Below are 57,671 nucleotides of genomic sequence, written 5' to 3'. Positions count from 1 at the left end.
GGTGTGATAAAGCGGATTGCGTCAGAAATAATTCACGGGCTGTATTAACTAATGAACCGGTTTCTTTTAGTGTTGCGATGGTTTTAAGGTGTTTTACATCTATCATCTTTAAGAATACTCATATTAAACTTGAACGATCATGAGAGAGCTCCGATACTAGCTGTTTATTTTTCATGTTTCAATGCTGAACGGCTCAAATTAACGTCACAATGATAATAAAATGCTATTTTATATATTTTTAATAGTTATGATAGCGTTGTCATTTTATTTTAAGAAATATGCGTCTAGTTTCAGTGATGGTTTAATATTAATTTTATTCAAGTTAAGTCTATGGCTGGGCGATTTAATTGAAAGAAATTTTAATAAAGAGGTTGTCCATCTATTAATCTCAAAAACGAATAGCGAGAGATTAAAATAACCGCTCAGTTTTGAGTGGCTTTATGTATTGAGATTGGAAGTGAATTAATGCAGAGCTTTGTTAGAAAATTGGCATTTTATGGGGGTGAAATAAAGTTAAAAGTCACTAAAGGAGTAACTAGCTATTTAAAAGCCAACGAATAGCCTTAACATATGAAAACAGCATTGCATTGCACTCAGTAAGCTTCAGTTGTGTATAGAGAATTTAAACGAGATAATAGCTATTGCATTGACTTCAATTAGTCTATCGATAGCGGGCAAGCGCAATTACTCCCTTTAATGCGTGTCACAGGAAAACTAGCTTAGTTTTCCTGTGGTTAAAAAAGTATAGGCTTGTTTTGCGGGCATTGGTTTCGCCACTAAAAAACCTTGCCCGTATTGGCATTTTGTTTGTTTTAGCACCTCAAGCTGCTCTTGAGTTTCAATACCTTCTGCTACCACATCAAAATCTAACGAGCTTGCCAGTGTCAAAATTGCATCGACTAACGGATGGCTTTCACCACACTTTAGATTATCGATAAAACTTTTATCAATTTTTAAAATATGGATGGGTAGCTGGTGTAAATAACCCAGTGCTGAGTATCCTGTACCAAAATCATCTAAACACAATTTAACGCCACATGTTTTCAACTGCTCGATTATCTCTGTTGCCAGAGATAAGTTTTCAATGAGGCCTGATTCAGTGATTTCGATGCATAAACTGCCGAGTGGCAAGTTATATTCGTAGTATAAGCGTTGGATAAAATCAGCAAATTCTAAGGTAGAGAAGTGCTTAGATGAAACGTTTACGGTTACTTTAAAGTTTTCAGGCAGCGCTTCTTGCCACAAACCTAATTGTTTGGCAGCGAGTTCTAAAATATGTAAGTCCAGAGCGAGTATTTGCCCAGTTTCTTCTGCAAGGGGGATAAAGTCAGCAGGTGAGACAAAACCTCTTTCTGGGTGGTGCCAGCGAACAAGTGCTTCAAACCCAATTATTTCACCTGACTGGATGGCAAAAATAGGTTGATAAAACAACGCAAATTCTTGTTTTAACATGCCATTTTGAATATCACTCTCTAAAAGCGCTGCGCCTTTTAGTTTTTGTCGCATGGTGTCATTAAAAAACTGCACTTTGCCGCGGCCAAGCGACTTAGCTTGATACATGGCGGCATCGGCGCGCTGTAAAATTTTATACGCTTGGTCAGTATCTTTATTCGCAAAGGCTACACCGATACTGGTAGAGGCTTGCAATAAATGCTCATCAATTAAAATGGGTTCTTTTAAGGCAAGTTTGATACGCTCTATGACCGGTGTGACATCTTCCGCGCCAAAAATATCACAAAGTAAAATTGCAAATTCATCACCGCCTAAACGGGCAAAGGTATCGGTTTCACGAATACATTCATTAATAATTTGGCAAATTTTAACTAAGAACTTATCGCCTACTTGATGCCCTAAGGTATCGTTGATCATTTTAAAGCGATCAAAATCTAAATAGAGCAGAGCATGGATCTTAGGGTTATCGTTGCGGCCTAATGAATTGATGGCTAAAGTGAGGCGATCTATTAAGAGTGCACGGTTTGCGATGCCTGTGAGCTCATCGTGCATCACTTTATGTTGTAACGCTTGCTCTGCAAAAACGCGGTTAAGTACCAAGCGTATTTGTTGGCTGATATAAGTTAGTAAATCTTTATCATGATCGCTATAACATACACTTTGGTTATAACTTTGTACGACGATAATGCCGGAAAGCTCGTTATTTAAATCAAATGGCACACCTAACCATGAATTTGGTAGAGCACCTATTAAGTGAAAATCATCATTATCAATATGGGCTTGGTAGTCTTTGCCAGAAAGTAATAGCGCTTCTTTTAAATTGATAGTGTAAACAGAAGCCGTCTTTTGAATTTGCGCATTGCTAAAGCGCTTAAGCGTAATTCGCTCAACACCATGTTCAATAATATAGGGAATTTCTAAACCGCGAGTCTGTTTGTTGTAGTAACCAATAAACAAGTTTTCAGCAGGCAACAGCGTATTCACAATATCGTGTAAGCCTTTATAAAAATTGTCCATAGTTTGTGAATCAGAGCTTAAATTGGCGATTTGCAACATGCCTTTTTCTAATCGCTGGGCGTAATTAAGCTGATTAATTGTATCGGTTAAATTGGTTACTGTTTTACATTGATCAATCTTGGCACTGAGTAGAGATGCCACAGTGGTTAAAATATTGAGGTGATCTTTGGTGTAATAATCTTTTTCTGGATGCTCACAATCAATTACGCCAAGTACTTGGCCGTCATAGACAAGTGGCACACAAATTTCTGAGTGCACATTGCCACTTACTTGCAAATAGCGGGGGTCTTGCGTTACGTCACTTATAATTTCTGCACAACCAGTATCAAAAACGTGACCGCAAATGCCTTCGTTAATGTCTAACGTTATTTGCTCGCTTTCTGTTTGGTCATCTTTGTAAATGGATGACACCTGGTTGAGTGTTTGGGTTTCTAAATCAGCAATAAAAATAGAGCATTCATCAAAACCTAAGCGTTTAACAACTTGATGCGTAACGTAGTCATAGAGCTCATCGAGTTCAACAATTTTAATGAGTGATGAAGCAAACTCATTAATAATGCTGAGCTGATTCGCTCGGTTGGTCATTGCGTCTACGTTTTCACCTGATGAATACTGCATAAAAGCGCTTGCTAGCCATTTGTATTTTTAAGTTAACATAAATGTAACTCAGCAAGCACTTTTGCTCAATAAAAGTTTGTTTTAAGGCTATAAAATATGATTATGCTGAGCGTTAATTTTAAGCGCCTCTGGCATTAAGTAATCACGATATAAATAGCGATACAATTTGTTTGGTTTTGCTTTAACAGCAGCTTCTTGGTATGGGTTAGCTTGTTTATAGGTTACTAAATAGTTTGCAAACTTATCGCTATGTTTAGCTACCAGACTATCAAGTAACTCACTGTAACCTTCAAAGTAGTCGGTACGTAAAAAGTGCGCTAACTGACGGTAGTCATCTAAAGCATTTTCAGACAAGTAACGATGTGCTAAATAAGACCATTGATAAACACGCTTCGAGCCATCCTGATAAGTCGTATCAAAGACTTCACGCAAAGTCGGCCATTTCGCTTGCTCTGTTTCATGCAGTAATTTATTTACGCGGTCATTGCTGTTACCTTGTGCAATTAATTCAGCACCTCCTTCGCTCCACCATACTAAGTGACTAGGGAAGTGCCCAAAACCATCGTATTTATTAAAACGCCCATCTAAATAATGCACGTATTCGTGGTTTAAGTTCCAAACTGAAAAGTCTTCTTTCCAAAATGCTTTAAAAGAATAAAAAGTAGCTTGGTTACCTGGTTTGCTTGGTTTGCCTTCAATGTACATACCGCCATTATCGGTGCTGATATCAAAAATCATTTGGCCGTGTTGGTTGTAGCCTGTGTAGTTATCAAAAATAACAACACGGAGCGCCTCATTAAAATCGTTAGGTACTGGCTGGCGGTTAGTGGCGTAAACCTCATGGAAATGTGATTCTTGCGAAATTAAACGCTCACAACTGATATTAAGCTGCTCGGTAGTTAAAGTTTGTGCGCGAATAAACAGCGAATCTGAACACTTGTGATTAATTGGCAGGGCATCATCAAGTGTTATTTCGCTGCAGCGGCCTTTAAATTCATCATCACAAGCTGATTTACCACGGAAGCTATTAACTAAATAACGCTGTGAAAAGATAAACTCTTTATTTGTTATTGGGTTTTGCTCAAGTGCTGCCAACACTTTTTCATCAAGTGCTTTTTCAGCTGCTTCATCATCTAAAATATAATGAAGGTAGCCAAGCGCCCAAGCCGCGTGTTCTTGCTGCCAGCTGTTATCGTTTTGAAGTAAGTCGAGTAATTCTTGCTGCCAGTCAGTTTGTGCAAGTACAGCTTGTTTTATTTCGTCTTCACCGCGTGCTTCAAATGCTAAAAAACCGATAGCGCGCAGTTGTTCCCACTTAGCATATTGTGCTGCAAGCGGGCTTGAATTGCTAAGTGTTACATTAGGTAATAAAGGTAAATGTTTAGCTAATTTATCTTTTAAGTCATCAAAGTAGTAATAGCGGTAAAGTGTAACCGCATAGTTTTCGATAGTGCGATAGTCGTCTTTAGCAATACTTTGCATGCGAGCAAAGAGTGCAGCATCTAGCTCATTTAATTGCTCAGCGGTTAAATTTTTAGTATTGCCAAAATAGCTAAAGCCGCGCAGGGCATAAAGGGTTTCATTAATGTCGGCGCCAGCATTTAAGTTGGTTACGAGCGCATCAAAGTCAGTATTGGTTAAACCTAATTGCCAATAGGCTTGGGCGTTTATAGAAATAGGGTTTTGTAAAAGCGTGTTTGTTGGTTCGCTGGTAGTTGATGCACAACCCGATGCAAGTAACCCTGTTAACAACAGAGAAGTAGCGCGTGTGAGTTTCATTTTTGGTCTCTATTTTTGTTAATGTGTAGGCTAACTTACCAAAAAGGGATATTGTATACAATTATTATCGATAAACCTCCATGCTAGCGCTTTACAGCGGCATCACAAGTCAATAAGATCACCACAATCGGACGTTCGTCCGCTCACCGTCAATAAAAGGTAGGATCATGACAGACACAACTGCTAAATTAACCATTACTCGCCCAGACGATTGGCACATTCACTTACGTGATGGCGACCAGTTAAAAGATACCGTTCGTGACGTAAGTCGTTACATGGGTCGCGCGATTATTATGCCTAACCTTGTTCCACCAGCAACCTGTACTGATTCTGCCCTTAGCTACTATGAGCGAATTCAAGCGCACAATAACAGCAACTTTGAGCCGCTAATGGTGTTATATCTCACAGATAAAACCACGCCAGAAGAAATTAAAAAAGCGAAGGCAAGTGGTAAAATTGTGGCTGCTAAATTATACCCAGCAGGCGCAACAACTAACTCAGATTCAGGCGTAACTTCAATTGAAGGCATGTACCCGGTATTTGAAGCGATGGCTGAAGTGGGTATGTTGTTACTTATTCACGGTGAAGTAACTGATTCAAGCATTGATATTTTTGACCGCGAAAAAGTATTTATTGAAAACATTCTGTGCAAAATTGTAGATGATTTCCCAAATCTAAAGATTGTACTTGAGCACATTACTACGAAAGATGCAGCTGAGTTTGTAGCGGCATCAGGCGACAATGTTGCAGCAACCATTACGGCACACCACTTACTGTATAACCGTAACCACATGCTAGCTGGTGGCATTCGTCCACATTACTACTGTTTACCAATTTTAAAGCGCAATATTCACCAAGAAGCGTTAATTAAAGCGGTAACAAGCGGCAGCAAAAAGTTCTTCTTAGGTACGGATTCAGCGCCACACCTTAAAGATAAAAAAGAAGCGTCATGTGGTTGTGCTGGTTCTTACACTGCGCACGCAGCACTTGAGCTATATGCAGAAGCATTTGAAGAAGCTGGTGCACTTGATAAGTTAGAAGCGTTTGCTAGCTTTAATGGCCCAGATTTCTATGGCTTACCGCGCAATACTGACACAGTGACACTTGAAAAAGACACGTGGCAAGTACCAGAGTCATACCCGCTAGGTGATGACGTAGTTGTACCAATTCGCGCAGGCGATGAAATTATGTGGAAAGTGAAATAGCAAACACTATTCTAAATGTAAAAAAGCCCGCTTTATGCGGGCTTTTTTGTTTATTTTATCCAATAACGTTAGCGTAAAGATTGGTTTTGCTTCTCTTCATTCGCTTCTAGCGTTTGTTCTGAGTCTGGATTTCGGTGTTCACTAAACGCTTGCTCATCACATTCTTCAACATCTAACGCTTCAGAGCTAATGTGTTCTTCTTCAACCACTAGCAATTGCTCGTGCGCTGTGGTTTCTTCAATACGCGGATCCATGGTCGCAGCTAGTGGTGATGCGGTGACATCAGATGTGCCCACCACATAATCGCTGGGTTCTGGCTGCTCGGCTTTTTGTTTGGAGTTAATAATACTCAGTGACACAAACATGATGACAGTAAGAATAGCGATCGAGCCATATAAAGCTTGGTGACCAAAATAGGCCATGATTTGGGCATTCACTGCCGAACCAAGTGCTGCCCCTGCGCCAAACATAATCAGTAAGGCAGAGGACACGCCAACGCGATCTTCGTCTTCTACGCGCGAATTCGCCAGTGCGGATGAAAGTGGATAAAGCGTAAAGGCAAATAGGCCAAAAGCAAACGTAAGGGCATAGGCAACATGTTGTGCAAGCGGCAGTAAAAATAGCGCGACGCTCACTGCACAGATGGCAACGGCATTGGTGCGAATTAGAATACTACGACGAATCTTGTCGGAGATAACACCCATTGGCCACTGCGCGACTAAACCTGCAAAAATGGTGATTGACATAAACACTGCGATTTCTTTTGCACTAAAGCCTGAAAGACTTGCGAAGGTGGGGGCAAGGGCATAAAAACTACCATTAATAATGCCTGCAAAATGCACTGCGGTAAGTGACTGAGGCACTTTCTTAAAGTAGTCAAGTAAACTCACTTGAATAGGTTTAAGGGGCTTAGGGTGAATTCTTCGGGTGAGTGAAATAGGAATAATCCCAAGCGACAGCGCCATACACACCAAAAATAATGGCTCATAGCCAAGCTCTGGAAATTGTGATAACGCTAATTGGCCTAATACCATGCCCAATGAAGACATGATCATATAAATAGAAAATACCCGTCCGCGCGACTCAGGCGCAGCTTGTTCGTTGAGCCAACTCTCTAACACCATGTAGTTACACATCATGCTAAGGCCAACAATTAAACGTAGCACCAACCAGAGGTAAATATTATCACTTAGCGCATGCGCCGCAACGCAAGCGGTTACCGCTGCTGTGCTTGCCACAAAAGTACGAATATGACCAACCGATTTGATTAAGTGGTAACCCAATTTAGAACCAAGTAACAAACCTAAATAATAAAATGAAGTGAGTAAACCAATCCAAAAGGTGGAAACATTTTTTTGACCTAAATACAGGGCTAGGTAGGTAGTGAGTAACCCCGTTCCACCAATCAAAAATAAGTTTGTGAAATAAAGCGAAGGGAATGATTTCATTGAAATACTTTTTTGCACGGTTAGGTAATTATACTAGAAGATTGAAAGGGTATTTCCAAGGGATAAGTTGGGGTTTTTGATCTTGATCTTTATTGGTATTAGTTAGCGAGTAGGGTTGTAACTTTTGCGGTGGTGGAAAGGGGGATTGTCGCACTGGCGAAGTGTTCTCTTGTATTAACTAATTGGATTAACTTTTGCCTGTTAGGACAATTAGAATGCTACGTGAATTGGTTTCAAATCATTTTAATGAACGCTGAAATGAGGAATGACATTTTCTCTCAGCAACTGAGTTCTATTTACCGTATATTTGTCGCGCTGGCGACCGCAGCCAAAAGGGGGCTAACGCCAGCCCCCCTTTGGAATTCCTCGGCGCCTCTAAATCAAACTAACTCTTCAAACAGAATTTAAATCTGAACATAAACGCCATGAATCGGTATCCATGCCTCAGCATGGCTTGCTCGACCGCTTCGCTCCCTGTCTCGCATTATTCATTTAAATTTTGCTTTCAGGTTTGATTGAAGGGGTGACGAAAGACCGAAGCAACGCTTCGCAGCTTGAGGAAGTGAGGTGTGTGACCTGCATGGACGTAGGGCATTAGAATAATGCAGGAGCGATTATCGAGGTGACCGATGGAACCAAGCTTCATGGATGAATTAATAATTCAGGTCCATAACATGATTAGTCGCTCTAAGGCAGCTAAGAGCGAGGAACAGCCGTTCACAATTATGATTTCAAAAGAACATACCTATGTTATTTTTTGATTTCGTTGAATACCTGAAAAGCATGTGTATTTGCACAGGTATAATAGCTGACCAATCAAAAATGTGATTTTACTTCCTATTAAATAGATTTATTAATTCTCGCTTTACCTAGCCCATAAAATTCAACGTATTGATTAGTAATTAGATTTTTAAAGCTATTTCGTATTTAATAGGACACAACTAAGGGCTCGATAAGACAGGTCTCGCTTTCTTTTCGAAAATTAAATACGTTAGCGCCCTTTAAAATTTAATTTATTAATATTAATCAATTGCTTATTATTATTCTTATCAAATTTTAGGTAATGTCTGAAAATTACATATCCGGCATTCTCGATAATAAGCGTTATATGCACTTGAAGTCAGGAGTAAAAATTGACCTATGAATTTCCAGAAGAACTAGAGTTTTTTGAAAGAGGCTTTGGTTATTCTAGTGAATATGACCATGATGAAGGACAGTTTTCGTTCCTAATGGATTATGGCACGGGTGAAAAATTAATATTTACTCATTCACCGTTTGGTAATAACTCAGTAAGTGTGAAGCTTTTTCAGGGTGCGGAATTAGTATTTCATATTTACAAAGAACAAGTTACGAGCATTGCATTTCAGGCTTGGGGTAGAGAGCAGATATTAAGAGTATATTTAGACGATGACTCCAATAATTTCTTAGTTTATTTTAACCCGAAACCAAGGCTTAAATATTGCGAACCTAATATGTAATTGTGCATATAACAAACGCATTAAAAATGACGTAAAACGCTTGGCTTACGCTCCTTCGTCGCAAATTTTAGCCAAGCATTTATACGCCCCATATTGTGGCGTTACGAATGACAGCTTCTGGCACTGAACAGCCTTTAGAAGAAGGTATTTAGATTCACTTCTTCACCCCTTAATCAAACCTGAAAACAAGATTTAAATGAATAATGCGAGACAGGGAGCGAAGCGGTCGAGCGAGCCATGCTGAGGCATGGATGCCGATTCATGGCGTTATGTTCACATTTAAATTTTGTTTGAAGAATTAGTTTGATTTTGGGTCGGCTTTTTCTTGGTTCGTTCTTTTTGGCCGTTTAAAAAGAATGAACGAGGGCGCCATGGATGGCGCAAGATACCCGCATGGAAGCAAGCTTTACTCTAGTTTTAAACTATAAAACCGAATATTCCCTCATTCCTTCTATACCAAAAATCATGCCACTGCGTTCTCCATTGGGTAATAACAGCTGAAATGGCTTGTTGCGAAGTGCAATTGGTCGGTAATCGGCAATACTAATAAAGCGTTCAACCACACTGTAGTGAATCAGCGGCATGCAATCTTCAAAACAGTCTACGCGCACTTGACGTGTGTTTAATGTCTTCGATGACATAAAGCCGGTGCGTTCTTTTTGGTGAAGCGGGGCATCAATTTGCGGGAAAATGGCAATGTCGTCAGAGCCGATGGAAATATTGTTTTCACTAAGTTTAGAATAGTCAACTTGATGAAGCTCAAGCACTTGTAAGCCAAAGCGCTTTGCTTCATTAAGCATAAAGCTTAAACAAATATCGGCCAGGCCATCGTGCCAAAAGCCACCACCAATATCCGAGTGTACACCTGCAAACCACACTTCTTTTACATTGGCACCTGGCGCCATCAATAAAGGTTGAAAAGCAATACGACGTTCATCAATCGCCACCAAATGAACTGCTTGTTGTATCAGCGGGCTAACACTACTGTTTTCAAATACCACATCACTAACAGGCTGTGTATTTGCATTTAAATCGGGCATACCAATAGAGGCAACAGTGTCGTATACACCTAAAAAAGTGATTTTACGACCTTGCTCAGTCAGCTTGCTGGCAAAACGCCTTGCAATCGCTGCGCCGCGACTAAAACCAAAAATAAAAATATGATCATCACCTGTAAGGGTGAGGTAATCATTATAAGCTTGGTTGTAAATGGACTCTAAATCGGCGTATTCAGGCGCAAACATTGAATTAAATACTTGGCTTAACCAGTTGCCGTAAGTCCCTATGCCGGCATAATAAAAACTTTTCTGCTGCTCAAAGGCATGGCTCGCATTGATTAAATCCCCGCCACAAAAAATGTGCGTTTTTAATATATTACTGATACTACTATTATAAAAAACGTCATCCACATCACTGGGTTCATTGCAGGTGCCATCGAAGCAAAATACGGCATTCATTTTACTGTCCTTGTTTTAAACGTGTGTTTCAGCTAACTGTCAAATGGTTAGTTGGTTAAACTAAGCGCAATCATACTTTGTGCGATGTAATAGGTTGCCAAGATAGCGGGTTGACTCCACACATACTCTTTAACAAAGCGTCGATACGCTAATATAGAATCCGACACCATAAAAAACAGCGCGCCAACAAAGGCGTATAAGCTCATATAGTGCCAAGAAAGTTGGAAGAAGTTGTAACTTGTCAGCACCATTAGTGTGAGTGCCGTGGCATAGGCATATACTGGAATACGCAACTTGCCTAAATGTTTGTTTAACACAGCAATGAGTACGCCTGCATACACTAATAAAAATATCAGTAGCCAACCATTAAACTCAAACCCCTCGGTGTCGGTAAAGGCAATCACATAGGCAACATGCGCGATAAAAAACGCGATAAGTCCTTGCAGAAAATAATCTTTTTTCAGCATTAAGAATATGTCGCCAAGTAATGAAAAGACTAACCCGCCAAATACCCAATAGTGTACTGGTGTAAAGGTGTTAGTTTGCATATACGCAAGGCAAATGATCAAAATGGTGGTTAATGGCTTAAAAAAGTAACACAACGCATCTTTTTTTAAACTATCAAAGTAAATGTGACTGTATGCCGAAATAAAAATAAAAGGCAGAAGTGTATTAAACATAATCAATGGTTTTACAACAAAATTGTGACCAAAATACGCAAGAACTGTGAAGAACTCAACAATTTATAGCAAAAAGCGGCACTTATTTTGTGCCGCTTTTAATTAATTTGCGCTGTGCTGAATTAGCTTGCTACTAAATCACTTTCAGTATCGCTTACTGCAATCCAGTCGTTTTCATCCACCCAGTTTTGTTTACCATCACTTACCGTGCGAATAGGGACGATGTATTCACAGCTGACCTGCGGTTTAACCGAAGCAAATAACGGGACAAAACCAAAACTGTAGGCGGTTTCAATAATCGCTTGCTGGTTTTGCGGGTCGATATCAGCCGCTTCATCAATGTAGATAGGAATACGGTATTTGCTTTGTTCTTTATCTGCTAATAAGTAGCGAATAAATAACATGCCGCACAGTAGCTTAATGGTGATACGGGTACCGTTTGAACCAGCAGAATCAATTTTATCAAAGGTATCTTGCTCGCCTGCGCGGTTGACCACGACAAAGCGAATATCAAATAAATCACTTAAGGTTAAACCGCCATTGCCGGTGGCAAGCTCAATTAAATGATCTTTTGCGCGATTAATCTCTTTTTCATCAAACGCTTGTTGGCTAAGTAAATCGAGCGTGTCGCCGTTATCAAGCTTATTTGAGGTAGCGATAATGGTATCAATACTTTCAATAAGCTGTTTGCGCGGCAGTACTTCAATTTTAAAGCTCTTTAAGTTTGAAATACGGTGCTGGCTAATGCCGCTATTAAAGCTGTTCATTTCACGGCGAAGACGATCTAAATCTTCGCGTAGCCCTTTAATGGTGGCAGCTACTTCAGTCAATGCCACACGCGCTTGGCGTTCTACCGCTTGTTGTTCGTTATCAAGATTATGATATGCATTAATCACTTTTTGATACTTTAGGTATTCGTCGGTTTCGCCATCAAATTTTGTCAGGCCTGCGTTGTAAATATGCAGGTAGGTGTTTGATACGTTAACCGCAAAATTTCTAAGCTCATGACAGTCTTTGTTAAAGCCATGAATTAAATCGGCCAAGTTATCAAAATCAATGGTGATATCAATTGGGTAGGGCGTTGACTTACCTGAGTAAAAATCAAGGGTATGATCAATACGTTCTGATTTCACTTGTGCTAAACGGGCACTTTGGCGCGCCAGCATATCGCGGTTAGCTTTAATAATTGAGCGTCTGTCGGCAATGGTGGCAACGGCGTTTTGCACTTCACTGAGTAACCCTTCTACCTCATCTTGTTCGCTTTCAAGCTGTGACAGTAATAACTCTTGCGCTTCAATTGAGGCAAGCATAGTGGTGTATTTAGCATACTGGCTAAGCGCGGCTTCGTGCGACATGACTGTTTGGTAAAGGGTTTCTTTTTCTTGCTTTTTGCCTTCTAAATCAACGGCAACTTCTTTTTGTGCCAGTAATTCTTTCAGTGATGTTTCAAATGCATTAATTTGCGCTTTAATGGTTTCTTTGTCATCGCCCGATTGCATTTTAAGTGCGTTTAAACCCTTTAATGGAATATCAATGCCCGGCAATTTTGCGACATTACCCTCAATTGAGCGGGAAATTAAATCAAGCAGTTCACTAAATGCCGTTTCATCATGAATGGTGATGTCGCTTTTACCCGTCGTTGCCATGGTCATAATATCGTGATTAAGCAGGCACGAAATATCTTCTACTTCTTTCAGTGATAAGTCTTCGCGCATGCGAGTGAACAAGTTGTACTCAAGGTTTTTAAGCTGCTGTTTTAAGCTTTTAATTTGCTTGGTAGCATCTTTAATGCGGAAATCTAGGGTAACAAGTGATTGCCCCTCGGCACTGGCAAGCGTATGTGAGAGCGCATCGTATTCTTTTTTTACTTGCGAAAGCTCTGCTTTTAACTGCGCTTCGTTAACCAGCTCAAACTCACTTTTAAGGGTTGAAAATTCACTAAACCAGGCATCGAGTTGGGTGCGTTTACGCTCTATTTCACGAAGTTGTCCGACATACAAGCTTTGGCGCTGTTCAAACTCGACTTTCTCACTTTCAATGCCTTCAAGCTGTTCGGTGATTTCAACTAGTTTGTTGTCGTTAAAATCGCTGTAATCAATTAAGGCTTTATCAATTTTTGGTGCAAAAGCCGCAAGTTTGCCTTTTAGTGCACTTTGATGCTCTAACATGCTTTCAAGCGCGGTGATGGCTTCGCCGTTTTGTTCAAGCGCTTTTAATTCTATTTTTGCACGATTTACTTTTTCAAAGGCACGTTGCCACACATCGTAAAAGTCCACCTTGGCGTTTGACATATGACGCTCAAACACTTTTAACATAAAGCGTTTTACATCTTGCGCGCCAAGTTTATGTAAGTTAAGAATTCGGCGGAAAATCTCTTTATAAATCGGTGCGTCATGGGCATGATTCAGCGGGATCATTTTAAGGTTAAGCACACTATCAAACGGTGTTGCGCCACCCGTCAGAAGGGCATTTAGTTCTTGTGCTTTAAGCTCATACGGGGCGTAACCTTTTTCACCTAACTCTTTAAATAGCTGAGTGTATTTTAAAATACGTTTGTTTTGCGTGTAGTCGGCTAAATCTAATTTACCGTGGTAGCAAAAATACTGATAGCCATAACCGGCTACTTTACCAAGGCCAGCTACACCAATGACTACTGGGCCATGGGGGAGCTCTGCTTCTAGTAGAATATACGATTGATCAGACGCGAAATAGAATTTACGGGTTTCGTCGAGGTCGTGTCCGTCCCATTCGGTTAAACGTAAATCGTTAATCAGTGGAAACTGTAATGCGTTGATAACCGAGCTTTTACCTGTGTTATTCGGTGCACAAATAGAGCTACTTTTGTTGAGAGGGATCACGCATTTTGCGTAACCTGCAGTATTTAATAGGGCAAGTTTGGTTAATCCATATAATTCAGTCATTACACTTGCTCCTCGTCCATGTGACTTTGAAAATTGCTAATGTCGTTGAGCGCATCTAAATAGCGGTGTGCTGAGGCAAGAATACGAAAACCCAGTTCAGTTTCGCGGGCAACACCCAGTCTAACCATACGTAAAAACACATCGCGGCGCATATCGCTACCCGAAAAGATCTCTAGCTGATCAAATAAGTGCTTGTTGTTTTGCACTAAGGTCATCATCAGTTCAAGGTCGATATCGCTATCGAACAGGGCAACTAGTGGATCTTTACCGAGGTTGGCGTAGTGTTCAATCAACACATAAATGGTAAGGGCGAATGAGCGCGAGATTTTACCCATATTCGGGGTGCCCTCATCCACTTGCAGGTAATAAAAACCGCGAGCGTCGTGAACAAGGGTTTGGCCAAGTGCCGCAAAAAGTGCTTCATAGGCATCAAACTCTTGGTCAAGTTGTTGAAAGAGTTGGCTGTCTTGCTCGCAAATATGGTAGCCAGACACCAGTTTTTTATTGATTGCTTTAAGCTCTGAAAGCAATGATAAATCGATTTGAGACATAAAAATTAATCCGATGAAACTGAACGTGCGAGATACGGCTTGAGCGTAAGTTGTTTATTGCCATTTTGAATGGTTACTTGCTCGCCGTGTGAAATAGCGAGCGTGTTATCGCTTGCTAGCTTTTGGTAAAGGTATAACAACTCGTCAGTTTCTAATTCATCATAGGTGGTCGTTAAGAAATCCATAATAGACGCTTTTTTGCTGCGTTTAGCTTGGGTAAAGCGTTGTTTTACTTGATTGTAATCAGGAATATTAGGTGCAGTGTACTGATTTACCGCGCTGATATCTGGTAATTCGTACTCGTCGTGTTCAAATTCAGCAAGCTCAGCCATATACGCAGTGATTTGGTTATTAGACCCAAGCGACAATCGCTGCGCCTCTGAGCTAAAGTACGGCATAAATTCGCCAAGGATTTTATCCACCCCTTGTTTACGAATAAGCGCAAGTACCTCTGAGGTCTGTTTGGTTAGTTGCGTATTGCGGCGCAATTCTTCACGCAGTGGCAATAATACATCGGCACTTTTGGTGAGAGACTGCTGACCAATAAGGTACATATCTAAAATACGGCTGCGTAGTTGCTCTAGCTGGCGTTTCTCATGTTTAAATTTGCCAAGGGTGGTAAAGTGCAAAATTAAGTCACTCAGTGAGGCTTCAATTTGCTCAAAACACAATTTAAACTCGCCGCCAATATCCACCATATTGAGCATTGGCTCAATGTATTCATCAAATGCTTCAATGACTGCTTTATAGCGTTTTGCCAGCGTTAAATTAGAATCGTTAGATTTAGCTTGTTCGACAAGGTTAAAAATAGCGTTTTGATTATGTTGGAATAATTTAACAATTTTACGCACGCGCTCATCCATAATGCGGGCATTTCGTTTAATTTCCATTTCGTCATCGTTAAAGCCAGCGTTTGATAAACGCTGGTTTAAGCGGGCTAAATCATCTACCAAAACATGAATTTCACCAACGAGGCCTAGACTTTCTTCTTGCAATAAAAATTGCGAAAAATCGGCAATTGCTCGGTTAATCTCAAGTTGAGACGATTTAGCAAGTGGAATAATAATCTCTAACTGGATTAGCTTGTTTATTTGTTTAAATACGGCTTCAGATGAAAGCTTGGGGTCTAATATTTTTAGCAAGCTTTGGGCATCTTGGAAGCTAAAATCACTGAAGTCGAAACGTTTAATTAAGGCTTCTATCAATGACCAATTGTCCACTAAAGTGGTCAAAATTCTTTTCGGTGGGATCATAATTATCCACGTTAACTTGATATTTATCTTAAAAGTAAATTTTATTTAAAAATATTGTGTAATTAGTCTAAAACTGGAGTGGTTTTAGGTAATCTACAGTGCTACACTTCGCGCCGCTCAACTGCCCATAAAATGCCGCAGGTTGGGTGTTCGTTCAAATTTTTAACTCAACTCTAGCAGGTTAAAATAACAAGATGGTGTCAGGTGTTATTCTCGCGCTGATAGCAATCGCTTTTGTGCTGATTGTTATTGAGGACATTATCCATGTAAACAAAGCCAAAACAACGCTATTTTTTGGAACTTTGTGTTGGATTATCCTCTTTATTTCTCCTCTACATGGGCAAAGCCCAGAATCTGTTCAAAAAGAACTCGATCATAATATTTTAGAAATTGCGACCTTGTGGTTGTTTTTGATGGCAGCGATGACCTTTGTTGCTTATTTAAACTCCAAAGGGTTTATTCAAAGCTTGGTGCATAGAGTATTGCCAAGTGAAATGAGTGAGCGCAATTTAATGTATTTAATCGGCGCATTTGCATTTTTCTTCTCGTCTATTTCTGACAACATCACCGCCACATTGATATCACTGGCGGTTGTGATGTCACTTAAGCTTGATGCTAAAAAGCTCATTAAATATGCCACGCTTATTGTATTTGCAGTGAACTCGGGTGGGGTATCGCTTATTACGGGTGATGTGACGACTTTAATGATCTTCCTTGCTGATAAAGTCACCATTGCTAACTTGTTATTATTAGTTGCCCCCGCGGCTTTGTCGGTTTTTATTTTAGCTGCGATGCTCAGCATGGGCATGAAAGGCACCATTACCTTTGAAAAAGTCGAACTACGTCGTATTGAAAAAACCGACATCACCATTGCCTGTATTTTTGTTTCGACCATTATTGCCACGTTGATGTTTAGTGTTTGGTATAAGATCCCACCTTTGTTGACCTTTTTATGTGGGTTGTCGATGATGTTCTTGGTGGCGCAGTTTTTAATGCGTAAGAAAGACGTAAACAAAAAAATCATCGACTATGTACGTGAAATTGAGTACGACACCTTATTGTTCTTTGTGGGTGTATTACTGCTTGTTGGCGCGATGAAAGAAATTGGCATATTGAATCAATTTACGCACCTTTATGAAGTGCTTGCACCTGAGTATGCCAATTACTTTATGGGTATTTTGTCAGCGGCCGTTGATAACGTACCGCTTACCGCAGCACTTTTAAAAGCTGACATTGTTATGGATACCCGTCAGTGGTTAACCTTCACCTATGCAACAGGTGTGGGTGGCTCGATGCTAATTATCGGTTCTGCTGCTGGCATTATTGCAATGAGCAAAATTAAAGAACTAACCTTTGTAAGCTACTTGCGCATGTTTTTGTATTTGTTAGTTGCCTACACGATTGGTTATTCTTCATCGTATCTGGTCGGCTGTTTATTTCTTAATTAATGATTGACAGCTAGACGTCTAAACGGTAAATTTCAAAAGCCTTCTTTTTAGAAGGCTTTTGTTTGTGCGCTGTAATTAGTTTGCAAACACAGAAGAGGTGCATTAACCAGGTAGTAGATTCGAGGGCACATTCCCGACGACGGTCTATCAGGGGGTTAACTGCCGAGGAGTAATCTGGATTTGTGGCCAGTTTGCTTCGGTTCTAGAAGTTGAATCTTCGGGACTGTCACCTGTTATAGGTGGAGAGCTTCTGGCAGAGACTATCCTGATGTAATCAATATCGTTCCTTGCCAAGTTCTCCTTATTAAGATTTAAAGGAGAGACTGTGTCTAATTCAAATATCAATGTAGCAAAATTTGGTGGTACTAGCGTTGCAGACTATGACGCTATGGTGCGCTGTGCTGAAATTGTACTTTCAAACCCTAATACTCGTTTAGTTGCGGTGAGTGCGAGTTCAGGTGTCACCAATCATTTAGTGAGCTTAGCAAACGACACTTTAAGTGAAGCAGAACGCCAAGCGCATATCGATGCCGTGGTGGCAATTCAGCACAACATCACTGAAAAACTGACATTAGATGCGGATATCACAGATGGCTTTTTAGCAACCCTTGAAGCATTTAAAGCACATGCACTGACTAGTGAGTTTGACGCCAGAGCAACGGATGAGTTGTTGAGCTTTGGCGAACGTTTATCTTCATATTTATTTACCCAAGTATTACGTAGCTTAGGCGCAACATCGTTACGTTTTGATGTGCGTGATGTGCTTGCAACAAACTCGCATTTTGGCAAAGCAGAACCCAATGTTGAACGTACTAGCGAATTAGCAGAATCGGCACTGTGTCCTTTGCTCGCTGATAATATTATCGTAACCCAAGGGTTTATCGGTGCAAATAGCCAAGGTGAAACAACGACATTAGGTCGCGGTGGCTCAGACTACAGTGCGGCACTGCTTGCAGAAGCGATTGATGCGAAAGCTGTTTATATTTGGACAGATGTTGTGGGTATTTTTAGTACAGATCCACGTTTATGTGTAAAAGCGGCGCCAATTGCCAAGTTGAGCTTTGATGAAGCGGCAGAAATGGCAACCTTTGGTGCAAAAGTACTTCACCCTGCAACTATATTACCTGCTAGTCGAAGCGGTATTAGTGTGTTTGTTGGTTCGAGCAGAGCACCTGAACAAGGCGGCACCTGGATTGAGAAAGAAAAGTCAGAACAAGCAGGCATTCGCGCCGTTACACAGCGTAAAAATCAGATTTTATTAACGGTAAAAAGCCCTGAAATGCTGCTTGCTAGCGGCTTTTTAGCCCGTGTGTTTACAATTTTAGCGAAATACAATATTTCGGTAGATTTGGTTACCACATCGGAAATCAGTGTGGCGTTAACCCTTGATAATGCGCCGAATGCATCTCGCCCGGAACTGGATCAAGCGTGCCTTGATGAACTCAGCGAGTTTTGTCATGTCACGGTTGAAAATAACTTAACGCTGGTGGCGTTAATTGGTTCCGAAATTCAATTACGTCATGGTGAATTAAACTTAATGGGCGTGCTGAGTGATTTTAACATTCGCTTAATTTGCCATGGCGCAAGTAAGCACAATTTATGCTTCTTAGTTGAACAAACGGAATCAGACAACGTGGTGCAAGCGATTCACAGCCGTTTGCTTGAAGCCTGTTAAATCAACGTTAAGGCAAACTTCAATAAGCGTTGGTGGCTGTTTGACAGAAACTGGCGCTGCCAATGAAAAATCAAAACCGTTTATTTGGCAACAATATGCAGCCAACTTGTTGTTTTCGTAACCTTTATATACATTAGGCGCTAATAGCTTGGCAATCGGCAGTGCGGTGGCTTTGGCGAGGGCCTCTTTTAAGGTCCAAATTCTGAAAAAAGTATCGGACATAGGCTTTGCAGTTTCAATTTCTCGAATTTCAGCTTCATGATAAAAGTGTTTGGCTAACTTTAGAAATGGGCGTTTTTCTGAAATAAATTCAAGATCAATACCGATACGCTCATATTCCATTGCTAAATAGACTGCTACCCAACCTTTCGAGTGACTTATCACAAGTGACAGTGGCAAAGTGTTGTTTTGATACTTAATTACCAAGCGGGCATTTGATTCATCAAAAAACGTTGTGAGCTCGGATGGCTCGAATGCATAAAACTGACAGGCAAGTTGTTTGATTAAATAACGTGAAGCCAAATACTCGCGCTTTGCAGTGTCAACCTTTCGCCTTTCTAACGTTGCAATTTCATCATTAGACAAAATGGAGGCGATGTTAATTTGTTCAATATTAAGGCCTTGGCTATTGGCTATAACTAAATTGATTGGTGACTTGGGCTTTTGCGCGTTAAAATGCGCGCGCTCAGGCGAGATGCCTGTTATTGGTGGTTTTTTGTTGTTAATCGTTTCCATACCCGATAGATTAGTCTTTTAGCCAAGCGTAGCCTTAATATTTGCTGCAGTATATCTTGCTTGGTTTTATAAGTCGTGGTGTAGATAATAAAAATAAGAGTTCAATATGGCACAAATTAGAGATGGCTTTCAAAGTCGCTTAGGGTTTGTCTTAGCGGCAGCAGGGGCAGCCGTAGGTTTAGGCAATATATGGGGGTTTCCAACACAAGCGGCAAATCACGGTGGTGGCGCCTTTTTATTGGTTTATTTCATTGTGATTTTTTTACTGGCTTTGCCTGCGCTTTTTACTGAGTTATACATTGGCCACAGTGCGCAAGCAAACCCTGTCAAAGCATTAGCACAGGCCTGTCAATCGACCAGCAAAAGGATGGGGGCAACTGCCGGGTATATTGGCTTAGCTGGAGCCATTGTAATGCTTAGCTTTTACAGCATAGTTGCAGGATGGATGTTAGCGTTTGCACTCGAGCCCATCGCCACTCTTTTAGGATTCACAGAGATTGCAAATTTTTTAAAGTCAGACTCACTGCTGCGTAATTTTATATTTACTCCACTGATGCTGATTTTAACTGCCAGTATTATTTTAAAAGGCGTTAAGTCAGGCATCGAGGTGTGGTCACGCCGTTTAATGCCGGTGTTATTAGTGTTATTGCTGGTACTGATTGCTTACATTGGCACACTTGAAGGTGCGAGCAATGGCTTTAAAGCCTACCTTGTACCTGACTTTAGCAAAGTCACTGACCCTGATTTAATCATTGCTGCCATGGGGCAGGCATTTTTCTCATTATCTTTGGGTGTAGGCTGTATGATGATCTATGGCTCTTACTTAAAGCGTGATGCCAATGTAGCAAAAATGTCGATTTCGGTTGCAATGCTTGATACCAGTGTGGCGTTTTTAGCTGGCTTACTGATTATTCCAGCACTTTATGTAGCACAAGCGCAGGGTGTTGAGATTATGCAAGGGGGTAAGTTGATTGGTGAAGGGCAGCTAATTTTCGCCGTGCTACCTCAACTGTTTGCTACCTTAGGTGCCTTTGGTTTAGCCGTGGCGTGCGTGTTTTTTGTTTTAATGTCGATAGCCTCGCTTACCTCAACCATTTCATCGACTGAAATTCCGGTTTCATTTTTAGTTGAAAATCATGGTTTTGATAGAAAACCAGCGACTTGGTTGGTGACCGCCATAGTAGGCATCTGTTCAAGTGTGATTATTGTTAACTTTGATTGGTTATTTGGCCTCGTTATTACGGTGTTTACACAGTATCAACTGCCGTTAATGGGGTTATTTTATTTTGTGGTTGTAGGCTGGCTTTGGAAGCGTGGCAATCAGTTACACGAATCAAACAAACTTGGTTACAGGGTGCTTGCAAACTATATCCGTTTTATTTGCCCAATTTTAATGTTAGCGGTATTTGCTAATGTAGCCTTGAAATAGCACTTATTGGATTGAATAGAAAGCGCGTAAACACGCGCTTTTTTTATTTAACTTCATTGGTAAGCGGTGAGTTGGCAATAAATTCATCCACGTTGTTTAATGTAGTGGCAACGATTTCACTTACCGCTTCTTTAGTAAAAAAGCCTTGATGCCCGGTGATCAGTACATTAGGAAAGGTGAGTAAGCGTTGAAATATATCGTCATCGATAATTTCACAACTCATGTCTTTAAAAAACAGCTCAGATTCTTGCTCGTATACATCGAGCGCTAAATAACCCAGCTTTCGCGATTTAAGCGCGTTAATACAGGCTTGAGTATCGATGAGTGCACCACGACTCGTATTCACCAGCATTACACCTGGTTTCATTTGTTCAAGTGCTTGTTCATTAATGATATGCAAGGTGTCGTTAGTGAGCGGACAATGCAGCGCAATAATGTCTGATTGTTGATAGAGTGTTTCGATGCTGACAGACTGCGCCAAATCACTTTCGGTAAATGGATCAAAATAGATCACGTTTGCACCAAAACCATTTAATATTTTGACAAACGCAGTACCAATTTTGCCAAGACCAATCACACCTACGGTTTTATTGTGCAAGTTAAAGCCAAGCAAACCATTTAAGTCAAAATTGTTTTCTTTTACCCGGTTATAAGCTTTATGGGTTTTACGAGATAAGGTTAAGATTAGCGCGAGGCAATGCTCTGCAACCGCTTCTGGGCTATAGGCGGGCACTCGAACTACTTTAATGCCGTGGTTTTTCGCCGCCTTTAAATCAACATTATTAAAACCAGCACAGCGAAGCGCAATGAGTTTGACGCCAAGTTGATGAAGGCGTTCAATCACATCTTCACTTAGCACATCGTTGACAAAGCAACAGATGCCATCAAAGCCTTCAGCGAGTTTTACCGAGGTTTCGTTTAATTGCTGCGAAAAGTACTCAGTTGTGATGTGTTTTGGTAATTGACTATCAAATGCAGTGATATCGTATTTTTGTGTACTGAAAAATGCGAGGCGAAATGGGGCTGTAGTCATATAGATATCCTTGGCGAAACGTAGGCCTATAATTCAATGTGTTAAATGATTATACTCAATCGCAGTTTTGTAAAGATTAAAAGTGAGTAAGTTATGTCGTTAAAAGTTGCGTTTATTGGTTTGGGTGTAATGGGCTACCCGATGGCAGGCCACCTTAAAAATGCGGGTTATGAAACCTGTGTTTATAACCGCACAATCTCAAAAGCGCAAAAGTGGGCCACTGAATATCATGGCAGCTTTGCTGAAACGCCAAAAGCGGCATCTGAAAACGCAGACTTTGTGTTTATTTGCGTTGGCAATGACGATGACTTACGTCAAGTTGTAACAGGCGACGAAGGTATACTGGCTGGATTAAAGCCGGGCGCTGTTATTGTGGATCACACCACAACCTCTGCTGAAGTAGCGAAAGAATTGGCGGAGCTTGCAAAGGCACAAGGTAATGATTTTATCGACGCACCCGTTTCAGGTGGGCAAGCCGGGGCATTTTGTTGAATGCAATTTGCTGTCAATATACAGGCTTTCAAAAGCTAGTACCTTGAATTGTATTGTTTTTTTAATTTAACCACGTTGTGATTTTGAGAGTTTTTCTTTGACAATTGTCAAAATAATCACCTTTTACAGATATTCAAATTTATACGCTTTCCTTAAGTGCAAACTAGTTAATGCTGATTTTATTTCGAAAGTGTGTTAACCTCTGAAATTAGCCAGCGTAGACCATTACTGCTATCCGCTAGCTCATATTCTTGATGTTTTAATACCTTTCCCATTTCTTCAAATATTAGTTGTTTGTTACCTTTCTCAGATGTTGCAAAAATATGTTTGAGATTTTTAGGGGTAATATCTATACCGAGTTCAACGCAGCGTTTAATGTATTCACGATTTTTGTTAATCAAATCAAAATGCACAAAACCTGGCCTATTGAGGCTGTGGCAGAAATTTTTATCATAGATACTAACGTCAGCATTAAGTGCCCTGTATTTATTCACGAGAATATTTAGTATTTCTTTCTGGCTGTCTTTAAAGGCTGGAATTGCCAAGATCCATCCTGCAAGTTTTGTTATGGCTGAAGAGAGTTTAAAATCCCTTGCATGCAACGGCGAAGCTCTATGTATTGCTATTGCACAAGCAAGAGCTTCAATGTCACCTTCTTTCAACAACTGTTTACAGGTAAATTGGTTAACCCCTTTTATGTCTGACATACCATCATCGTCACATTTTAAAGCAATTGCTTGAAGTGATGGCCTAAGTGTTTTAAAGAATCTAAGCCAGTGTAGTTGCCTCTCTTTGAGGGTTTGCTCTTTTTCTTCTATCTCTTCAGCGTTCAATTGACAATTTTGTATTTTTTGATCGTCTGTTTTGTCTAGATAAAGGTCATCATATGAAATAATCCCATCTTCAAAATCAGTTTTATGTGGAGATAATGCCTCCCAAAGAGAGCTGTAGTATAAAGCTAACGAGTTTTCAGTATTCTCCATTTCACTTATTTGTTTAAGCGTACTTTCAGATATTGTATTTACGCCGTTGAATAGGCGATAAAATTTTTGCTTTCGCGGTATTGTCTTGTCCCGTCTTGGTTTATATTTCGTGGTTTCAAAAACTTTTTCAAATTGGTTAGCATTGCAAGGGATATTTTGTTCATCACAAAGACTGCGGCATAACGTTTTTGTGCGTATTATTTGTATTAGACATTTTTTAGGACGTCCCATTTTTTTAGGTATACGTTCATTAGTCATATAACTAAGCCTCGATAAAAAATCATAAAAGCCATCCAACTATCTGTATTTATTAAATAAGCATAAACAGTTTAGACCTCCAATTGTAGGACCGAAAGTCGTAAGCAATCCTCATACACAAACGTTGAACATCCAGCTATGTTTTTTTAATGGTTTTCATATTTTTTTAAGAACGAAGATTATGAGTGAAGATAATAATAACCCTTACATAGCTTCTGTTAATGACGGATTTTCAATTCGCCATCCTAACTTTGCATCTCTTTCTATTTGGGGGGAAACTGGCAAAAAGTTAGTTCTGGCATACAATGATTTCTTTTCTAGATACAACGGTTCATCACCTTACGGCATTGTGCGTACCGTGTTACTGCAAATGCCTGATTTTGCTCAGCAGTCGTTTGTTGATTTTAAAAGCGAAAAGTCAGTAACTGACTTTCTTTATGGCTTTCGAACACATATTTACACTACTTCAAACTTAAGAGCATCTCTACCAACTAGAAATAATTATTGGATGGCTTTTCGACGGTATATTGAATTTGCCATGCAAGAAAAGGTAATTGCCAAAGGGTTAATTCCCCCTGGAAATAAGAAGCTCAATAATCGAAATGTTACCAGAAAGAATCAATTAATTGAGAAATTGAACAGCGACGAACCTATTGATAATAAAACTATTATAAACATTAGTTTGTCTCGAACAGATGATGAGTATCTGGATGAATTAGAACAAGAGTTTCGCGCTGTAAAAAATGCATTCTTGAACGCAGCTTTGCGAGAGATAAATGAAATCAAAGAACAGTACTTAAAGGGGGAAAGGCTAGCTAATGAAGTAAGCTGGTCCAACCTAAGTACTAAGCTAATTAATGCTGATTTAAATGGAAAGCCATTTCATGATACAGACACTAATTGCAAACTGCATTTGTTTAGGCCCACTCATCCAAAATTTATACAAAACAGCTTGTGTTACATTTTGAATAAACACGACGGTCTATTCCTTGGATATGAAAATTGTGGCTTAGATTTGTCTCCAGATTTAGCTCTTCAATATTTAGCAACGAATGCGAACGTTATCAAAAATACTGAATGGGATGGGTATCTTGGTCGTGTCACGTCTCGGACTCTTGTTCCATTTTTTGTTTATCTTCTTGTAAAGTTCCCAAATTACAGAATGTACTCACTACTCAATGCAGAGATAGAAAGTGAGCCTGAATCTAGTACAACATTGACAAGTGTAGGCGAAGATAATGACGTATTGCGTTTTACAATTGATAAAGCACGAGCACATGAAGAGAAATCAGGTTATTTAGACAAAGAATCACAAGAAATACTAAATTTATTAATTGATTTGACAACCCCCTTTAGAAATAAATTGAAACACGATAATAACCCCAAATACAAGAAATTATGGTTAGTCGTGAATGGCGGAGATAGCTTCGGTGTTCCCAGACCAATGAATCACAAATCGCTTAGAAGAACATTTGGACTAAATGCTCGGCATATTAAGAGTGGAAAGCTAGCAAGAAATGATCTTGCAGTAGCTAATAATTCCTTCCTTGCGTCTCATAGTGCACTTAAAAACTATATTGATACAGCAACAATTAATAAACTTCCACCGATAGAAGGAATATTGACATGGTTCGATTCTCTGGGAGATTCAGCAAAGGCTGCTACTGTGCTTGGAAACACTAAAAAAGTCACAATGGATAGTTATATTCCTAAACCTATTCAGTATCTAATGAATGTCAGAATAATTCGGAGGTTTCAGAATTTAATAATTTGTGCTGCTACCGCAGGTAAAGACTATATGTTAGAAGCTGTGGACTTTAGCACAACAAAAGAGCTACATGCATTTCTTGCAGATATGTTATTAGGAGAACCTGAAGGAGCAAAAGATGCTCAACATACTCTTACAATAAAACAAATATTGAATCAAAAATTAAATATACATGGTAATAACGCCGAGCAGCTCGAAAAGTCTCTAGATTTATGCGGGAAAACAAAGCAAGTGAAAGTCTCTATTTCTATAGATTCTTTGGCAGCATTATTTCTTTATGAAGAGCATATTTTTGCTAATGATATAAGCTTGTCCCCCTCCCAAGATACCACTTGTCCAACCTTTTGGCGTGATTTGGCAAAAACACTGCATAGATTGTTACCAGAACATCCTTCGAATCGGGAACTTAGCTATATATATCATCAATCATTAATTAGGACTGATGAATTAAGAGATAAAGTTACTTTCCCTAAATTTAGTTAAAAATTGAAATAGAAGGGTGTTAACTATGTACGATGGTCAATTAGCGTTTTTAAATGAAGAACCGCCAAATGATGATACTAAACCAGATGCATACTGGCTGGAAGACTATTATGCTGATGTTTGGGTTCTGAAAGCAGGTCAAGAAAAGATTGAATTAAGTTGGGATTTTGTACTACCAGATGGAAGTAACATGGTAGATCTGAGTAATTCAATACTACTGGAAGCTTGTCGTCGTACATTATTCAACTTAAAGAATCCATACTACATAACTAGGGATGTGAGTTGTAAAAGAATTAAATATTATTATCACTCGATTGTTTGTGTAGCAGAGTGGGCAATTCTCAACAATGATTTATACAACACCAAAAGATATGGCTTTGCTAGACTTGACAGTGACGCTATTCGAGACTTAATTAGAATATTTGTCAATGACGGCAAAGATGGTTTGCAAGGACTAATTAAGCGAACACAAACTGGTTTAGAAAACTTGCTAGCCGACACTAAGACAATGGAGTATGTATCCAGAAATTTGCATTCAATCCCCAAAAATATAATTCGCTCAGACTGGGTTAATCTTAATTTAATCACATTTTCTATAGATGAATCTAGAATACTGAGAGCATGGTTATATCTCAATGGATTTTACCAAAAAGTTTACACACGTTCTTTCACTGAAGTTGACGATGACAGCGTTGCATATGTGTTAAATAAAAACTTTTTAAGTGCTTTCATCAAAACACGCAATAATCTAATAGGAAGTAAAACTAAGCTATTTTTACGGCAGTTTGAAATGGCGGAAGATTTTGAAATAGTGGATTTAGCTGGTAGGTATGAAACAATTGAACACCTTCCATCAGACTATTTAAGCCTCGAAGAGGCTGCTTTGGTTTCTGCAACTTTGGGCTCAAGTAGGCATATTACTGATTTACTCGATGTTTTTCGTACGTTATCCCCTTACATTAAAAGCTTACCTGACCAAAATGTATTGGAATCAATGAACTTTGCTGAAATAGCTGTCCACTTTGGAGCTAGAGGGGATAAGCATCATCGAACTACGCCACCTCAAATTGCATTACAATTAATTGATTCAAGCATTGGATATATTGTCAACTACGGCGATGCCATTGTAGATTTATTTCTAGATTGGAAAATGAGCTGGCGTGAGATTGAAGCGAATAATATAGGCCTTTGGAATAAACCTAAATATGAACTCAAAGAGAACTCATTTAAAGAGTTGGTTATTCCTGAACAATTAAAAGACTTAAACATCGTTAAAGAAATATCGATGTGGGGTAACGAAATTGGTTTTGAACGTAATGAGTTTGGTGGTCATCCCGGAGCTAGTATCTGCAGATCTCAAATGACACTAGATGATTCAGTAAGGTTTTTGTTTGCTTCAACATATTGCCTTGTAGCATCTTTATCTGCAAGAAGGAGAATGGAACTAGCTGAGTTAGAGTGTGGTTGTGTTAAAGGTTCGCATGGTTCTTATGAACTAGAATTTCATTTACGGAAGTCAGAATTTGAAGGTAAGCGCACCAAAATCAGGAGGCCAATACCCAACATTGTCGCTAAGGCTATATTCATATTGGAAAGACTTCATGAGGGGTTGAAGAATATTTATGATAAGTCAAATAAAGCCTTATTATTCTCAGTACCTTATAACGCCAAAGAGTATGAGAACAATAAACCATCAAATCATAGCATAGACCGGTATATCTTCAATTACTGTGACTATATCAATTTAGAGATGACAGCGTACAACAGAAGGTGGTATCCGAAATCACATGAATTTCGTAGATTCTTTGCAATAGTTTTTTTCTGGCAGTTTAAGTTTGCAAATTTAGCAGCAATTTCTTGGATGTTGGGCCATGTTGATATCGAACATACATACGCCTATATCAAAGAAATTACTGGAGGAAAAGAATTAACTAAGATTGAAGCAACATACTCTGCTAGTGCAATGCTTCAATCAAGTAAAGATGATGACAATGAGGACTCACTCAATATACTGCGGGACTTAGCTAAGCAGCACTTTCAATGTGATGAAATAGAAGTTATTGAAAAAATTGATCTGGAACTTTATCTCGAAGAATTACTTGAAGAAGGTATTTATACCGTTAGGCCTCACTCGTTTGTCACTGCTCAAAATGTAAAGCATAAAATGGTATTTGAGATTGTTTCAGAGAAGGAAGTCTAAATGAGTTTTGAATATTCTAAATCTGAAAGTATCAGAAATACGTACAAACTCTTAATACGTATTATTGAAGATCCCAATTCTGTGAAAGATCTGGATATTTCATGTTTCACAGATCAAAAACGATTTGCTCAGCTTAACTTACCAAAAGAAAAAATTATTCCAATGAGCCTAAATAGTTGGAAGACTTATGCAGATGAGATAATGCCTACTGGTTGGAAAGAACTAGATAAACTTAGAAAGAAAGCACTGCAGTCCATAATTAAAAGGAACGAACAAAAAGAATTATCTCGTGGCTCAAATAAAGACCTTAAGCGAAGACTAGATGAGACTAAATACCTAGCTCAATCATATCTAAATGAGATTTGCCGTTTTGCCGAGCAATATAAGCACCTCCTCGAGATTTGTCACATTCAAGCAAGAAATGATGCTGACTTCGCAGTTTTGTTTTCTAGACATTTGAAGCGATATGCTCACATCGATGCAACCCTGAGCGTTATCAATGGTAAAAAAACTAAAGATGAATAATAGGCAACTTTGGAAGAAAACAAGTAATGAATGCCAATTGGTCGATTTTAGTAACAAAAAGGGCTCTACACTTGTTAACGCGCCAAATATTCCAGTTATGTTTTGGCCTGATGGAAGTGTTTGTTGGCCAATAACAATATGGCTAATGGATCGGGCAAAAACTTATATAGCCAGAGCTAATTCAAAAGGACGGCGAAACTCAAATGGAGGAAGCTCGAATACGCATGCTAGTCTAATTTCGCATTTTGTTAGATTTGTACATAATTATCACAATAAAGATTTTACATCGTTGTACGATGATGACCTCAAGAGGTGGGCAAAAAACTTAAAAGATGAAGTTGACACTCGGAACCCTTACTCAAAAAGAAGAAAGAATACTCAAATCGGCACTATTATGAGAAGTGCATTAACGTTTTTGTTTTGGTATCAACGACACATGCTTTATCACGACAAACTTATTGGAGAGGATATTGGTAATCAAATCACTATTTCACATAACACTATAAAGACCAAAAGCAAAACGGGAAAAACCTCTCGTCAGAAATATATCCATCATAGACACATTCCGAACAACAACACTCCTAAAAAAATTTTCGCAATAGGTAATGAAAATATCACTAAGTTATATGAAGCATTACGAGAAACAACGGTAAATATTCAGGTTAGAAAGAGAAATGAATGTATTTTAAAATTACTTGAGGCTACAGGAGGACGGCGTGTAGAAGTTGCTGAACTAACAGTTGATGATATTGAATTGGCACTTACTACGGAGCGACTAATGCTGAGGACAGCGAAAAGCAACAATAATGAACGTGAAGTGCCTGTTGCGAAACAATGGATAGAACCAATTGCGCGATATATTAATACATTTAGGAAAAAGAAGGTAAATGAATTAATTAAAAATGGTAAAATCAGTGCCGACCCTAGATCGTTGTTCATCAACTTAAACAACGGATCGAAATTGTATGAAACCTACATTTCTAAGTTAGTGTCAGATCTCAGAAGAGCAGCGAATATCAATGAAAAAACATGTGCTCATATGTTTCGTCACAGGTTTATCACTATTCAAGTCGCAACCCGTTTAAAAGACTTCAGAAAAGGTGATTTACCAATAGATGTTTCTAACTCTATATTGACCAAAGTAGCTTCTTTGTCAGGTCATTCCAACCCCGAAAGTTTAAGACCTTATATTGATTTAGCTTTTGCTGAATTAGACGCATGGGATACTGCAGATAAGGTATTAGAAATGCGCTCTAAACTTGAAGGAGCATATCGAGAAATACAAATTATTAAAGGCGAGCTAGAAATAGATAAACTTTCTAAACAACAACTATTTTATAAAATAGACAGTCTTTTGGCGGAGCTTTTATCGGCAACTGTTTAGCTGTATTAGCTCAGATGTACTAGCTCAGACATGGCCTGTCAGGTTTGCTTTTAGAGCCTGTTGAAATTTATCAGTTTCATGGTGCGATTTTCAGCGTTTTTGGTTCTATTTATGGTTTGGTTTTCAACATGTAAGTTAGTTAAATGAAACTATCTTTAGATTTACTAGCGACCATAAACCAAATTTTCGATGTGCCGATAGGTGTCTCGCATATTTTCTATGCTGCCTTCAAGCAGCAAGTCAACAGGCCTTCTTCCATTAAATTCGCTGTTATAATTTTTTAGGAACATGAAGTTATCGATATTGACTTGATTGTTAAATATCAGTCGAATTAATTGGTAAATATTTAGAATGTAGCTCAGTCGTGTTTGTTGATCGCGTGAGAGACTAGCTTTCTCTGGTGTTTTTATATAGCGGCTAAGTGTGCTTCGAGGGATTGCCAATATGATGGACATTTGAGAGCGGCTACATGACCATGACTCAATGATTTTAATAACCACCCTTAACGCGGTTGGCGTAGCTTTTGATAACTTTTCTTTGTTTGGCTCTTTCAAATTGCACCTCTCAAATTTCATGAGCTTGTTTAATAGCAGATATTATTTATTCAATACAATGAATATTGCAGAAGTGTCTTTAAGTAAAGCCCATAAGCATGATCTACTTCAGTTTGACTTAAAGGCATAACACTATCCTTGTTAGTCAGTTTTCTATTTGTTGGCATCAAATAGTTAATCTGTTCGATTGAATAACCAAATAAAGATAATAGGTTTGATTGAATACACGAAATATCGGTTAACTCAAAGCAGTGTATTGCTAATTTTAGCCTGTTACTGAAATTTTGGTTTGTCTTACATATTTTGTGTTTTAGATCACAAAATGCTTTATTCAGAGCCATTGAATTAAAGCCGGAGTCAATGCAAAACTGCTCACCAGAAAATGTATGTTCAATATAGCTAGTACAAGGCTGCTTATATATGCCATCAGCATATTGGAAAAATACGTGTTGCTCTTTAGCCTCTAAGCTTTTCATTGAAAACAGCACATCAATGGGAGCAAAAATATCACAAGTCATTTGCAAAATTGTGTTGAGTACTACAAAGCTATTATCCTCTATATCAGGATGTTGTGCTAACAAGTTGCTGTTACTTAAAATGAGCAACCATACTCGAACTTTTTCGCTTAATTCGTCTTCAGACAAGAGTAAATGTACAGCCATTAGTTTTCATACCTATTTGATTTTGTATAACGCGACCGTACATGAAAACACTAATACCCCACAGAAGAATCGTTTGTCATCGATTAAATGTGATCGTTCATCGTAAGCTGGAATAATTTTATCGTTAACCTAATAGCTTTAACTCGATATCAAGCGCTTCCTGTTTATACTTCCCGAAAATATTTACCATGCTCTCATAGGTGGCAGAAAGCAGATTATCTTTATCATCATCTAAAGCATTAGTTTTATAACTGTTAGGCAGTGTTACGAGCTCTAAACTAGTTTTATGGTGTGAACTTTGTTTTTTCTTATTCTCTAACTTCGTGCTTTTGATGGCTTTAAAATTGGCACTAATTTTTTCAAAGTGAACAACACCAGCCTCTAAGGGAACGTCTTGAGAAATGCGATATGCATACTCTATAAGCTTAGGTTCGGCTGGCATATATAGGATTGCTTCCTGATTTGGTTCATTGGTCATACGTAAAATACGCCCAAGAATTTGTCTGAAATGCATTTCCGTTTTTATATTGGTTAGGTGACAACAAACCTGCAAACGTGGGATATTTGTTCCCTCACTTATCATTCCAACTGAGATCACCCACTTAGAACAACTATATCGATAGCTATGAATTATTTTTGTTGGTTCATCTTCTAAGTAAGTAACTATCGTTGCTTTTTCATCAAAGTGTTTGAACAATATTTTTGAAATTAGGTGAGCATGATCTACAGAAGAGGCAACAATAAGACCTCCCGCAGAAGGCGAACTTTTTCGTAATAGGTTTAGCTTTTGATTGGCTTGCTCGATTAAATGTATAATTAACGTTTCGTTGTATATGATCTCTAGATAAGGAAATACTGATTGAGTCAATAGCTCTTTGAAACTATTAAACGATTTTTCCCCATCGTGTTCTTGCAAAGATATATTGTCATTATCAATAGCTATTACCTTAGGAATACGACACACTTTATCTTTAATTGCGTCTGCTAGCCCATAAACGTAATCACATTGAACTTTATCTGTAATATCAGAGTATGTTGCAAGTACAATGGGAGAAGCATCTGAACGCCAAGGAGTACCAGTTAGTGCAATGGTAAACTTAGCGCTTCTCTGAATGTTCAAAATGATCTGTTCACCCCAGGCATTTGCATTTTCAACACTCGAACCAGAACAATGATGAATCTCATCAAAGATCACGAACACGCGGTATTTTTTAAATATACTCCAAAAGTCACTATCGAGATATTGCATACTCTGGTAAGTCAAAGACTGACCTTTTGAGCCCATTAACCCATCGAACTTTTCGCCAATTACTTCTTCAAGTGCTCTGCTAAAATCAACGCATACAACAGAGGAAGGTGAGAAGCACATAACAAGGTCACATAATTTGTTCTCAAGCATCTGCTTTGCAAGTGCTGATGCCATGATAGTTTTACCTGCTCCGGGTGTTGCTAAAGCTAAAAAGTGCTTTAAACCAGATTTATATTTTTGTAGAGCTAAACCAATACACTCAATCTGCCAATTTCTCAATTTCATGTTATTTTTACTGCTTATTTAACGTTAAGTTTTCTATAGCTCTTATACTTCCAAGTAGCTTACTGTTATGCTCCCTAATTAGATTGTATTTGGGCTGTAATGTTGTACAAAGCTCAGGAAATTTGTTGCATAGTTGTTTGTACTCATCAGCTTCTCCAAGGCCAGACAACAGTTCATTTTTATAATGAGCAAGACGTTCAATTAGTTGTTTGTTGATAGTTTCATCTGCACCTGATGAATTGCCAGGATTTACAGTTTTGTATTCTTCCCTGAAATCTAACTCATTTGGATTAAAGTACTCTGTCTTCACAAAAGTCGTGATAGTTTTCTTTTTAGATATAGACTTTCTAAGCCAACCTTTTTTCACCAGTTTCAATAGCTCTGTATACACAAAGCGACGCGCATTATTTGGATCTAAACTCGGGTCTCCTTTCATTGCTAAATAAGCAGTTCTTAACTCTACAGCAGTAAAGTGATTGACATTATCTAGGGAAAGTATGTTGCCAACGATGTTGTCTATCTTCATCACAAAAATACCTAAATTAACCATAAAGATGTATATAAGCATCAAAATGATTATTTTATGCGGTCGAGTGGGTTTAGGCAATATGGCATATTTGTTCATTTAATCTTAAGGCTATTAAATGAATGAAATTGCGGAAGTTTTAGGGAAAAAAATTAAGTTGCTTCGGATTGAAAAAGACTTCACTCAACTAGATCTGTCATTTAACGCCGGGATAAACAGAACTTATCTCGGAAAAATAGAAAGAGGAGAAGTCAATCTAACCATAGATAAACTTAATAATATTGCTAATGCGTTGGGTTGTAAGCCATCTGATATATTAGCTGCGGTTGGTATGTAGTAATAGTCTATGTGTTATTTTAATGATGCTATCAAAATGATTGCTTCTAACAACTTAATCATGTAACTTTATAATTAATAATCATAAAAATCACTTATGAATTACTAGATGGATTTAGAAAAACTAAATTATGCACAACGCGAGCGCCTTGCGTTTATTGATTTTTGCCTGCAATTTATAGGGCAAATAGCGCGTGCAGATCTGATCAATCACTTCAAAACAGGCCTTGCTTCATGTTCTCGAGACCTGACGCTATATAGAGAATTAGCGCCTAATAATCTTGAATTAAAACACGAAGACAAACAGTACTATCGTAAAAACGAATTCCAGCCTCTATTTACTCATAACCCTGAAGCCGTTTTGAACAGCCTTTGCAGAGGTTTTGGCGATGGTTTATCGAATGGTTTACACCCTTCAAGTCATTGTTTTGATGCAACTCGTTTGATACACCCTGATTCAAATGTAATTGCGACTTTAATGCGTGCGATCAATAACAAAAAAGCAGTCAGGTGCGATTATGTTTCTCTGTCGTCTGGTGAAAGCCGTAGAGAGATTGTCCCTCACGCCATTGCGAACAACGGTCAACGTTGGCATGTAAGAGCTTTTGATCGTAAAACCCATGAGTTTCGTGATTTCGTTTGTACTCGATTACAAAACGTTTCAGAAATTCACCAGCCAGTAAGTGACAATCAACTCGCAGCAAATGACATCAGTTGGAACATCATTATCAATGTTGAGTTAAGAGTTCATCCATCTGTTAAGCACAAAAAGGCAATAGAGCTAGATTACAACATGATTGATGGTGTATTGCGCATAGAAGTAAGAGAAGCTCTGCTTGGCTACCTTATGCGTCAGTGGAACGTTGACTGTACAAAAAATGCATCTTTAGAAGGTGATGAATATCACCTTTGGCTAAGCAATATAAACGAATTAGAAAGCGTGGCGAGTATGACAATCTCGCCCGGGTACGAATAGAATTTTAAGAATTAACCAAAGCGAAAGAGTCGCTTTATTTTAGGAAAAATCATGGACCACAGCGCACATAACAAATTAGTTTCTTTCATATGGTCAATCGCAGACGACTGCTTGCGTGACGTATACGTGCGCGGTAAATATCGTGACGTAATTCTACCAATGGTTGTGCTTCGCAGATTAGACACATTACTTGAACCAACAAAGGAAGCAGTACTTGCCGAAGTAAAATTTCAGCTAGAAGATATGCAAGCTACAGAGCTTGATGATGCGCCATTAGTGCAAGAGTCTGGTTATGTTTTCTATAACACCTCAAAGTGGACACTCACTACTTTATTTAAAACAGCTACAAACAATCGCCAAATTTTGCTTGCTAATTTTGAAGAGTACCTAAATGGTTTTAGTGATAACGTAAAAGAAATCATCGAGTGCTTCGAGCTGAAAAGTAAAATTCAGCATATGGCGAACAAAGATGTATTGCTCGATGTCCTTGAAAAGTTTATTTCACCTTACATCAACTTAACGCCAAAAGATAAAGAAGATCCTGAAGGTAATAAGCTACCGGCGTTAACAAACTTAGGTATGGGCTATGTTTTCGAAGAGTTGATCAGAAAGTTCAACGAAGAAAACAACGAAGAAGCGGGTGAGCATTTTACCCCTCGCGAAGTTATCGAATTAATGACTCACCTAGTATTCGACCCTATCAAAGATGAGTTACCGCTGACAATTACTTGTTATGACCCAGCTTGTGGTAGTGGCGGAATGCTCACTGAATCAGAAAACTTCATTGCAGAAAAATACCCAGTAGAGGGCACTCAGCGCGATATCTATTTGTACGGTAAAGAAGTCAACGACGAAACCTACGCTATTTGTAAATCAGACATGATGATCAAAGGCAAAGATCCAGAAAATATTAAAGTTGGCTCCACGCTTTCTACCGATGAATTTGTAGGACAGCGCTTTGATTTTTGTCTATCTAACCCGCCTTATGGTAAAAGTTGGGCGAGTGAAGTTAAAAATATCAAAGACGGTTCTGATGTTATCGACCCGCGCTTTATCGTTGAATTAGCGGATTATTGGGGTAATAAATCGAAAGTTGATGCCACTCCTCGTTCAAGCGACGGACAATTGCTATTTCTAATGGAAATGGTCAGCAAAATGAAATCAACGGATGCCAGTCCATTAGGTAGTCGTATCGCTTCAATCCATAATGGTTCTAGCTTATTTACTGGTGATGCAGGCTCTGGTGAATCTAATATTCGTAGATACATCATCGAAAATGACATGCTTGATACCATAGTGCAATTACCAAATAACCTGTTCTATAACACGGGGATCACCACTTATATTTGGTTACTTAGCAATAACAAACCTAAAGAGCGCAAAGGCAAAGTACAACTAATTGATGCTAGCTTGTTATTCAGAAAGCTACGTAAAAATCTTGGTAGCAAAAATTGTGAGTTTTCACCTGAGCATATCGAAGAAATTACTCATACTTACTTAGATACTGCAAATGTCGAGCGCCAATTAAACGACAACAATGATCCTATTGGAATTGCCGCTAAGGTTTTTGATAACCAAGATTTCGGTTACTACAAAGTGAATATCGAGCGCCCAGACAGACGTTGCGCTCAATTTAAAGATGAACTTATAGCACCACTACGCTTTGATAAATCACTTCGTGAACCAATGGAATACCTGTTTAGTGAGTATGGCGACAAAGTATATGAGACAGGCTTCCTCAAAAGTATCGAAAACGATGTTATTACTTGGTGTGATGAAAATGATATTAAGTTAAATACTAAAGCAAAGACTAAGCTGCTAGACATCAAAGTGTGGCAGAAACTTGGAGAGCTTGTAAGTACAGCTAATCAGTTAAAAGTAGTATTTGAAAATCAAGGAATGAATACAGAAAGTAATGATTTTAATCAATTCAAAATTGATGTTGATGTTCAGTTAAAAGCACTTGAAATCAAACTGAGTGCTTCAGAGAAGAAAGCAATTCTCGATGCTGTAAGCTGGTACGATGAAAATGCCATAAAAGTGGTCAAGAAAGTCGTCAAATTCAAACAAGATAAGCTCGATAACCTGTTGCATCACCTTGGTTGTGACGTCACTGATATGGCTGATTTTGGCTATTTTGCTGTTGAAGGCAAGAATTTAGAATTCATAACTTATGAAAGCAATTTGGATTTACGTGACACCGAAACAGTACCTTTGACTTATAACGAAGACAAAGAAACTAGTACTTTTGAAATTCATCAATATTTCCTAGATGAAGTAATTTCGCACATAAATGAAGCTTGGATTAACCTTGATAGCACTAAAATAGGATACGAAATAAGCTTTAATAAATATTTTTATCAAAACAAACCTTTGCGCTCAGTGGAAGAAGTAGCGTCAGAGATTATTAGCTTAGAGCATCAAGCTGAAGGATTGATTGCTGATATTTTAGGAGTTGAAATATCCAAGGTACAAGGAGAGTAGTAATGAGTGAGCGGAGCAATTTACATAGTTATAGCGCATTTAAAGATTCAGAAGTCGAATGGCTAGAAAGGATACCTGAACACTGGGGAATAACAATTGCAAAACATGTATTACGCAAATTAGAGAGACCAAGAAAACGCAATGGAAATACAGTTATTTGCTCAAATCATGGATTTACGAAACTTTCAGGAGATGTAAACCAAGGACTAGTTTCGTTGACACAGCATGACTATCAAGGAGTAAATGAAGGAGATCTTCTAGTACACGGCATGGATGCTTGGCATGGTGCAATTTCAATATCGACGCATACAGGCGACTGCACTTCTGTAGTTCATGTATGTGATAGTAAGCATAATAAAATTTATATCGCTTACTACTTGAAAATGTTAGCTATCAGAAATGTATATAAAGTACTTTCAAATGGAGTTAGGCAAAATACAAGTGATTTTAGGAGTTGGAGCAAGTTTGGCGACATTCAAATCCTTTTACCTCCGATAGAAGAGCAAAATTTAATAGCAGAATTTCTTGATAAAAAGACAAAACAAATTGAAGAAGTGATTTCTATTAAAGAAAAGCAAATTGCATTGTTAAAAGAGCGGAAGGAAATCATTATTCAACAAGCCATATTCAAGGGGATATCGCCTAAAGTTCCGACTAAAAGTTCAAATATAGAGTGGATCGGAGATATACCCGAACATTGGGAGTTACGGAAGGTTAAGCACTTGTTTGAATTGGTTATGGAGGCATCGGAAAAAAATAATGTTCACGAACTTCTTTCTATTTATGCAGCTATCGGGGTTAAACCAAGAAAAGAGTTAGAAGAAAAAGGAAATAAAGCTTCAACTACTGACGGATATTGGTTGGTGAAAAAAGGAGACTTTATAGTTAACAAGTTACTTGCTTGGATGGGAGCCATTGGTTTATCTGAGTATGAAGGCGTGACAAGTCCTGCATATGACATATTGCGTCCAAAATGTGATATGGCACCTTATTTTTATCATTACTTGTTCAGGACTAAACAATGTTCAGCAGAACTTAAAAAACATTCACGAGGAATTATGGATGTTCGGTTGCGTTTGTATTTTGATAAATTTGGAGCGATTTACGTACCTTATCCTCCAGCAAGTGAGCAAAAAGAAATAATTAGTTATATAAATCGGCATACACAGAAACTAGTTCAAGCAGAACAATTGTTTCAGCAACAAATCGAAAAACTCAAAGAATACAAAACCACGCTAATTAACAGTGCGGTAACAGGCAAAATTAAAGTGCCAGAAGTGGATTCAGAATTAAGCTAACAAGGAAGACGTATGTCGGTTGAAGTTGCAAGTTGTACCTTAGCGCAGTTATTCAGTAAACAAAGTATTGTTAGTGCCAATGAAACTGAACTTGTTGGCGAATTAGCGATACCTGAGTATCAACGCCCTTATCGTTGGGGCGAAGTGCAAATAAAAAAACTGTTAAGTGATTATCAGCTTCATTTAGGTGATTTAGCACAAAGTGATAGTGACTATGGGTATTACTTGGGCAGTGTCATATTGCATCAGTCATCAGAGAATGGTCAGTTAAATATTATAGATGGCCAGCAACGGTTAACCACTTTAGCATTGATTGCTTATGTACAAAGTTTGGCTAATCAAGCTAGCGACCAAGGTGGATTTGAATCTAGCTCTTTTGACTCAGGCCCTTTTGAACTTTCTTTAAGCTACGACTCACCAGAATCGCAACAACAAATCATTCAAAATCTTGCTTGGTTACAGGAATACTCAACAAGCAGTAATGCTAGCCAAATTACCACATTTGATGCCAATAAAATCAATCTAACTCTGGTTGTTACTCGCAGTGAAGACGATGCCTACCGTTTTTTTGAAACTCAGAATACCGGTGGTGTTAGGCTAAGTGGCCCAGACATTATTAAAGCTCATCACCTTAGAGCGATTGAGCGGCATAGCCGAAATGAATTTGCGGCTAAATGGGAAGCGCTAGGCGATTTAAATCCCGTTGTTGGGTCATTGTTAAAAGGGCGCTACTGGCAAAAACTATATAACCGTAATGTACCTTCGCACAGGCAACCACATTTAGTAAGAAGCGCTGTAGTTAGTGAACTTGGCGAAAGCACAGGTAAAGGTGATGACATAGCATTTGGACGCTTTGAGCGAGTGTACTTGCCTGATGGTGGTCAAATAGGTAAACAAGCACAACAAGGCTATGAATTAAGGCAGCCTTTAAATAGTGGCATTAATACCATTCATTATTTGAGCTACTTTGAGCAGTTAAGAGCTAAGTATTTAACCTCCGTAATTAATAATAAAAACGTAAAACATAAAAAGGTCACTGCATATTCTTCCACTGACAAAGAAAACACCCTTGCACGCTTTTTTCATTTTTATCATGGGCTTATCTGCCAGCTTGATGGTTGTAGCTATGTAAAAGGATTATACGACACAGCATTGCTTATCTACATTAGTCAATTTGGTGAACAACAATTAGATATAGCTGCGAAGAAACTGTTTCGGGTTATCTACTCGCCACGGGTAAGTAATCAAAAAGCGGTGAGGGAGAATTCTATTTCAGCGTTTGTTCGTGATAATCCTGTACTCGACTGGATTACAGCGAGCTACACACCAAATATGTGTTTTGATTATTTAGATCGTTTTAGCTTTAAAACTGATCCTGCCAACTTAGCCGTTGATAAAAAAAGCGTTAAAAAGCGCTTTATATTTAGCGTATTAAAGCATTTGGGAATAAAGGTTATTGAAGGAGAGTCAGCCCAAGCACTTGCTAACACTTATACTGCAGAGTTGGATGCTTATATCCTTCCTTTAGGCACTAAAACAGTGTCTGTTAATCAGTTGAGCATGAAAGAGAACAATGGAGAGCAACATGGGTAATGTATTTACAAATGAAGCTTATGCAAAAGGAAATCAGCCACCACAGCATCACGTTGAAACTCAAGTGCTCACGCTAAGTTACATTCAAACCAATGAATATCAATTTAGTATACCGAGTTATCAACGCCCTTATGTTTGGCCAGATGAAGCCGTATTAAAGCTATTTAAAGATATTAATGATGCTCGCGTGGCGAAAGAGCCAAACTACTTTATTGGTACGGTGCTTACATCGATAGAGCAAGATGAAGATGGCAATGGAATTTATGAGCTAATTGATGGGCAGCAACGCACCACGACATTAATGCTCATTGCGCTTGCTTTTAAAATGGTAAAAGTTGATTCAGCCATTGCCGATACTGCCGCTTTTAAAAAGCAGCCTAGACTGCAATTTACCATTCGAGACCAAGTGCAGCATTTGTTAGGTAGTTTAGCTGGCCTAGATGAATATGTATTTCCTGGGCTAGAAGCCATTGGTGAAAACCCATATTTAAAGCGCATTTATGCAGCGCTACAGGTATTAGAGCAACAGGTAAAAGCGCTTAAGTATGAAGACCGTATTTTACTAGGTGATTATATTTTTAATCATGTGCAATGGGTGAATAACATTGTTCCACAGCAAATGGATTTGAATCGTTTGTTTGCCACCATGAATACTGCAGGTGTACAGCTTGAGCAAGCAGATATATTAAAATCAAAGCTGCTTAAGCAAATTTCTAATGATAAGCCTTTATTTGATGCTATGTGGTTAGCATGTGAACACATGGAAAATTACTTTGAGCGCAATGTTCGTAAAGTTTTTCCTAACGCTCCGTGGAATGATATTAAAGCAGAGCATTTGGCTTTCTTTGATGAAAAATTATTTGTAAAAAATTCGGGTAGTACTGTGCATAAAAAGGGCTTAACCATTATGCAGCTAGCAGAGCAGTTAAAGGCAGGTGCAGAAAGTAGTAGCGACGAGGGTAAAGATAACAAATTAGACAATGAGCAGGATGCTGGCAGCTACGATTTAGAAGCCGAAACCGTATATTGCCGTCCTATTATTAGTTTCCCATTATTACTTATTCATGCCTATCGCATTTATTTAGCCAACCGTGCAGTTGAGTTAGGCGATGGTACAGACGATGTTATTCCTCGTGTGCATGCTGACAAGTTACTAGAAACCTTTGAACCATTGACCAAAGCTAGTGAAGAAGAAGTAAAAGAGTTTATTAAAACCTTGTGGCAAGTACGTTACCAGTTTGACCGTTGGGTGGTTAAGTGGGTAGAGCGTGACGATAGTGACGACGAGCAGTTGCGTTTAACGTACCTGACAAGAAGCGAATCAAGTGGCAAGTGGTACATTAACCGAACTCAAAAAGAGCTTAACGAATTAGTCATGCTTCAAAGCGTTCGTAACTTTACCGGTGAACGCAGTGCTCAGTATTGGATCACTCCATTTATTGCAGGCTTGATAAAAGAAAATATTACTGAAGATGCACAAGCCATAGCCTTGCTTGAAAAAGTTGATAACGATTTATCATTAGCGGCTGAGTCTGAAACGCAAAAGACAGCCAGCTTTAAGCAAGCCAAACAACAGCAACCCGAAGTTAATTCTTGGCAAACAAACGCAGATTATTTTACTGAAGCGAGAGGAACGAGCTTTGAGCATTATTGGTTTCAAAAACTAGAATACATCTTGTGGAAACAAGAGGCAGATAGGCACCTAGAGCAGTTTAAAAACTATCGTATCACGGCTAAAAATTCTGTTGAGCATGTATATCCACAGCATGGAGAATACCAAAACGTGTTGGAGCGAGACTTTTTGGATGCCTTTGGTAATTTAGTTTTATTAAGCCCTGGGGAAAACTCGTCATATAGCAATCAAGCGGTTAAGAAGAAACTTGTCGATTTTGAAGCAAAACCGCAATATGACTCGTTAAAGCTAAAAGCCATGTTCAAGCTATTAAAAGAGCAAAACGAATGGCAAGAAACACAAATAAGACAGCATCAAAAAGAGATGTTAAGTGCGTTAGCAGCGCATTATGGTGACAAGGAGTAACTATGGTTAGTCAAACAAACGAGCAAGCATTAGAAGCTGCAATAGAAAAAGCATTAACAGGAATTTGCTTAGAAGACATCAAAGCAGGTGTGCAAGAAGCTGCGCCTGATTTTGGCAACAAGTTTTATAAGCTTGGTCAACCGACTGACTTTGACATGCATTATGCGTTAGACACTAATTATTTCTGGCAGTTTTTAGAAAATACTCAAGAAGATGAGTTGGAAAAACTTAAGCGTAATAGCCCTAATGATTGGCAGCGCAAAGTGCTTGAACGTTTTGACAGACTAATTAAAAAACATGGCATCTTGCATCTACTGAAAAAAGGCTTAAGTGTTGATGACGCGCATTTGAACTTAATGTACCCAGCTCCTCTAGCAAGTAGCAGCGACAAAGTTCATCAGAACTTTGCGGCAAATATTTTCAGCGCAACTCGACAGCTTCGTTATTCAAAAGCTAATCCGCTTCAAGAAATAGATATGGTGCTGTTTATTAATGGTATTCCATTGATAACGCTTGAGCTTAAAAATACGTGGACAGGGCAAACAGCGCGATATCATGGTCAAAAGCAATATCGTAATGATAGAGATATAACTCAATCGTTACTGCAATTTGGTCGCTGTTTAGTTCATATGGCGGTTGATACCGATGAAGTGTATATGACCACCAAGCTTGCAGGTAAAAGCACCTACTTCTTGCCGTTCAATAAAGGAAACGGACATGGACAGGGTAATCCGCCAAATACCTCTTCATTTGGTACTGGGGGTCACAAGACAGCATATTTATGGGAAGAGGTATTTGGTAAAGAAAGCTTGGCTAACATTATTCAGCACTTTGTTCGCTTAGATGGCTCAAGCAAAGATGATTTAAAAAAGCGGACGCTGTTTTTTCCTCGCTATCACCAAATGGATGTTGTTCGTAAGTTAGTAGATCATGCCGCCACGCATGGTGTGGGTCAAACCTATTTGATACAGCACTCTGCTGGTTCTGGTAAATCAAATTCTATTACTTGGGCTGCGTATCAGCTCATTGAAACTTACCCAAAATCAGCAGATGTTCCAGGAAGCAGAGGGATCGAACAGCCGCTATTTGATTCGGTGATTGTTGTAACCGATAGAAGGCTTTTAGATAAACAGCTAAGAGATAATATTAAAGAGTTTTCTGAAGTTAAGAATATTGTAGCTCCTGCTTTTAAATCATCTGAACTAAAGTCAGCACTAGAGAATGGTAAGAAGATCATTATCACTACAATTCAGAAGTTCCCATTCATTATTGATGGCATTAGTGATTTAAGTGATAAACGTTTTGCTGTAATCATTGATGAAGCCCATAGTTCACAGTCAGGCTCTGCGCACGACAACATGAACCGAGCGATGGGTAAATCTGAAATCGAAGAGGCTGAGGACGCTCAAGATAAAGTACTTCAGGCTATGCGCTCAAGAAAGATGAGAGGTAATGCATCTTACTTAGCATTCACTGCAACACCCAAAAACAGTACTTTAGAAAAATTCGGGCAGCAGCAAGAAGATGGCAGTTTTAAGCCATTCCATTTGTACTCAATGAAGCAAGCCATTGAAGAAGGCTTTATTCTTGATGTCATAGCGAATTACACTACTTATAAAAGTTACTATGAGATTGAAAAGTCAATTCAGGACAACCCTGAATTCGATACTAAGAAAGCTCAGAAACGACTTCGTGCCTACGTAGAGACTAGTCAGCAAACCATTGATACTAAAGCTGAAATCATGCTTGAGCACTTTATACCGCATGTGGTGAATAGCAAAAAGCTAAAAGGTAAAGCTAAAGGAATGGTTGTCACTCAAAATATCGAAACAGCTATTCGCTATTACAAAGCGATAACTAGACAACTTGATCAGCAAGGCAATCCATTTAAAGCCGTTATCGCATTCTCTGGCACCAAAGAAGTTGACGGAATTGAATATACCGAAGCAGAAATGAATGGCTTTCCAGAAGGAGAGACTAAAGATAAGTTTGATACAGATGAGTATCGTTTGCTAATTGTAGCTAATAAGTATTTAACAGGCTTTGATCAACCCAAGCTTTGCGCAATGTACGTTGATAAAAAGCTAGCGAGTGTTCTTTGTGTTCAAACATTATCTCGTTTAAATCGCTCAGCGCCTAAGCTTGGCAAAAAGACAGAAGATCTGTTCGTACTCGATTTCTTTAATAGTGTTGATGATATCAAAACATCATTTGACCCATTTTATACCTCAACAACGCTCTCTGAAGCTACAGATATTAATGTATTGCATGAGTTGAAAGATTCGATGGATGATGTTGGTGTTTACGAATGGTATGAAGTAGAAGACTTTATTAAGCGTTATTTTAATAATGAAGATGCTCAGACGCTTAGCCCAATCATCGATACGGCTGCTAACCGTTTTAATTATGAGTTAGAGCTGCAAGACGAAGATAAAGTTGATTTCAAAGTAAAAGCTAAGCAGTTCGTGAAAATCTATGGGCAGATGGCTTCAATCATGCCATATGAGATTGTTGCCTGGGAAAAACTGTTTTGGTTCTTAAAATTCTTAATACCAAAGCTGATTGTTAAAGACCCTGATTCTGAAGCGCTTGATGAATTGTTAGAGTCAGTTGATTTAAGTTCCTATGGTCTTCAGCGTGTTAAGTTAAATTACGGTATTGGACTTGATGCAGAAGAAACAGAACTAGCGCCACAGAACCCTAACCCTCGTGGAGCACATGGTGGTGAAGAAGAGCGAGATCCGCTAGACGATATTATCAAGAATTTTAACGAGAGATGGTTTCAAGGCTGGAGTGCAACTCCTGAGGAACAGAAAGTTAAGTTCATCAATATCGCTGAAAGCATTAAACAGCATCCAGACTTTGAAGCTAAGTACCAGAACAATCCAGATCCACATAACCGTGAATTAGCATTCGAAAAAATGCTGAAGGAAGTTATGTTGGCGAGACGCAAAGACGAGCTTGAGCTTTACAAGCTTTTTGCTGGAGATCCAGCTTTTAAAGCATCTTGGATGCAGAGTATGCAAAGAACAGTTAGTTTATAAAAATAATGGAAAACAAGCGGTATTAGTTTTACCGCTAAAAACAAGAATAACAAGTGAATGTCATTTTGTAGGAAATATTATGGAAAAATTAGATTGGTTAGTCCCTGACTTTTTAAGTTTTAGTACACTGAATTTTGAGTCGCAATTGAGTGCTATTTTTGTGGCATTCCTTATGGGAATAACATTTTTCTTTCTTGCCAAATCAGGTAATTCGTTCAGAAAGGCTAAAAAAAGGATAAAGGTCTTAAATGATGCTCTGAAAGGTATTTCAACAGAAAACATTTCATCTAAAAGAAGAGACTTGATTAGCTTTATCACCGAAAAAGATAAAGAGAAAAGTCAGCCTGTAAGACATATCTGGAAAGAATTTGATGAAACACTAATAGAAGTTAAGGCTATTGGTAATGTTCATCTACATAATACGTTTGATGCTTCACATTTTTTCAATACTCACACTCTGGCAAAAGGTGTTACAGATAACAGACTAATTGCTGCTGTACCGGGTTTTTTAACCGCTGTTGGTGTTATAGGTACTTTTGTTGGTCTTCAAATTGGTCTTTCGGAGATGAACATTTCTTCTGATGTCTCAGTTGAAGAAATGAAAGCAGGTGTTTCTGCGGTGATTGGTGGTGCTAAAGTTGCCTTCATGACATCTGTTTGGGGTGTATTGTTAAGTGTTTTATTTAATTTTATTGAGAAATCATTAGAGCAAAGCATTAGAAAAAGAATAAGCATTCTCCAAGATAAAATTGACGATATTTTTCCGCGTTTAAGTCCTGAATCTCAACTTCAAATTATTGCTCATAATAGCATTGAATCTAGGGAGAGTTTACAAGGTTTAGCTGAGCAAATAGGCATTAAAATGCAGGAATCAATGCTAACTGCAACTCGAGGAATCAGTGAAGCATTAGAGACAACGCTAAATGAAATAATGGCGCCTGCTATTAATAAACTCGTGGACGAAACTTCAGAAGGGAATCAAAAGGCGTTAGAGGATTTGTTAACGAAATTTATGGATGGTTTTGGCGCTCAAGGTAATCAACAAAGAGTCGCAATGGAAAATGCTTCAGAAAAAGTTAACGAATCAATTTCTGGTATGAATACCACGATGGAAGCGTTTATTTCTAAGATTGAAGCGTCTCAGCAAGCATCAGGAGAAAGGGAAAAAGAACTTATCTCTTCTATTTCATTGCAAGTTTCTCAATTAGTTGAACAAAGCAATGAGCAAGGTCGTAAGATGACTGAGTTGATGGAAACTCAAATTGGCAGTTTAAATGATGCTTTTGATAGCAGCCAAGCTCGTGCAAAAGAAAGAGAGCAAGAGTTTACGAACAACATTGAACAACAAATTAAGTCGCTAACAGAAGGTATCGCGTCTCAAAGTTCGGTGTTAACTGAGTTTGTTCAGTCACAGATGTCCTCATTAAATGAATCATTTACCAAGCGTGACGAGCAGAGTGCTGCAATATCTGAGCAAAGGAATGCTGCCTTAGAACAGCAAACACAAGCAATTTCAAAATCAACACAAGAATTAGTTTCTCAAATAGAATCAAGCATACAGAACCACAAAACGAGTTCAGAGCAGATTATTGAACAAGGCAAATCACTTCAACAAAGTGTTGAGTCATCTGTATTAGCAAGTGCTAAAGCAACTGATAGTATGCGTGAGTCTGCGACAGAACTTAAATCAGCGGCAGAAAAAATGAGTATATTTGGTTCTCATGTCAGAGATGCCGGAAATAAACTATCTGGTGCCGTTACTGAGGCTATTGAATCAACGAAAGATTTAGCTAGCCAAAATCAAACTACTTCTGAGCGAATGGAGAATTTACGAGAGCAATTGATTGCAGATACAGGGCGTTTCAGAGATTTAGCTGATCAAATAAATAGCATGATCGTTAATGCAGGCAATACTTTTGATAGCTTGAAGTCATCCCAGAAAGAATATTTGTCACAATTACAGAAAAATGTAAATGAACTGGCAACTCAAATGACCAACTTGCTTTCAGACTATGCTGAACAAGCCAATGCTCAGACTAAAGATCATCTGACTATATGGGCTGATTCTTCAACTCAATATGCAACCACTATGAATAATGCTGCAAGAGCATTAGCGGGTGTTGTTGAGGATATTCAAGACAAAGTAGGTGCATAACAATGAAATTTGCATCACGTACACATGTAAAAGTAGATGAAGAGAACCCATACTGGATCTCTTTTTCTGATCTAATGTCGGCATTGCTAGTCATTTTTATTTTAGCTGCTGTGGCACTGATCATTGAACTTACTCAACGAACACAAGATATTGATGCAGGCATTGAAGAGCTTAAAAAAGCAGAACAAGCAAGACAAGATATTTTGAATGAGGTCAGGGAAGAGTTGGCAAAGCAAAATATTAAGGTGGAAATTGCTGATAATGAGACGGTGATTCGTATTCCAGAAGAAACCCTCTCTTTTAAGTCAGGTGACGATCAAATTCCTGAAGATATGGTGGAATCAGTTAAAAGTATCGGTGCAGTTCTTCATTCTGCAGTAATGAAAAATGATCGATTCACTTATTTAGATACAGTATTTGTTGAAGGCCATACAGACAGTGTTCCTATTAAGTTCGGTAAATATTGGACTAAAGGAAATTGGGGTTTAAGTGCTGATAGAGCGATAACAGTTTGGAAGCTATGGAGTGAAGAATTAGTTTTAGAACCAAGCTTAAATGAATTATTGAATCATTCTGAAGAAAATTTATTTTCAGTAAGTGGTTACGCTGCGACTAGACGAGTTGAGTTAGATGAGTCAACACCAGAACTTAGAGCAAAGAATAGACGCATTGATATTAGGTTTACTGTAAAAAGACCTTCGATCGAAGATCTTGAAAAGATAAAACCTAATTACAACAAAAAATAAGTGGTGTTGAGTATGAGAATAAATTTAAAAAAGCTCAGATTTACAATACCTGAAAACCCTTTTGGGAAAAATACTAACTTGATGTTGGACCTGGTTAACGGACTCAAACAAATTTCAAAAAAGGCAGGTACAGATAATGACAGTTTTAAGGCTGCTTGGAGAAAAGTTTATAATGCTGTGCAGGCGAACAAAAACCTTGAGAATGTAATTGAAAATAAATTGGATATTCGTGCACTTGGTTTCGCTCTTAATTCAAAAGTTGGACAACAAATCCAGCTTACAACTTCTATCTTAGATAAAATTGACTTTTTAACCGAAAAACCAAGTTCGTTATTTTTGGAGAGTTTTTACCAATATTATTTGAGTCGTTATAGTAGCTTAAATAATGTTGCGTATACGTCAGAATGGTTGATTAACGCTAGAAAAAAGCGTAAGCAGTCAAAAGGGTTTGATGAAAATTTACTTTCTCAAGATGGGCCTAAATGGTTAGCACAACAAGCTATAGATAAAAATAGAGATTTCGATTTTATCGTTAAAGAATTCGAACTTGATCAGTTTCAGTCTGGTCAATTTATGGAGCTAGCTCAACGAATTTACTTTGTAGAACAACTCAAAAACATTCCAGTTAATAAACCTCACGACCTTCTTACAGAGGTTCAAAAAAAAGAGGTCTATGAATCTAGCTTTGATAGCTCCGAGTTATTGGGCCATAAAATTTTGAAGATACTAATAGAAAGAGCACCTTCGCACGATATCCATGAGTCTTGGCTTAATACAATTATGTCAATTGCGGGTGACCCAAGAGTACCTGTTAGCCATCCAAGATACAGAAAGTGGTGGAGTCATGTTTCAAAAGACATGTCTGCTAAAGTAAAAGGCTGGTTATCTGGGCTTGATTTAAGACTTTTTTTAGAAGCATTGGAGGACTTTTCTTATTCTTCTTATGATCCTGATATGGAACGAATGTTTCCAACTAGAAAAAAGTTTTTGGAAGGTCTTTACGATAAGAAATTAATTAAAAACACCAAGCTATATATGTGTAAAAGCATGGCTCGTTTTTTAAAAACTAAATACAAAGAAGAGCACCTACCAGACTTTTCCATAGTTGATGATGGTGAAAAATCTATTATTTATGTGGACTTAGGTAGTGCCCATATGATTGAAGGTAGCCACCAATGTCAATTGTGGATATATCGCTCTTTGCATGAATCTGCACCAGTACTTCAATATGATAAACAGCGCATATCCTATAGGAGCCTAACAAAAGGGCTTCATGAGGCTATGAGTAACTATGGCCACGGTGCATATGACTACTTTACTCACTCTCCAGCAAACTTTAGCTGGCAGCGCAGAGCTGTAGACTCATTAAGGGATTTAAGGGTGCCAGTAACAATAAAAGATGTTTTAACCGCAGATGATTATCGTACTTATATTCGAAGATTTGGAGCAGATTAGTGGCACTTTCGAACTTAATTAATAAATTTTTTAAAAATGCAGATCGGTCTGTTTCGTTTAATTTTATTCCTGATGAACTCGATGGCGCCTACTTTTCTTTAGACAAAAAAGAGTTTGAAAAAGTTAGAAATGGCACTGCTAACGAGTGGCTTATACAACAATATGTCACTTTAAAAATGCTAGAAGAGCAAGGAGAGGCTGAGAGTATACCTAATGGCTTCATTGTGCCTGCTAATGTACTTTGTCGATTAGATGATTATGTTCGAGAATCTTTATCATTACCTCCACTTTGGGATGGTGTAATTTATTCTGATATAAGAGGGAATACGAGTAGATCTAATTTTAAGGTTGAGCTTGCGGTATCAGACCCTGATGGCAGGACGACTCATAGTTATTCTATCGAAGGTCCAGTAATTAAATTTGGAGAGACTTCGCAATACTTACTAACTCAGGCTCAACTCATAGCATTTGAGTCAAAAAAGAAACATGAGAATTCTGATAAAACTGAATTCGATAACTTAACCTTGCTTCATAACTTGCAATTGAGTCAGAAGCAAAATGCCAAATTACAACTTCAACATTTCGAAAAATTAAAAATACATACTCCAGAAAAAATAGCGGTTGAGGCGGAGTTAGATTCTTTTGGTAATTTGATACTTACACCTTTTATGGGGCAAGAATCAAGTCACGAAGATATACAGAAAGTGTTGGGACAAATAGTTGCACCAAATGCCAATACTATAAAAGTAGGTGATGAAATCATTCTATTTACGGAAGAAAAAATTAAAGCCGTAAAAGAAGTTTTGGACAACAGGGTTGTACCTAAGAGTAAAGTAAAAGACTTTCTGCAAAACCCAACCGCTTTCATTGATGCGTCTTTGGTAGATTTAGACCTTGGGTTTTCGTTGCGTGTACATGGGGCGACAACTTTTAAACACGCCTATTTTGGTGAAACTGATGATTCAGGAGTTGATTGGTTTGGGAAATCAGCTTCTTCTGAGCAAGTACTTCCAATTTCAAAACTCCTTCCTTTAGTAAGTGATACATCATCATTTGAACACGTTAAAAAAGTAATTGATGATGCTGTGAATACAGGGGCCAATGAAATCGAGTTTGAAGGTAAATTTTTTGATATTTCTGACTCTGACAATGTAAGCAAAACTCTCGATGAGATTGAGGTGAAATTACGCTCTGGTAATGATGAAGAAGAGGTTGAGACAGGTTTTGATTCAGATAGCGAAGAAGAGGCAACAGAAACAGAAGAAACAATAGTAGTAGATATCGACCTTAATGATGAAGAACTATCCGAAAATTCACCGATTGTTTCAGAGAAGATAAATGATGTATGCCGAATGGGGGATTTAGATTGGGGCAATTACTTAAGAACTCCATATAAGCATCAAGATATTGGAGTTCGATGGATTCTAGGGCTATTGGATCAAAGTCACGAAAATAGCGCTATCAGTGGCTCTTTGCTTGCTGATGACATGGGGTTAGGGAAAACGTTCATGGCACTTTCTGCTGTGGAACATCATTATCGTGAAGTAAGTCAAATTAATGAAACTCAGAAACCGACATTGATTGTTGCTCCTCTGAGCTTGCTTGAAAACTGGAAAGATGAAGTAGAAAAAACCTTTAAAACATCTCCATTTAGAGACATTGTTATTCTTCAAACTGATGGTGAGTTAAATCGATTTAAAAATGGTGGTGTTGAAATCAGAACAAACACTTCAGATGGTGACGAATTTGAACCTCGCTATTCGTTAAACATTGGTAAAGACTGCGTCGATAGACTTGATATGCCGGGTCGATTGGTTATAACAACATATCAAACCCTTAGAGATTATCAATTCTCTCTTTGTCTTATAGATTGGGGTTTAGTCATTTTTGATGAAGCACAAAATATCAAAAACCCTAACGCCTTAGCAACCAGAGCAGCTAAAGGGCTTAAAGCCCAATTCAAATTAGTTGCCACTGGTACTCCTGTTGAAAATAGCTTAGCGGATTTCTGGTGCCTAATGGATACTGCCTGTCCTAAATATTTAGGAAGTTATCAGGATTTTAGAGCCAAATACATTTCACCAATATTACAAGCTGCAAGCGATGAAGTTGAAGATATTAGAAATAGAGTTGGTCGGGAGTTAAGGGTTAAAGTTGGGGCTATAATGCTTCGCAGGGTTAAGGAAGACAATCTTGACGGGCTACCTGAAAAGTTCATGTATGTTGGAATTGAAAATACTGATTGGAAATACCTGCCAGAACTAGGGAAGACGATGACAGGTTATCAATTAAAGGTTTATGATGGTGCTATAGAGTCGATTGAAGAGTCAGATTCTAATCATGTACTGAGCACACTACAAAGGCTCAGAAATAGTTCATTACATCCGCGATTAGCGGATGGGGGTAGTTTAAATTGCCCCCAATCTAATAAAGAACTAGACCAAATATTATTTGAATCAGAGAAGTTAAAAAGTTTACTACAGCTACTAGATTTAATTAAAACCAAAAATGAAAAGTGTATTATTTTCGCGGTAAACAAACGTCTTCAAACTTTTCTTAGTATTGCATTAGGAAGGAAATACGGGCTAGGCCCTCTTTCAATAATTAATGGTGATGCTAAGGCAGTTTCAAAAAAAGTATCTACACCTACTCGTAAAACAATGATTGCTGATTTTGAAGCAAAAGAAGGATTTAATATTATTGTTATGTCCCCTGTAGCAGCAGGTGTTGGATTGACTGTAGTTGGAGCAAATAATGTGGTTCATTTCGAGCGCCACTGGAATCCTGCTAAAGAAGCCCAAGCTACCGATCGCGTATACAGAATTGGGCAGACAAAAGACGTTAACATTTACGTTCCATTACTTCTTCATCCTGAGATGGAGTCTTTCGATGTTAATCTTCATAAGTTACTCACAAAGAAAACTCAACTAAAAGATGCGGTTGTTACACCGGAAGAAGTGATCCCAATGCCCGGAGGTATTGCTGGTGCTAAAGGATTCAGTGATGAACAAGTAATAAATGCTGATGATATAAAAAAATTAAGCTGGCAGCAGTTTGAAGCATTAACAGTAGAGGTAATGAATAAAGAGCTTTGTGCAGACAGTGCTTGGCTGGCAAGCAATGGTGCTGATAAAGGCTCTGATGGGGTTTTGATAGTAAATAATGAAATGGTACTGATTCAAGCAAAGCACACTACTAGAGGCCGCTATGATGGTTATAAAGCTGTGCAAGAAATTTTTGCAGCCAAACCAATTTACGAGCATCAAATAGGTAAAACTAGTGCAAAGTTACTTTTCATTACTAATGCGACAATGCTCTCATCAAGGACTAGAGAAGTTGCAAAGCAATGTGGCGTCGACGTTATTAATGGAAGTGAGTTGGCTCAGTTAGTTAAGAAGCATCAGATTACCTTTAAACAAATTTTAATGCGTTTAGATAAGAAAAGAATGAAAGTATGACTTTTAGTAAAATGATAATTCTGACTCAGATAATTCTTAGTTATTGTGCGAATTAGTGATTGATGCATTTTGTACAAATCTAATTTACATTTCGTCAATCTCAAATGGATAATCTAGGCTTCATTTAAGTAATTAATTAGATATTTTAGATTACACTTTAACTGAAAAGTCATGTTATCTTTTGATTAAGGTAACATGACTTGTTTGTGATTTTGGCAACTTTAAAATGTCAGCAAAAATTGGTTTATATAACTCAACTAAAGATTATTTAGATTAACCTTTTTAGCAAGCTAGAAGTATCCCAACGATTGCCGCCCATTTTTTGGATATCAGCATAAAATTGATCCACTAGAGCGGTTAGCGGGAGAGTTGAGCCATTTCGTTTAGCTTCGGTAAGTGCAATATCAAGATCTTTTCTCATCCAATCCACAGCAAATCCGTGCTCATACTCATCGGCCAACATGGTTTTATGACGGTTTTCCATTTGCCAAGAACCTGCAGCCCCTTTAGATATCACTTCTACAACTGCCTCGCAATCTAGCCCAGCATTTTGACCAAACTGCAATGCTTCTGATAGACCTTGTACCACACCTGCAATACATATTTGGTTCATCATCTTAGCAAGCTGGCCAGAACCTGCTTCTCCTAGAAGTTGACTAAAGCGACTGTATGAATTCATTACATCTACAACTTCATCATAGTGATTCTTATCGCCACCACACATCACAGTGAGTTGTCCATTGATTGCTCCTGCTTCTCCGCCAGATACAGGAGCATCAATAAAACCAACGTTTCTCTTAATCGATTCTTGGCATAGAAACCTTGCAATATCTGCTGATGCAGTTGTGTGGTCTACAAGCACGCTACCTGGTTTCATAGATTGAAGAACGCCTTCGTCTGAAAGAGTTACTTCTTTTAAGTCGTCATCGTTTCCAACGCAAATGAAGACTATATCTGCATCTTTTGCAGCCTCTTTCGGAGTGGTGGCGATAGAACCCAAATATTCTTTTGCCCAGCTTTCAGCTTTAGCAGTAGTTCTATTATATACCGTGACATTAAAGTCAGAACTCTTTGAAAGGTGACCAGCCATAGGGTAGCCCATAACTCCAAGGCCAATAAATGCTATTTTTAATTTTTCCATATTTTTTCTTCTTGAAGATAAATAAATTAGTTTAATGCTACCATGAATGAAAGTGACATTTTCAAACACTCAACAATTAAAATTCAGGTTCTCAGCTTTTAGAGTTTTTCGCAAAGCTACTAATTTCGAATGTTCAAAATTGGTATCTTCCGGCAAACATAATTTTCTGATTTGATTCCTAAAAAAATAACATTTACAACATTGAAATTAATTGACAACTTTTAAGGGTATTTGTCGCATTCAACAAAAGGGGCTGAAAATGGTGTATTAACTGTCATGTGCGGCGGTGATGACGCGGTATTTGCAAAAGCGCAACCGGTTATGGCTGCCTTTTCACAGTTTAGTCAATTATTAGGGCCAGTTGGTGCAGGTCAATTATGTAAAATGGTAAATCAGATTTGTATAGCAGGCCTAGTACAAGGACTTTCTGAGGGCATGCATTTTGCGATGAATGCAGGTCTTGATGGTGAAAAGGTTGTTGAAACCATTGCCAAAGGCGCTGCAGGCTCATGGCAAATGGAAAATCGTCATAAAACCATGCTTAAAGGCGAGTATGAGTTTGGTTTTGCGGTAGATTGGATGCGTAAAGATTTGGGTATTGCTCTAGATGAAGCAGGTAAAAATGGTTCACAATTGCCAGTCACTGCACTTGTTGATCAATTTTACAGTGAAGTACAAAACTTAGGTGGTGGTCGCTACGATACATCGAGTTTATTAGCTCGTTTGCAGTCTTTTAAACAAAAATAATCAACATGAGAATTAACAGCCCAAGATAAATTGGGCTGTTAATGATTACAGTTTAATATCGAAATTATGGCTAGCAGGGTTATTGTCACACGCAGACAAAGTAATCACCTCAGCGATATTAATGCGCTTTATTTCGCCATCAGTTAGCTGAACTTCGAGCCATTCAACTCCTCGGTGTGTCTTTAAATCCACAGCTTTACCTTGATAGGTAATTTTGTCTTTAATTGTGATGCGAATATTACTTTGGCGCATACAGACAATTTCAAAATAATCATGCAAATCGCAGCTAATTCGTTTTGTCATTATAAGCTCTGTGCGTAATGATAAAGTGATTTAAGTATCGCCATTTTCTTTTCATCACTTTCATGTTCATGGGCTAAATTTTCGAGTGTTAACATAAATTCATTGGCATCTATAGATGGGTTATCTTCGCCATGCATTAACTTATTTTGACAATACTTACGCCATCTTTCGAGCTCTTGATGATTAAGGCTTTCAGGCCAGTTGCGTGCGCGATAGCGAAACAGCATTTCACTGTACTTTGCGTCATCAAAATCTAATTGAAGACCCGCTAATTGGCTCGGCTCAGTTGAACGAATAATATCGAACTTTGATTTATCACCGCTTGAGGCAAACCCTTGATAAAGCGCATAGTCTGGATTTGTTATAGCTGTTAAATGACTATCGTCATTAAATACTTCCACAACTTTCTCACGAAGCTCAGGGTGTGCACGCAGCAACTTTAGATTCGCTAAGCAAGCTTCTCTGTTTATGCCTAATCGTTCTGCATTTTCAGGCAGCAAGGTTTTTGCCGGCGCAATAAATGTGCATTTGTTAATGTGGACTTGCTTTAAACCAATGGGTAATTGGTCGTCTGTTAGGTTTTCGCGTTTTGTATAAAGTCGCTCGCGAATTTCTTCGACACTCAATTCGATTAAGGGGGTTGGGTCGAGGGCCAAATTAACGCAGATAACGGCATTTTTATTTTGATGATGAAATGCAATAGGGGCTATCCATGTTGTACAGCCTTGAGTGGCCGGAATCTTAGATGACACATGTACCAATGGCGTCATATTAAATACATCTAATAACTCTTGCGCCGCTTTTTTAAAACGTAAATTAAAATAGTAGTGGTACATTTTTGGCTGTTTTTCTTTGATAAGTTTTGCCAGCGCAATGGTTGCTGTGACATCACTTAATGCATCGTGAGCATTACCATGGTCAATACCATTTGCTGCTGTTAACTCTTCTAAACGAAAACTTGGTGAACCGTCTTCTTTTTCTGGCCAATTAATACCTTCTGGGCGCAGTGCGTAGGTAGCGCGTACTAAGTCAATGATGTCCCAACGGCTGTTACCATTTTGCCATTCGCGTGCATAAGGGTCGTAAAAGTTACGATAAAAGCTATAACGCGATACTTCATCGTCAAAGCGAATACTGTTGTAACCTGCAACACAGGTATTTTCTTTGGCAAATTCTTGATGAATTTTGCTAATAAAATCGGCCTCGCAAATGCCATGTTTCATCGCATGTTGCGGTGTAATACCGGTTACTAATGCTGCCATTGGATGCGGTAGGTAATCTGCTTGTGGTTTGCAGTAAATAACCAAAGGTTCGCCAATAATATTAAGATCGAGATCAGTACGAATGCCAGCAAACTGACTCGGTCTGTCTTTTTGTGGGGTCGCACCCCAAGTTTCGTAGTCGTGCCAGTAAATTGTTGGTTGTTCTTGGTTATTCATAAAAAAGCATAATTCGTTTTGAAATTGAAAAGGTGACTGTCTAATTACATTCGTGACTGCAGTTTAAACAGAGCGCTTAAAAAGTCAGTGTTGGGCAACGTAATTTGAAACTTTTCAAAGATTTTTATTTAGCCTAATCATAACATTTAACATTGATAATGTCCTTGCTTGCGCTGAAGAGGATGCAGTTGTGCTCACCATTTGTTGCATTTTAGTTAAATGTTAATCCTTCTCAACACTGGGTCACAACTTGGTCACACTTTCCCACAGATGCTTACTTAACCTTACTTAGCATGATTCATATCATTATGTTTTGTTTGAGGAAAAGGAACTGAATATGAAAAAGTTGGGATTGGTTACATGTATCTTAGCCGCGATTGCTGGGTGTAATAGTGAAAGTAATAATACGACAAGTAAACCTACGGTGAGCACGGGTCAGGCAGGTAAAATAGATGAAATGTTTTTTCAACAGATTAAACGCGCTGGCGAACACGATACGCCTTGGCAGGGTTACCAGTTTGATAAAGTAGGGATGTATTTAATTCATGCCGAAGATAAGCAAGTCAAAAACGCTTATATTGTCAATGCAAAAGAACCAATCCCAGATGCTGTAGCGCTAGATAAAAGTTATGGCATAACAGTACAACAATTTAATGAAATGAGTGTTGCAGCACATGATAAGTTATTGGCAGGTAATGGTCTTTTTGATTTTTATTACAAAATTAAAAATAATAGTTATTATCTTCAAAAATACGATGAAAATGCGGTTAACATCAAAGATAAATTGACAACACCAAGTATCGCTTTGGCATACCACGAAGCATTTCATAATTACCAACAAACTGCTTTTAAACAACCTGAAGGCTACCAGCAACTTGATTTTAATTCATTTGATAAATACCCACTTGAT

40 protein-coding genes, 2 pseudogenes and 1 riboswitch (2 of these 43 cut by a window edge) are annotated in these 57,671 nt (G+C 38.4%); of the genes and pseudogenes, 23 read left to right on the top strand and 19 right to left on the bottom strand.

The features are described from left to right. The 3 genes from OM33_RS11875 to OM33_RS11865 all read right to left on the bottom strand — a co-directional run. Nucleotides 1–106: the beginning of a LysR family transcriptional regulator gene (locus OM33_RS11875; RefSeq protein WP_038641978.1), read on the bottom strand. 779 nt of this gene lie to the left of the window's left edge; only the first 106 of its 885 coding nucleotides appear in the window; the start codon lies at nt 104–106; its stop codon lies off the left edge, out of view. Nucleotides 107–714: 608 nt separating this feature from the next. Further along, on the bottom strand, nt 715–3,087 hold the full coding sequence (locus tag OM33_RS11870; protein WP_038641976.1) for a GGDEF domain-containing protein: 2,373 nt from the start codon (nt 3,085–3,087) through the stop codon (nt 715–717). Nucleotides 3,088–3,174: 87 nt separating this feature from the next. Then, entirely contained in the window at nt 3,175–4,866 is a 1,692-nt protein-coding gene (locus OM33_RS11865; RefSeq protein WP_038641974.1) for a collagenase, read from the bottom strand. Between the two features lie 167 nt (nt 4,867–5,033). On the opposite strand from OM33_RS11865, the gene pyrC reads away from it, so the two are divergent. Continuing rightward, complete coding sequence (pyrC, locus tag OM33_RS11860) at nt 5,034–6,071, top strand: dihydroorotase (protein ID WP_038641972.1); 1,038 nt, start codon at nt 5,034–5,036, stop codon at nt 6,069–6,071. A 68-nt stretch (nt 6,072–6,139) separates the two neighbouring features. Here the strand turns inward: pyrC and OM33_RS11855 are convergent, their stop codons facing one another. After that, nucleotides 6,140–7,519 (bottom strand): MFS transporter, encoded by a 1,380-nt coding sequence (locus tag OM33_RS11855; RefSeq protein ID WP_038641970.1) that lies wholly within the window; start codon nt 7,517–7,519, stop codon nt 6,140–6,142. Nucleotides 7,520–8,652: 1,133 nt separating this feature from the next. Here OM33_RS11855 and OM33_RS11850 point away from each other — a divergent pair. After that, nucleotides 8,653–8,997: a hypothetical protein gene (locus tag OM33_RS11850; RefSeq protein WP_038641968.1), complete on the top strand. Its 345-nt coding sequence runs from the start codon at nt 8,653–8,655 to the stop codon at nt 8,995–8,997. Between the two features lie 422 nt (nt 8,998–9,419). On the opposite strand, the gene OM33_RS11845 is transcribed toward OM33_RS11850, so the two are convergent. The 5 genes from OM33_RS11845 to OM33_RS11825 form a co-directional block, all read right to left on the bottom strand. Further along, nucleotides 9,420–10,454, bottom strand: coding sequence for a phospholipase effector Tle1 domain-containing protein (locus tag OM33_RS11845; RefSeq protein WP_052140994.1), 1,035 nt, complete (start codon nt 10,452–10,454; stop codon nt 9,420–9,422). Between the two features lie 47 nt (nt 10,455–10,501). Beyond that, entirely contained in the window at nt 10,502–11,134 is a 633-nt protein-coding gene (locus tag OM33_RS11840) for a lysoplasmalogenase (protein WP_052140993.1), read from the bottom strand. 122 nt (nt 11,135–11,256) lie between these two features. Then, a complete protein-coding gene (locus tag OM33_RS11835) occupies nt 11,257–14,055 on the bottom strand; it encodes an AAA family ATPase (protein ID WP_038641967.1) in 2,799 nt (932 codons plus the stop codon). After that, complete coding sequence (locus tag OM33_RS11830; RefSeq protein WP_038641964.1) at nt 14,055–14,606, bottom strand: condensin complex protein MksE; 552 nt, start codon at nt 14,604–14,606, stop codon at nt 14,055–14,057. Before OM33_RS11830 ends, OM33_RS11835 begins: the two co-directional genes overlap by 1 nt. A 5-nt stretch (nt 14,607–14,611) precedes the next feature. Further along, nucleotides 14,612–15,859, bottom strand: a complete 1,248-nt coding sequence (locus OM33_RS11825; RefSeq protein WP_038641963.1) for a BTB/POZ domain-containing protein — start codon at nt 15,857–15,859, stop codon at nt 14,612–14,614. A gap of 194 nt (nt 15,860–16,053) precedes the next feature. Between OM33_RS11825 and nhaD the strand changes: the two genes are divergently transcribed. Next, entirely contained in the window at nt 16,054–17,307 is a 1,254-nt protein-coding gene (nhaD, locus tag OM33_RS11820; protein ID WP_038641961.1) for a sodium:proton antiporter NhaD, read from the top strand. An 84-nt stretch (nt 17,308–17,391) separates the two neighbouring features. Then, nucleotides 17,392–17,565, top strand: a riboswitch (Lysine riboswitch). Between the two features lie 130 nt (nt 17,566–17,695). Further along, on the top strand, nt 17,696–18,982 hold the full coding sequence (gene lysC / locus OM33_RS11815) for a lysine-sensitive aspartokinase 3 (RefSeq protein ID WP_234402738.1): 1,287 nt from the start codon (nt 17,696–17,698) through the stop codon (nt 18,980–18,982). Here the strand turns inward: lysC and OM33_RS11810 are convergent. After that, the gene (locus OM33_RS11810; RefSeq protein ID WP_052140992.1) at nt 18,932–19,717 is read right to left on the bottom strand and encodes a 4'-phosphopantetheinyl transferase family protein; all 786 of its coding nucleotides are present in this window, start codon (nt 19,715–19,717) and stop codon (nt 18,932–18,934) included. The genes lysC and OM33_RS11810 overlap by 51 nt on opposite strands. Before the next feature lie 106 nt (nt 19,718–19,823). Here OM33_RS11810 and OM33_RS11805 point away from each other — a divergent pair, with 106 nt between their 5' ends. Next, nucleotides 19,824–21,146, top strand: a complete 1,323-nt coding sequence (locus tag OM33_RS11805; RefSeq protein ID WP_038641957.1) for a sodium-dependent transporter — start codon at nt 19,824–19,826, stop codon at nt 21,144–21,146. Between the two features lie 43 nt (nt 21,147–21,189). Here OM33_RS11805 and OM33_RS11800 read toward each other — a convergent pair whose 3' ends face one another. Then, nucleotides 21,190–22,179, bottom strand: a complete 990-nt coding sequence (locus OM33_RS11800) for a 2-hydroxyacid dehydrogenase (RefSeq protein WP_038641955.1) — start codon at nt 22,177–22,179, stop codon at nt 21,190–21,192. A gap of 93 nt (nt 22,180–22,272) precedes the next feature. On the opposite strand from OM33_RS11800, the pseudogene OM33_RS11795 reads away from it, so the two are divergent. Continuing rightward, nucleotides 22,273–22,662, top strand: a pseudogene (locus tag OM33_RS11795) (NAD(P)-dependent oxidoreductase); the annotation flags it as partial. Nucleotides 22,663–22,850: 188 nt separating this feature from the next. On the opposite strand, the gene OM33_RS11790 reads toward OM33_RS11795, so the two are convergent. Further along, a complete protein-coding gene (locus OM33_RS11790; RefSeq protein ID WP_038641954.1) occupies nt 22,851–23,912 on the bottom strand; it encodes a hypothetical protein in 1,062 nt (353 codons plus the stop codon). 181 nt (nt 23,913–24,093) lie between these two features. On the opposite strand from OM33_RS11790, the gene OM33_RS11785 reads away from it, so the two are divergent. The 4 genes from OM33_RS11785 to OM33_RS11770 are packed head-to-tail and all read left to right on the top strand — an operon-like array spanning nt 24,094 to nt 30,272. Beyond that, nucleotides 24,094–26,163: a hypothetical protein gene (locus tag OM33_RS11785; protein WP_038641952.1), complete on the top strand. Its 2,070-nt coding sequence runs from the start codon at nt 24,094–24,096 to the stop codon at nt 26,161–26,163. A gap of 25 nt (nt 26,164–26,188) precedes the next feature. Continuing rightward, complete coding sequence (locus OM33_RS11780; protein WP_038641950.1) at nt 26,189–28,363, top strand: site-specific integrase; 2,175 nt, start codon at nt 26,189–26,191, stop codon at nt 28,361–28,363. Beyond that, entirely contained in the window at nt 28,364–28,888 is a 525-nt protein-coding gene (locus OM33_RS11775; protein WP_038641948.1) for a hypothetical protein, read from the top strand. It begins immediately after the preceding gene. Further along, nucleotides 28,863–30,272: a tyrosine-type recombinase/integrase gene (locus OM33_RS11770; RefSeq protein WP_038641945.1), complete on the top strand. Its 1,410-nt coding sequence runs from the start codon at nt 28,863–28,865 to the stop codon at nt 30,270–30,272. The genes OM33_RS11775 and OM33_RS11770 overlap by 26 nt, the downstream gene beginning before the upstream one ends. Before the next feature lie 164 nt (nt 30,273–30,436). Here OM33_RS11770 and OM33_RS11765 read toward each other — a convergent pair whose 3' ends face one another. The 4 genes from OM33_RS11765 to OM33_RS11750 all read right to left on the bottom strand — a co-directional run bounded on the left by OM33_RS11765 (nt 30,437) and on the right by OM33_RS11750 (nt 33,551). Next, nucleotides 30,437–30,826, bottom strand: a complete 390-nt coding sequence (locus tag OM33_RS11765) for an antitoxin Xre-like helix-turn-helix domain-containing protein (protein ID WP_052140991.1) — start codon at nt 30,824–30,826, stop codon at nt 30,437–30,439. Nucleotides 30,827–30,876: 50 nt separating this feature from the next. After that, the gene (locus OM33_RS11760; protein WP_038641943.1) at nt 30,877–31,488 is read right to left on the bottom strand and encodes a hypothetical protein; all 612 of its coding nucleotides are present in this window, start codon (nt 31,486–31,488) and stop codon (nt 30,877–30,879) included. A gap of 124 nt (nt 31,489–31,612) precedes the next feature. Next, nucleotides 31,613–33,022: a DEAD/DEAH box helicase gene (locus OM33_RS11755; protein ID WP_038641941.1), complete on the bottom strand. Its 1,410-nt coding sequence runs from the start codon at nt 33,020–33,022 to the stop codon at nt 31,613–31,615. A gap of 7 nt (nt 33,023–33,029) precedes the next feature. After that, nucleotides 33,030–33,551, bottom strand: a complete 522-nt coding sequence (locus OM33_RS11750; protein WP_199922449.1) for a hypothetical protein — start codon at nt 33,549–33,551, stop codon at nt 33,030–33,032. A gap of 115 nt (nt 33,552–33,666) precedes the next feature. Between OM33_RS11750 and OM33_RS11745 the strand changes: the two genes are divergently transcribed. From OM33_RS11745 to OM33_RS11695, 11 genes are all read left to right on the top strand, one after another. Continuing rightward, nucleotides 33,667–33,885, top strand: a complete 219-nt coding sequence (locus OM33_RS11745; protein WP_038641938.1) for a helix-turn-helix domain-containing protein — start codon at nt 33,667–33,669, stop codon at nt 33,883–33,885. A 108-nt stretch (nt 33,886–33,993) separates the two neighbouring features. Then, a complete protein-coding gene (locus OM33_RS11740) occupies nt 33,994–34,860 on the top strand; it encodes a WYL domain-containing protein (RefSeq protein WP_038641936.1) in 867 nt (288 codons plus the stop codon). 51 nt (nt 34,861–34,911) lie between these two features. Next, complete coding sequence (locus tag OM33_RS11735) at nt 34,912–37,344, top strand: type I restriction-modification system subunit M (RefSeq protein WP_038641934.1); 2,433 nt, start codon at nt 34,912–34,914, stop codon at nt 37,342–37,344. A 2-nt stretch (nt 37,345–37,346) separates the two neighbouring features. After that, nucleotides 37,347–38,642, top strand: coding sequence for a restriction endonuclease subunit S (locus OM33_RS22055; protein WP_052140990.1), 1,296 nt, complete (start codon nt 37,347–37,349; stop codon nt 38,640–38,642). A gap of 12 nt (nt 38,643–38,654) precedes the next feature. Then, a complete protein-coding gene (locus OM33_RS11725; RefSeq protein ID WP_038641932.1) occupies nt 38,655–40,235 on the top strand; it encodes a DUF262 domain-containing protein in 1,581 nt (526 codons plus the stop codon). Further along, complete coding sequence (locus tag OM33_RS11720; protein WP_052140989.1) at nt 40,228–42,273, top strand: DUF262 domain-containing protein; 2,046 nt, start codon at nt 40,228–40,230, stop codon at nt 42,271–42,273. The genes OM33_RS11725 and OM33_RS11720 overlap by 8 nt, the downstream gene beginning before the upstream one ends. Before the next feature lie 2 nt (nt 42,274–42,275). Further along, nucleotides 42,276–45,317: a type I restriction endonuclease subunit R gene (locus OM33_RS11715; protein WP_038641930.1), complete on the top strand. Its 3,042-nt coding sequence runs from the start codon at nt 42,276–42,278 to the stop codon at nt 45,315–45,317. Further along, the gene (gene zorA, locus OM33_RS11710; protein WP_234402694.1) at nt 45,235–47,472 is read left to right on the top strand and encodes an anti-phage ZorAB system protein ZorA; all 2,238 of its coding nucleotides are present in this window, start codon (nt 45,235–45,237) and stop codon (nt 47,470–47,472) included. The genes OM33_RS11715 and zorA overlap by 83 nt, the downstream gene beginning before the upstream one ends. A gap of 2 nt (nt 47,473–47,474) precedes the next feature. Continuing rightward, entirely contained in the window at nt 47,475–48,218 is a 744-nt protein-coding gene (locus OM33_RS11705; RefSeq protein WP_010363026.1) for an OmpA/MotB family protein, read from the top strand. 12 nt (nt 48,219–48,230) lie between these two features. Then, on the top strand, nt 48,231–49,673 hold the full coding sequence (locus OM33_RS11700; protein WP_038641927.1) for an EH signature domain-containing protein: 1,443 nt from the start codon (nt 48,231–48,233) through the stop codon (nt 49,671–49,673). Further along, complete coding sequence (locus OM33_RS11695) at nt 49,673–53,131, top strand: SNF2-related protein (protein ID WP_038641925.1); 3,459 nt, start codon at nt 49,673–49,675, stop codon at nt 53,129–53,131. The genes OM33_RS11700 and OM33_RS11695 overlap by 1 nt, the downstream gene beginning before the upstream one ends. Before the next feature lie 268 nt (nt 53,132–53,399). Here the strand turns inward: OM33_RS11695 and OM33_RS11690 are convergent, their stop codons facing one another. Then, complete coding sequence (locus OM33_RS11690) at nt 53,400–54,272, bottom strand: NAD(P)-dependent oxidoreductase (RefSeq protein WP_038641922.1); 873 nt, start codon at nt 54,270–54,272, stop codon at nt 53,400–53,402. Nucleotides 54,273–54,515: 243 nt separating this feature from the next. Here OM33_RS11690 and OM33_RS11685 point away from each other — a divergent pair. Continuing rightward, nucleotides 54,516–55,019: pseudogene (locus OM33_RS11685) on the top strand (NAD(P)-dependent oxidoreductase); the annotation flags it as partial. A gap of 45 nt (nt 55,020–55,064) precedes the next feature. On the opposite strand, the gene OM33_RS11680 reads toward OM33_RS11685, so the two are convergent. Continuing rightward, nucleotides 55,065–55,322 carry a Rho-binding antiterminator gene (locus OM33_RS11680; protein WP_038641921.1) on the bottom strand — a complete coding sequence of 86 codons (258 nt, stop codon included), beginning with the start codon at nt 55,320–55,322 and terminating at the stop codon, nt 55,065–55,067. Next, nucleotides 55,322–56,761, bottom strand: coding sequence for an exodeoxyribonuclease I (sbcB, locus tag OM33_RS11675; protein ID WP_038641919.1), 1,440 nt, complete (start codon nt 56,759–56,761; stop codon nt 55,322–55,324). Before sbcB ends, OM33_RS11680 begins: the two co-directional genes overlap by 1 nt. Before the next feature lie 337 nt (nt 56,762–57,098). On the opposite strand from sbcB, the gene OM33_RS11670 reads away from it, so the two are divergent. Further along, nucleotides 57,099–57,671: the start of a hypothetical protein gene (locus tag OM33_RS11670; RefSeq protein ID WP_038641917.1), read on the top strand. It continues 582 nt past the right edge of the window; only the first 573 of its 1,155 coding nucleotides appear in the window; it begins with the start codon at nt 57,099–57,101; its stop codon lies beyond the right edge, outside the window.

Origin of the sequence: Pseudoalteromonas piratica (assembly GCF_000788395.1) — a bacterium.
Classification (GTDB): domain Bacteria; phylum Pseudomonadota; class Gammaproteobacteria; order Enterobacterales; family Alteromonadaceae; genus Pseudoalteromonas; species Pseudoalteromonas piratica.
The sequence above is the reverse complement of the archived record's forward strand: the minus strand, read 5'-3'. Positions and strand labels throughout refer to the sequence as shown.

Bases quoted from the DNA above. Each gene is read 5' to 3' on its own strand.
- lysC (WP_234402738.1), top strand. From the start codon at position 17,696: ATGGTGCGCTGTGCTGAAATTGTACTTTCAAACCCTAATACTCGTTTA.
- OM33_RS11735 (WP_038641934.1), top strand. From the start codon at position 34,912: ATGGACCACAGCGCACATAACAAATTAGTTTCTTTCATATGGTCAATC.
- OM33_RS11835 (WP_038641967.1), bottom strand. From the start codon at position 14,055: ATGACTGAATTATATGGATTAACCAAACTTGCCCTATTAAATACTGCA.
- OM33_RS11680 (WP_038641921.1), bottom strand. From the start codon at position 55,322: ATGACAAAACGAATTAGCTGCGATTTGCATGATTATTTTGAAATTGTC.
- OM33_RS22055 (WP_052140990.1), top strand. From the start codon at position 37,347: ATGAGTGAGCGGAGCAATTTACATAGTTATAGCGCATTTAAAGATTCA.
- OM33_RS11830 (WP_038641964.1), bottom strand. From the start codon at position 14,606: ATGTCTCAAATCGATTTATCATTGCTTTCAGAGCTTAAAGCAATCAAT.
- OM33_RS11770 (WP_038641945.1), top strand. From the start codon at position 28,863: ATGGTAAAAAAACTAAAGATGAATAATAGGCAACTTTGGAAGAAAACA.
- OM33_RS11720 (WP_052140989.1), top strand. From the start codon at position 40,228: ATGGGTAATGTATTTACAAATGAAGCTTATGCAAAAGGAAATCAGCCA.
- OM33_RS11855 (WP_038641970.1), bottom strand. From the start codon at position 7,519: ATGAAATCATTCCCTTCGCTTTATTTCACAAACTTATTTTTGATTGGT.
- OM33_RS11870 (WP_038641976.1), bottom strand. From the start codon at position 3,087: ATGCAGTATTCATCAGGTGAAAACGTAGACGCAATGACCAACCGAGCG.
- OM33_RS11805 (WP_038641957.1), top strand. From the start codon at position 19,824: ATGGCACAAATTAGAGATGGCTTTCAAAGTCGCTTAGGGTTTGTCTTA.
- OM33_RS11700 (WP_038641927.1), top strand. From the start codon at position 48,231: ATGAGAATAAATTTAAAAAAGCTCAGATTTACAATACCTGAAAACCCT.
- OM33_RS11775 (WP_038641948.1), top strand. From the start codon at position 28,364: ATGAGTTTTGAATATTCTAAATCTGAAAGTATCAGAAATACGTACAAA.
- OM33_RS11760 (WP_038641943.1), bottom strand. From the start codon at position 31,488: ATGGCTGTACATTTACTCTTGTCTGAAGACGAATTAAGCGAAAAAGTT.
- OM33_RS11745 (WP_038641938.1), top strand. From the start codon at position 33,667: ATGAATGAAATTGCGGAAGTTTTAGGGAAAAAAATTAAGTTGCTTCGG.
- OM33_RS11715 (WP_038641930.1), top strand. From the start codon at position 42,276: ATGGTTAGTCAAACAAACGAGCAAGCATTAGAAGCTGCAATAGAAAAA.
- OM33_RS11690 (WP_038641922.1), bottom strand. From the start codon at position 54,272: ATGGAAAAATTAAAAATAGCATTTATTGGCCTTGGAGTTATGGGCTAC.
- OM33_RS11755 (WP_038641941.1), bottom strand. From the start codon at position 33,022: ATGAAATTGAGAAATTGGCAGATTGAGTGTATTGGTTTAGCTCTACAA.
- pyrC (WP_038641972.1), top strand. From the start codon at position 5,034: ATGACAGACACAACTGCTAAATTAACCATTACTCGCCCAGACGATTGG.
- OM33_RS11845 (WP_052140994.1), bottom strand. From the start codon at position 10,454: ATGAATGCCGTATTTTGCTTCGATGGCACCTGCAATGAACCCAGTGAT.
- OM33_RS11740 (WP_038641936.1), top strand. From the start codon at position 33,994: ATGGATTTAGAAAAACTAAATTATGCACAACGCGAGCGCCTTGCGTTT.
- nhaD (WP_038641961.1), top strand. From the start codon at position 16,054: ATGGTGTCAGGTGTTATTCTCGCGCTGATAGCAATCGCTTTTGTGCTG.
- OM33_RS11785 (WP_038641952.1), top strand. From the start codon at position 24,094: ATGAGTGAAGATAATAATAACCCTTACATAGCTTCTGTTAATGACGGA.
- OM33_RS11810 (WP_052140992.1), bottom strand. From the start codon at position 19,717: ATGGAAACGATTAACAACAAAAAACCACCAATAACAGGCATCTCGCCT.
- OM33_RS11705 (WP_010363026.1), top strand. From the start codon at position 47,475: ATGAAATTTGCATCACGTACACATGTAAAAGTAGATGAAGAGAACCCA.
- OM33_RS11865 (WP_038641974.1), bottom strand. From the start codon at position 4,866: ATGAAACTCACACGCGCTACTTCTCTGTTGTTAACAGGGTTACTTGCA.
- OM33_RS11725 (WP_038641932.1), top strand. From the start codon at position 38,655: ATGTCGGTTGAAGTTGCAAGTTGTACCTTAGCGCAGTTATTCAGTAAA.
- OM33_RS11790 (WP_038641954.1), bottom strand. From the start codon at position 23,912: ATGACTAATGAACGTATACCTAAAAAAATGGGACGTCCTAAAAAATGT.
- OM33_RS11840 (WP_052140993.1), bottom strand. From the start codon at position 11,134: ATGTTTAATACACTTCTGCCTTTTATTTTTATTTCGGCATACAGTCAC.
- OM33_RS11780 (WP_038641950.1), top strand. From the start codon at position 26,189: ATGTACGATGGTCAATTAGCGTTTTTAAATGAAGAACCGCCAAATGAT.
- sbcB (WP_038641919.1), bottom strand. From the start codon at position 56,761: ATGAATAACCAAGAACAACCAACAATTTACTGGCACGACTACGAAACT.
- OM33_RS11800 (WP_038641955.1), bottom strand. From the start codon at position 22,179: ATGACTACAGCCCCATTTCGCCTCGCATTTTTCAGTACACAAAAATAC.
- OM33_RS11825 (WP_038641963.1), bottom strand. From the start codon at position 15,859: ATGATCCCACCGAAAAGAATTTTGACCACTTTAGTGGACAATTGGTCA.